52 protein-coding genes (2 of these 52 running past the window's edge) are annotated in these 55,992 nt (G+C 70.3%); 30 read left to right on the top strand and 22 right to left on the bottom strand.

Features of this window, described 5'->3' with window-relative positions:
* The 3 genes in view from ACIA8L_RS21115 to ACIA8L_RS21105 are tightly spaced (at most 59 nt apart) and all read left to right on the top strand, a layout consistent with a single transcriptional unit that may run on beyond the window.
* On the top strand, positions 1–1,239 hold the 3' portion of the coding sequence (locus ACIA8L_RS21115; protein WP_395906930.1) for a glycosyltransferase. The gene continues 837 nt to the left of window position 1, outside the view; the window shows 1,239 of its 2,076 coding nt (coding positions 838–2,076); the start codon falls outside the window, past its left edge; the stop codon is at positions 1,237–1,239.
* A gap of 59 nt (positions 1,240–1,298) precedes the next feature.
* Entirely contained in the window at positions 1,299–2,726 is a 1,428-nt protein-coding gene (locus ACIA8L_RS21110; RefSeq protein ID WP_395906928.1) for an ArnT family glycosyltransferase, read from the top strand.
* Complete coding sequence (locus ACIA8L_RS21105) at positions 2,723–3,241, top strand: GtrA family protein (RefSeq protein ID WP_395906926.1); 519 nt, start codon at positions 2,723–2,725, stop codon at positions 3,239–3,241. Before ACIA8L_RS21110 ends, ACIA8L_RS21105 begins: the two co-directional genes overlap by 4 nt.
* 825 nt (positions 3,242–4,066) lie before the next feature.
* Here the strand turns inward: ACIA8L_RS21105 and ACIA8L_RS21100 are convergent.
* The 3 genes from ACIA8L_RS21100 to ACIA8L_RS21090 form a co-directional block, all read right to left on the bottom strand.
* Complete coding sequence (locus ACIA8L_RS21100; RefSeq protein WP_395906925.1) at positions 4,067–4,411, bottom strand: hypothetical protein; 345 nt, start codon at positions 4,409–4,411, stop codon at positions 4,067–4,069.
* 320 nt (positions 4,412–4,731) lie between these two features.
* Positions 4,732–4,980, bottom strand: coding sequence for a hypothetical protein (locus tag ACIA8L_RS21095; protein WP_395906923.1), 249 nt, complete (start codon positions 4,978–4,980; stop codon positions 4,732–4,734).
* A gap of 339 nt (positions 4,981–5,319) precedes the next feature.
* A complete protein-coding gene (locus ACIA8L_RS21090; protein WP_395906921.1) occupies positions 5,320–6,228 on the bottom strand; it encodes a hypothetical protein in 909 nt (302 codons plus the stop codon).
* A 191-nt stretch (positions 6,229–6,419) separates the two neighbouring features.
* On the opposite strand from ACIA8L_RS21090, the gene ACIA8L_RS21085 reads away from it, so the two are divergent.
* From ACIA8L_RS21085 to ACIA8L_RS21075, 3 genes are read left to right on the top strand one after another with little or no spacing between them, the layout of a single operon-like run.
* Positions 6,420–7,451 carry a radical SAM protein gene (locus ACIA8L_RS21085; protein ID WP_395906919.1) on the top strand — a complete coding sequence of 344 codons (1,032 nt, stop codon included), beginning with the start codon at positions 6,420–6,422 and terminating at the stop codon, positions 7,449–7,451.
* Positions 7,438–10,209: an SIR2 family protein gene (locus ACIA8L_RS21080; RefSeq protein WP_395906917.1), complete on the top strand. Its 2,772-nt coding sequence runs from the start codon at positions 7,438–7,440 to the stop codon at positions 10,207–10,209. The genes ACIA8L_RS21085 and ACIA8L_RS21080 overlap by 14 nt, the downstream gene beginning before the upstream one ends.
* Entirely contained in the window at positions 10,202–11,056 is an 855-nt protein-coding gene (locus ACIA8L_RS21075) for an NUDIX hydrolase (protein WP_395906915.1), read from the top strand. The genes ACIA8L_RS21080 and ACIA8L_RS21075 overlap by 8 nt, the downstream gene beginning before the upstream one ends.
* 956 nt (positions 11,057–12,012) lie before the next feature.
* Here the strand turns inward: ACIA8L_RS21075 and ACIA8L_RS21070 are convergent.
* Complete coding sequence (locus tag ACIA8L_RS21070) at positions 12,013–12,219, bottom strand: S8 family serine peptidase (protein ID WP_395906914.1); 207 nt, start codon at positions 12,217–12,219, stop codon at positions 12,013–12,015.
* A 230-nt stretch (positions 12,220–12,449) separates the two neighbouring features.
* Here ACIA8L_RS21070 and ACIA8L_RS21065 point away from each other — a divergent pair, with 230 nt between their 5' ends.
* Positions 12,450–12,890, top strand: coding sequence for a universal stress protein (locus tag ACIA8L_RS21065; protein WP_395906912.1), 441 nt, complete (start codon positions 12,450–12,452; stop codon positions 12,888–12,890).
* Here the strand turns inward: ACIA8L_RS21065 and ACIA8L_RS21060 are convergent, their stop codons facing one another.
* Genes ACIA8L_RS21060 through ACIA8L_RS21050 form a run of 3 tightly spaced genes read right to left on the bottom strand, consistent with a single transcriptional unit; the run spans position 12,891 to position 17,197 of the window.
* Positions 12,891–14,354, bottom strand: coding sequence for an ArnT family glycosyltransferase (locus ACIA8L_RS21060; RefSeq protein WP_395906910.1), 1,464 nt, complete (start codon positions 14,352–14,354; stop codon positions 12,891–12,893).
* Between the two features lie 29 nt (positions 14,355–14,383).
* Positions 14,384–16,174, bottom strand: coding sequence for a PAS domain-containing protein (locus ACIA8L_RS21055; protein ID WP_395906908.1), 1,791 nt, complete (start codon positions 16,172–16,174; stop codon positions 14,384–14,386).
* Positions 16,175–16,222: 48 nt separating this feature from the next.
* Entirely contained in the window at positions 16,223–17,197 is a 975-nt protein-coding gene (locus ACIA8L_RS21050; protein ID WP_395906906.1) for a phosphotransferase family protein, read from the bottom strand.
* A 153-nt stretch (positions 17,198–17,350) separates the two neighbouring features.
* Here ACIA8L_RS21050 and ACIA8L_RS21045 point away from each other — a divergent pair, with 153 nt between their 5' ends.
* From ACIA8L_RS21045 to ACIA8L_RS21035, 3 genes are all read left to right on the top strand, one after another.
* Entirely contained in the window at positions 17,351–19,327 is a 1,977-nt protein-coding gene (locus ACIA8L_RS21045; protein ID WP_395906904.1) for a hypothetical protein, read from the top strand.
* 51 nt (positions 19,328–19,378) lie between these two features.
* Positions 19,379–20,416: an FAD-dependent oxidoreductase gene (locus tag ACIA8L_RS21040; RefSeq protein WP_395906902.1), complete on the top strand. Its 1,038-nt coding sequence runs from the start codon at positions 19,379–19,381 to the stop codon at positions 20,414–20,416.
* Between the two features lie 426 nt (positions 20,417–20,842).
* Positions 20,843–21,349, top strand: coding sequence for a hypothetical protein (locus ACIA8L_RS21035; protein WP_395906900.1), 507 nt, complete (start codon positions 20,843–20,845; stop codon positions 21,347–21,349).
* 156 nt (positions 21,350–21,505) lie between these two features.
* Here the strand turns inward: ACIA8L_RS21035 and ACIA8L_RS21030 are convergent, their stop codons facing one another.
* The 4 genes from ACIA8L_RS21030 to ACIA8L_RS21015 form a co-directional block, all read right to left on the bottom strand.
* The gene (locus ACIA8L_RS21030) at positions 21,506–23,077 is read right to left on the bottom strand and encodes an ABC-F family ATP-binding cassette domain-containing protein (RefSeq protein ID WP_395906898.1); all 1,572 of its coding nucleotides are present in this window, start codon (positions 23,075–23,077) and stop codon (positions 21,506–21,508) included.
* 98 nt (positions 23,078–23,175) lie between these two features.
* The gene (locus ACIA8L_RS21025; protein ID WP_395906896.1) at positions 23,176–24,084 is read right to left on the bottom strand and encodes a septum formation family protein; all 909 of its coding nucleotides are present in this window, start codon (positions 24,082–24,084) and stop codon (positions 23,176–23,178) included.
* Positions 24,081–24,971 (bottom strand): septum formation family protein, encoded by an 891-nt coding sequence (locus ACIA8L_RS21020; protein WP_395906894.1) that lies wholly within the window; start codon positions 24,969–24,971, stop codon positions 24,081–24,083. Before ACIA8L_RS21020 ends, ACIA8L_RS21025 begins: the two co-directional genes overlap by 4 nt.
* Before the next feature lie 86 nt (positions 24,972–25,057).
* Positions 25,058–25,780 (bottom strand): tyrosine-protein phosphatase, encoded by a 723-nt coding sequence (locus tag ACIA8L_RS21015; protein ID WP_395906892.1) that lies wholly within the window; start codon positions 25,778–25,780, stop codon positions 25,058–25,060.
* A 36-nt stretch (positions 25,781–25,816) separates the two neighbouring features.
* Between ACIA8L_RS21015 and ACIA8L_RS21010 the strand changes: the two genes are divergently transcribed.
* The 3 genes from ACIA8L_RS21010 (at position 25,817) to ACIA8L_RS21000 (ending at position 28,924) form a co-directional block, all read left to right on the top strand.
* Positions 25,817–26,944: an aromatic acid exporter family protein gene (locus ACIA8L_RS21010; protein ID WP_395906891.1), complete on the top strand. Its 1,128-nt coding sequence runs from the start codon at positions 25,817–25,819 to the stop codon at positions 26,942–26,944.
* 82 nt (positions 26,945–27,026) lie between these two features.
* Positions 27,027–28,229: a polysaccharide lyase family 7 protein gene (locus ACIA8L_RS21005; protein ID WP_395906889.1), complete on the top strand. Its 1,203-nt coding sequence runs from the start codon at positions 27,027–27,029 to the stop codon at positions 28,227–28,229.
* A 53-nt stretch (positions 28,230–28,282) separates the two neighbouring features.
* On the top strand, positions 28,283–28,924 hold the full coding sequence (locus ACIA8L_RS21000; protein WP_395908048.1) for a DUF3159 domain-containing protein: 642 nt from the start codon (positions 28,283–28,285) through the stop codon (positions 28,922–28,924).
* A 25-nt stretch (positions 28,925–28,949) separates the two neighbouring features.
* Here the strand turns inward: ACIA8L_RS21000 and ACIA8L_RS20995 are convergent, their stop codons facing one another.
* Positions 28,950–29,300: an STAS domain-containing protein gene (locus tag ACIA8L_RS20995; protein ID WP_395906887.1), complete on the bottom strand. Its 351-nt coding sequence runs from the start codon at positions 29,298–29,300 to the stop codon at positions 28,950–28,952.
* 275 nt (positions 29,301–29,575) lie between these two features.
* On the opposite strand from ACIA8L_RS20995, the gene ACIA8L_RS20990 reads away from it, so the two are divergent.
* Positions 29,576–30,232: a hypothetical protein gene (locus tag ACIA8L_RS20990; RefSeq protein WP_395906885.1), complete on the top strand. Its 657-nt coding sequence runs from the start codon at positions 29,576–29,578 to the stop codon at positions 30,230–30,232.
* 11 nt (positions 30,233–30,243) lie between these two features.
* Here ACIA8L_RS20990 and ACIA8L_RS20985 read toward each other — a convergent pair whose 3' ends face one another.
* On the bottom strand, positions 30,244–30,774 hold the full coding sequence (locus ACIA8L_RS20985; RefSeq protein WP_395906883.1) for a type II toxin-antitoxin system PemK/MazF family toxin: 531 nt from the start codon (positions 30,772–30,774) through the stop codon (positions 30,244–30,246).
* A gap of 61 nt (positions 30,775–30,835) precedes the next feature.
* Between ACIA8L_RS20985 and sthA the strand changes: the two genes are divergently transcribed.
* The 5 genes from sthA (at position 30,836) to yidD (ending at position 38,831) form a co-directional block, all read left to right on the top strand.
* Positions 30,836–32,239 carry a Si-specific NAD(P)(+) transhydrogenase gene (sthA, locus tag ACIA8L_RS20980; RefSeq protein ID WP_395906880.1) on the top strand — a complete coding sequence of 468 codons (1,404 nt, stop codon included), beginning with the start codon at positions 30,836–30,838 and terminating at the stop codon, positions 32,237–32,239.
* A gap of 19 nt (positions 32,240–32,258) precedes the next feature.
* Positions 32,259–33,764, top strand: coding sequence for an NTF2-like N-terminal transpeptidase domain-containing protein (locus tag ACIA8L_RS20975; RefSeq protein WP_395906878.1), 1,506 nt, complete (start codon positions 32,259–32,261; stop codon positions 33,762–33,764).
* Positions 33,765–34,083: 319 nt separating this feature from the next.
* On the top strand, positions 34,084–37,080 hold the full coding sequence (locus ACIA8L_RS20970; protein ID WP_395906876.1) for an EAL domain-containing protein: 2,997 nt from the start codon (positions 34,084–34,086) through the stop codon (positions 37,078–37,080).
* A gap of 18 nt (positions 37,081–37,098) precedes the next feature.
* Positions 37,099–38,352 (top strand): aminotransferase class I/II-fold pyridoxal phosphate-dependent enzyme, encoded by a 1,254-nt coding sequence (locus ACIA8L_RS20965; protein ID WP_395906874.1) that lies wholly within the window; start codon positions 37,099–37,101, stop codon positions 38,350–38,352.
* 53 nt (positions 38,353–38,405) lie between these two features.
* Positions 38,406–38,831, top strand: coding sequence for a membrane protein insertion efficiency factor YidD (gene yidD / locus ACIA8L_RS20960; RefSeq protein ID WP_395906872.1), 426 nt, complete (start codon positions 38,406–38,408; stop codon positions 38,829–38,831).
* Here yidD and ACIA8L_RS20955 read toward each other — a convergent pair.
* A complete protein-coding gene (locus ACIA8L_RS20955; RefSeq protein ID WP_395906870.1) occupies positions 38,828–39,601 on the bottom strand; it encodes a class I SAM-dependent methyltransferase in 774 nt (257 codons plus the stop codon). The two genes, yidD and ACIA8L_RS20955, sit on opposite strands and share 4 nt — an antisense overlap.
* Before the next feature lie 97 nt (positions 39,602–39,698).
* Here ACIA8L_RS20955 and ACIA8L_RS20950 point away from each other — a divergent pair, with 97 nt between their 5' ends.
* A complete protein-coding gene (locus ACIA8L_RS20950) occupies positions 39,699–40,877 on the top strand; it encodes an ROK family protein (protein ID WP_395906868.1) in 1,179 nt (392 codons plus the stop codon).
* Between the two features lie 383 nt (positions 40,878–41,260).
* On the opposite strand, the gene ACIA8L_RS20945 is transcribed toward ACIA8L_RS20950, so the two are convergent.
* Positions 41,261–41,671, bottom strand: coding sequence for a hypothetical protein (locus ACIA8L_RS20945; RefSeq protein ID WP_395906866.1), 411 nt, complete (start codon positions 41,669–41,671; stop codon positions 41,261–41,263).
* Between the two features lie 156 nt (positions 41,672–41,827).
* On the opposite strand from ACIA8L_RS20945, the gene ACIA8L_RS20940 reads away from it, so the two are divergent.
* From ACIA8L_RS20940 to ACIA8L_RS20930, 3 genes are all read left to right on the top strand, one after another.
* Positions 41,828–42,610 carry a universal stress protein gene (locus ACIA8L_RS20940; protein ID WP_395906864.1) on the top strand — a complete coding sequence of 261 codons (783 nt, stop codon included), beginning with the start codon at positions 41,828–41,830 and terminating at the stop codon, positions 42,608–42,610.
* 141 nt (positions 42,611–42,751) lie between these two features.
* Positions 42,752–45,385: a DEAD/DEAH box helicase gene (locus ACIA8L_RS20935; protein ID WP_395906862.1), complete on the top strand. Its 2,634-nt coding sequence runs from the start codon at positions 42,752–42,754 to the stop codon at positions 45,383–45,385.
* A 66-nt stretch (positions 45,386–45,451) separates the two neighbouring features.
* A complete protein-coding gene (locus tag ACIA8L_RS20930) occupies positions 45,452–45,742 on the top strand; it encodes a peptidoglycan-binding protein (RefSeq protein ID WP_395906860.1) in 291 nt (96 codons plus the stop codon).
* Here the strand turns inward: ACIA8L_RS20930 and ACIA8L_RS20925 are convergent.
* Positions 45,739–46,485: a hypothetical protein gene (locus ACIA8L_RS20925; protein ID WP_395906858.1), complete on the bottom strand. Its 747-nt coding sequence runs from the start codon at positions 46,483–46,485 to the stop codon at positions 45,739–45,741. The genes ACIA8L_RS20930 and ACIA8L_RS20925 overlap by 4 nt on opposite strands.
* Before the next feature lie 226 nt (positions 46,486–46,711).
* Between ACIA8L_RS20925 and ACIA8L_RS20920 the strand changes: the two genes are divergently transcribed.
* Both ACIA8L_RS20920 and ACIA8L_RS20915 read left to right on the top strand, forming a co-directional pair.
* Positions 46,712–47,188, top strand: a complete 477-nt coding sequence (locus ACIA8L_RS20920; protein ID WP_395906856.1) for a hypothetical protein — start codon at positions 46,712–46,714, stop codon at positions 47,186–47,188.
* Positions 47,185–47,337 (top strand): hypothetical protein, encoded by a 153-nt coding sequence (locus ACIA8L_RS20915; protein ID WP_395906854.1) that lies wholly within the window; start codon positions 47,185–47,187, stop codon positions 47,335–47,337. Before ACIA8L_RS20920 ends, ACIA8L_RS20915 begins: the two co-directional genes overlap by 4 nt.
* Before the next feature lie 69 nt (positions 47,338–47,406).
* Here the strand turns inward: ACIA8L_RS20915 and ACIA8L_RS20910 are convergent, their stop codons facing one another.
* Positions 47,407–48,084 carry a TetR/AcrR family transcriptional regulator gene (locus ACIA8L_RS20910; protein ID WP_395906852.1) on the bottom strand — a complete coding sequence of 226 codons (678 nt, stop codon included), beginning with the start codon at positions 48,082–48,084 and terminating at the stop codon, positions 47,407–47,409.
* Positions 48,085–48,156: 72 nt separating this feature from the next.
* Here ACIA8L_RS20910 and ACIA8L_RS20905 point away from each other — a divergent pair, with 72 nt between their 5' ends.
* Positions 48,157–49,008: an NAD(P)H-binding protein gene (locus tag ACIA8L_RS20905; protein ID WP_395906850.1), complete on the top strand. Its 852-nt coding sequence runs from the start codon at positions 48,157–48,159 to the stop codon at positions 49,006–49,008.
* Here the strand turns inward: ACIA8L_RS20905 and ACIA8L_RS20900 are convergent.
* Positions 48,989–50,140: a trans-sulfuration enzyme family protein gene (locus ACIA8L_RS20900; RefSeq protein WP_395906848.1), complete on the bottom strand. Its 1,152-nt coding sequence runs from the start codon at positions 50,138–50,140 to the stop codon at positions 48,989–48,991. The genes ACIA8L_RS20905 and ACIA8L_RS20900 overlap by 20 nt on opposite strands.
* Positions 50,141–50,211: 71 nt before the next feature.
* On the opposite strand from ACIA8L_RS20900, the gene ACIA8L_RS20895 reads away from it, so the two are divergent.
* Entirely contained in the window at positions 50,212–50,823 is a 612-nt protein-coding gene (locus ACIA8L_RS20895) for an NlpC/P60 family protein (RefSeq protein ID WP_395906846.1), read from the top strand.
* Positions 50,824–50,889: 66 nt separating this feature from the next.
* Entirely contained in the window at positions 50,890–51,516 is a 627-nt protein-coding gene (locus ACIA8L_RS20890; protein ID WP_395906844.1) for an HAD family hydrolase, read from the top strand.
* Here the strand turns inward: ACIA8L_RS20890 and ACIA8L_RS20885 are convergent.
* The 3 genes from ACIA8L_RS20885 to ACIA8L_RS20875 are packed head-to-tail and all read right to left on the bottom strand — an operon-like array spanning position 51,504 to position 53,978.
* Entirely contained in the window at positions 51,504–52,175 is a 672-nt protein-coding gene (locus tag ACIA8L_RS20885; protein ID WP_395906842.1) for a cytidylate kinase family protein, read from the bottom strand. The genes ACIA8L_RS20890 and ACIA8L_RS20885 overlap by 13 nt on opposite strands.
* Positions 52,162–53,013: an ornithine cyclodeaminase family protein gene (locus tag ACIA8L_RS20880; protein ID WP_395906840.1), complete on the bottom strand. Its 852-nt coding sequence runs from the start codon at positions 53,011–53,013 to the stop codon at positions 52,162–52,164. The genes ACIA8L_RS20885 and ACIA8L_RS20880 overlap by 14 nt, the downstream gene beginning before the upstream one ends.
* Complete coding sequence (locus ACIA8L_RS20875) at positions 53,010–53,978, bottom strand: proline racemase family protein (protein WP_395906838.1); 969 nt, start codon at positions 53,976–53,978, stop codon at positions 53,010–53,012. Before ACIA8L_RS20875 ends, ACIA8L_RS20880 begins: the two co-directional genes overlap by 4 nt.
* A gap of 47 nt (positions 53,979–54,025) precedes the next feature.
* On the opposite strand from ACIA8L_RS20875, the gene ACIA8L_RS20870 reads away from it, so the two are divergent.
* Positions 54,026–54,928: a UbiA prenyltransferase family protein gene (locus ACIA8L_RS20870; protein ID WP_395906836.1), complete on the top strand. Its 903-nt coding sequence runs from the start codon at positions 54,026–54,028 to the stop codon at positions 54,926–54,928.
* Positions 54,929–55,003: 75 nt separating this feature from the next.
* Positions 55,004–55,213 (top strand): hypothetical protein, encoded by a 210-nt coding sequence (locus ACIA8L_RS20865; protein WP_395906834.1) that lies wholly within the window; start codon positions 55,004–55,006, stop codon positions 55,211–55,213.
* A 182-nt stretch (positions 55,214–55,395) separates the two neighbouring features.
* Here the strand turns inward: ACIA8L_RS20865 and ACIA8L_RS20860 are convergent, their stop codons facing one another.
* Positions 55,396–55,992, bottom strand: partial view of a GNAT family N-acetyltransferase gene (locus ACIA8L_RS20860; RefSeq protein WP_395906832.1) — the 3' portion only. It continues 309 nt past the right edge of the window; only the last 597 of its 906 coding nucleotides appear in the window; its start codon lies beyond the right edge, outside the window; it ends in the stop codon at positions 55,396–55,398.

Below are 55,992 nucleotides of genomic sequence, written 5' to 3'. Positions count from 1 at the left end.
GTCATCGGGGGCCTGGAAGTGCGGTGGCGTTTGTACGGATGGCGCACGCCGGAAGCGGTCGAACAGATGAAGTGGCCGGTGGAAACCGATCCGTTCATCCGCCGGAAATTCTCGATCATCGTCCCGGCTCTGCACGAGGAGCAGGTCATCGCCGGGACGCTGCGACACCTGCTGCGGCAGGACCACCCGGACTTCGAGATCCTCATGTCGCTGTGCGAGGGCGACGACGCCACGATCGCCGAGGTCCGGCGGGTCCAGGCCGAGTCCGACCCGCACGGGCGGGTCCGCACGGTGATCCGCGCCTACGAGCGGTCCAACAAGCCGCGGCAGCTCAACGCGGCCCTGGCGGTTTCCAGGGGTACCGTCGTGGGCGTCGTCGACGCCGAGGACGACGTGGCCCCGCAGCTGCTGGCGCGGGTCGACACGCTTATCGAGCGCACCGGCGCCGACGTCGTGCAGGGCGGGGTACAGCTCATGACGCTCGGCTCCCGGGCCCGTGACTGGTTCAAGGTCCACAATGTCATGGAGTACTTCTTCTGGTTCACCAGCCGCATGTTCTACCAGGTGCGGACCGGCTTCGTCCCGCTCGGCGGCAACACCGTGTTCATCCGCCGGGACCTGCTGGACAAGGCCGGCGGATGGCCCGACAACCTCACCGAGGACTGCGCGCTCGGGGTGCTGCTGTGCACGAAGTACGGCGCGAAGGTCGTGGCCGCGTACGAGCCGGAGCTGGCCACGCGTGAGGAAGTACCGCAGACGATCGTGAATCGCCGGGCGGGATCACTGTTCTGGCAGCGGGTCCGGTGGAACCAGGGATTTCTGAGCATTCTGCTCGAGGGGCGGTGGGCGACGCTGCCGACGCTGCGGCAGCGGGCCCTGGCCGGGTACATCCTGGCGACGCCGTTCCTGCAGGCGTTCTCGGCGCTGCTGCTGCCGCTGTCGATCGCGACCATCGTGTGGCTGAAGGTGCCGGTCGGCATCGCGATGCTGATGTACGCGCCGTTCGTGCCGATCATCATCACCCTGGCGACGCAGGTGATCGGGCTGCGGGAGTTCGCCCGGTCCTATCGGCAGCGGGTGCTGTGGCGGCACTACGCGTTTCTGCTCGTGGGGGCACCTGTATATCAGTGGGTGTTGATGGCGGCGGCGTTCTGGGCCGTGTATCAGCATGTCGACGGGAACACTGTGTGGCACAAGACGGCGCACGGTGGGCATCACCGGCCGGTGCTGGCGTCATGACGGCGGTGACCGCGCCTTCGGCGCCGACTCCGGCAGTCGTCGCGCCCGACATTTCGGATATGTCATATTCGCGCCGTTCGTGGTTCGTGCTGGCCCCCCTGCTCGTGGTGGCCGGCCTGGTCAACGGCTGGAACCTGCACGGCTGGCCCGGCCGGATCAACGACGACGAGGGCACATACGTCGACCAGGCCTGGGCGATGCTCGACCACGGCGCCCTCGCGCATTACACGTACTGGTACGACCACCCGTTCCTCGGCTGGGCCATCATCGCCGGCTACGCGGGCCTCACCGACGGCTTCGACCGCGCCCCCAGCGGCGTCATGGTCGGCCGCGAGGTCATGCTCATCGCCGCCCTGGTCAGCTGCGCCCTGCTGTTCCTGCTGGCCCGGCGGCTCGGCTTCAACCGGGCCTGGTCGGCGGTCGCCGTGGCGCTGTTCGCGCTGAGCCCCCTCGCCGTGTACTTCCACCGCATGGTGTTCCTGGACAACCTGGCCACCATGTTCACGATCGGGGCCCTGGCCGCGGCCGCCTCCCCCCGGCGCAGCGTCGGCGCCGCCCTGGGCAGCGCCGTCTGGTTCGCCGGTGCCGCGCTGTGCAAGGAGACCGTCGTCATCCTGCTCCCGGCCCTGGTCTGGCTGCTCGTCCAGCACACCGACCGCCGGACCCGGGTCTGGAACCTGGGCCTGTTCGGCGTGACATTCGCCGTGCTGGTGTCGTCATATCCGGTCTTCGCCCTGCTCAAAAACGAACTCGTGCCGGGCGACGGGCACGTGAGCCTCAGCTGGGCGCTGTGGTGGCAGCTGTTCGGGCGGTCCGGCAGCGGCAGCCTCCTCGACCCGGCGTCCGGCACCTACAGCCTCGCGCACTCCTGGGTCGACCTCGATCCATTTTTACTGCTTCCGGGGGTACTGCTCGTGCCCGCGGCGTTCTTCCTGAAGCCCTTGCGCCCCATCGCCCTGGCCCTGCTGATCCAGGTCGCGATGATGTGCCGGGGCGGCTACCTGCCATTCGCCTACGTCATCGCGATGCTCCCGTTCGCGGCCCTGCTCATCGCGGGCGTCCTGGCCCGGCTGCGGCCGTCTTTCGCCCTCGTGCCGGCCGCGCTGGCTCTGATCCTGGTCCTCCCGGCGTGGTCGACGACGATGTACCGGCAGTCGAAGGTCGACGGCAGCGCCGACTCCCGCGCCGCCACCAAATGGGTCATCGAGCACGTCCCGAAGGACGAGGTCGTCGTCACCGACGACTACATCTGGCTCGACCTGCGACTCGCCGGCTTCACAAAACCGGTGTGGCTGTGGAAGGTCGACACCGACCCGGAGGTGATGGCCGCGATCCTGCCGCACGGCGCCGCGAGCATCGACTACGTCGTCATGGCCGGCCAGGCCGACAGCACCCTGGCCTCGCTGCCGACGCTGCGGCAGGGCCTGGCCGGGTCCGAACTCGTCGAACGGTTCGGCGACATCGAGGTCCGGCGGGTGGCCCGGTGAACCGCCTGTGGCGCCTGGCGGGCTTCGGCCTGGCCGGCGCGTCCGGTCTCCTGCCGAACCTCGCCGTGATGTGGCTCCTGACCTCGCTCGGCACCCACTACCTGGCCGCCGCCGTCGCCGCGACCGAAGTGGCGATCGTGTGGAACTTCGTGCTGATCGACCTGTGGGTGTACCGCCGCCGCCGCACTTCGGCCCGTTGGCCGATGCGACTGACCCGCTTCGCGGTGCTGAACAACCTGGACCTGGCCATCCGCCTCCCGCTGCTCACCCTGCTGGTCGGCACGTTCCGGCTCCACGAGCTGGCGGCCAACCTCGTGACGCTGGCGGCCGCGTTCGTGCTGCGGTTCGCGGTGACCGAGCGCTTCATCTACCGCGCCCCGCGGGCCACTGCGACATTGCGCCGTTGGCGCGGCGGGGGAGGCGTTGCCTCCACCCGCGCCCCCGCACGGTCTGCGCCACGGGCGTCAGGCCACAAGGGGCTGAGCTACGCCCCGTCCGCCCGGCCGGCGCCTTGACCGGCGCGGGCCGCTGCGACATTGCGTCGTTGGCGCGGCGGGGGAGGCGTTGCCTCCACCCGCGCCCCCGCACGGTCTGCGCCACGGGCGCGAGGCCACAAGGGGCTGAGCTACGCCCCGGCCGCCCGGCGCACGTGTTCGGTGTCTGCGGGCAGTTGAGGCAGTCCAGCAGCGTCAGGGTCTCGGCGGGGTTAGTCTGCCGTAGACGGCGTGATAGCTACGAATGCCTTGTCGGCCAGGACCCGGTCGCGTCGGGTGCGTGGCCTTCCACCGTGCAGCCGCGGGACCCGGATGCCGTCCAGGAAGACCGGGAACTGCGGGCTGTCGCCGCGTTGCCCGGCGGTCAGGACTAGCGGCAAGGTTTTCTGGCCCTGCTCGCAGCCGAGGTGGATCTTGGCCCTCGGCCCGCCGTGGGATCTGCTGAGGGCTTGATCGTCCCGCTCGACCGCGACGTCGCCCGGCGGTTCGGCCTGCAGATCCCCCGTTTCCGCCCGCCGGCAGAGTGGTGATGTGCCCGGGCAGTCGTGGAGTCCATCGACACGTCCCAGGTGATGCCCTGCCGCGTCAGCCAGCGCACTGCAACGCGGTCAGGATCTGCGCCCAGACCCCGGCTCGCTGCCAATGCCGGAACAATCCCGCCACCGCGACCAGGACCCGTAACAGCCCGACACGTCCCGCCATGGGCGCTGACCCGGACGCGCCTCCGGATCCCGTCAATCAGCTGCCGCTTCCCGAACTACGACGGCCGACCAGACCGAGCAAGCACGGCAACACCAGCTCCAAGATTGCCCACTGCACGTCGGCTAGACGGTCTATTCCAAGGGTTTAGTGGTCGTAGGCGGTCAGGGATCGCATGATCGGCTGGCCGGTGTGCCAGTTGTGCCAGATCGCGGCGGTCATGGGCAGGACCCGCTGCAGGACTCGGACGGCGACGCCTGCAGCGGTCCGGCCGCCGTGGCGTTCGAGGTCGAGTTGGCCTTTGAGGGTCTGGTTGACGGACTCGATGTTCTGCCGGACCGCTCGTAGCAGTGTCCGGCCGGGTCGTGGTGGTTCGGTGCGGTATGCGGGTCGGACGACGTCGATGTTGTTGTCGTTGAGCCAGGTTTCGGTGATCCGGTCGCGGTAGCCCTTGTCCACCACCAGGATCTGTCCGTCGGGGTGCTGGAACATGTTCGGCTGCAGCGAGACCAGTCGATGAGGACGTCACGTTCGTCGGTCTTGGGGTTGGTCAGAGCGAACGCGACGGGCAGGCCGTGCACGGTGGTGACGAGGTGCAGGCGCAGTCCCCAGAACAGTCGGGAGTGTGAGGCGCAGTAGCCGTAGCCGGCCCAGCCGGCGAGGTCGGAGCGTTTGACGGTCTCGCGGGAGGTGCCGCACTGCACGGGGGTGGAGTCGGCGATGCGGATCGGGTGCTGCCACAGGTCGGTGTCGGCGGCGAGGACGGCGATGCAGTGCGCGAACTGGGTGACCAGGGCGCGGAGGCGTTTGTTCTATCCGGGCTGTTTGGGCAGGTATGGGAAGAGATGCCCGATGGCTTTGCCGGCGGCGCGGATCCACCGGTTCTCCTTGTGGTGGCCGAGGAGGACCTGCAGGACCGCGACGGTGATCAGTTCTGCGTCGGTGATCTGCGGGGTGATGCCGACCTTGGGGCGGTACGGGTTGAGCTGGGGTGACGCCTTCAGTTCGTCGTCGATCTTCACGTAGAGTGCGGTGGCGAGGGTGTCCAGATCGACGTGCACGTGGCCTCCATGGTCTCGTTGCTCAGCAACGTCGATCTTGGAGACCCTCGCCCTCGTTCGCAGCCCCGTACCCCTTGGAATAGATCGTCTAGGTCATGCCGCCTCGTCACCGCTATGGTGCCCCCGAGGTCTTCGGCGCAGTTCTCTTTGGTCCATGAACCAACTATCGGAGACCTCGCCCATTGTCGATCTCAGGCACGCCCGACCACGTCAGGCGACGTCGGACCGCATGCCCTAGATGCGTTCGGCCAGTGCAAGGAGCCGACACGCATATAGCACTTTGCGTTGGATGATCCCTACACAGTGAGGTGCACCTACGTTCGGTGCGGCTGCGTCTGTTTAAAAATCTGGCAAGTCATGCGGGACCGACGAACGAGCGCCGCCACTTCGCCCGTGTTTGGTCGGTGGGTCTGGAGGTTTTGCATGAGAAAGACCGTCGTCAGGTGACCAGGCATCACGAGGCAGCTCTATTGGGAGATCACATCGTTGGACTACCTGGATAACGACTGGTGAAGGCGAACTCGCTGGAGGCTTTTCCAGGCTGTGAATATTCGCTGCAACATTCAGTGCCAAGTCAATAGCCACGAAGAATGCAAAGAAGCCTTTCGCAAGCTTGCTTTCGGCGATCTGATCAGGGACGCTAGACTGTCTAGCTAGAGCGCCGACCAATTCGTTAGTAGCCGCCTCTAGGGGAAGCAGGCCCAGGATTCGGTAGTTGTCGAGAGCAAACTTTACCTTCAGTAATAGATCAAGAATGAACCGCTGAAGTCTAGCATCGAGATCGGAGGAGGATCTGACGCTTTCCACAAGATCATCTACTTGGGTAGACAAAATGCGAAGCTGATCTCGGCTGAGCACTGGTTCGGAGAGGTAGCGTCCCAGCGTCGATGCACAGATGCGCAAAGACAGCATCCCGGCATCCGTGAGGCCCGCAAGGGACCAACTCATCGAGTAGTCAGCGAGGCGTGGCAGGCGGTCGATAACGCCATCGATCTCGCCGAGATGCGATGCTATTGCGCTTGGGTCGGCCTCAAAGGGAAGCTCGGCAATTTGCGTACGAACTTTGGCATTGAGGTCTGCGACAAGCGAGAATGCCCTAAGCGTATCTGACGTTCGGTGCACGTCGACGCCGAGAGCGGTGGTCCACCCCGCGAGGGCGGGCGCATCCGGGTCGACTGCCTGCGCCGCTACCAAGATCGCCCACAGCCGCCCGGCTGGGTTGTCTGTTGGGGGCATGCTGATACTCATAGTGCCATGTTACGGCTGGGTGGCAAGATGGTCACCCGGGTCATCGACATTGACCGAATCCAAGCGTAAAGTTGATGCAAAGTTATAAGGAAGACGGTCCGGAATACGACCGATCTCAACGTTGATCCGATCGAAGAAAGAGGAAACAACGTTGAATGATCACCCGACCATGAACACTGAGGTGGGCTGTGATGTCGCAAGGACCAGCTCCGAGGTTTCGCAACATTGAGCTACGTTCAAACGACTATCGCGGAGATAGCGTCGACCTGTATATAAACAGCGTATGCAATCTGCAGTGTAAAACATGCTTTTTGGGCGATGAATATTTCCGGGCCGGACGCGAGATGTCGCTGCAGAACGTTACCGAAATAGTGCGATGGGCCAAAAATTCAGGCATTACCGACGTCGCAATTCTTGGTGGTGAGCCATCGCTACATCGGAATGTAGGAGAAGTTCTTGCTAAGTGTCGTGAGATCGGTATCGATTCGATTAGGTTCGTCACGAACGGATCGCGGCCATTTCGGCGACTTCTGAAGACGTCAGCGCGCGAATACATGGACGTAGTTTATGTAAGTCTTGACGGCCCGGATTCCGAAACCAACGACGCAATCCGGGGCCACGGTGCGTTTGATCAAGCAATGCGAACGATCGAGGCGGTTTCCGAAGAAAAGATCCCTAGCGTGATTACTGCGAGCATCACGCCGGCATCTTTGGCGCGATTCGAGAGTCTCCTCGAGCTCGCAGAAGCGTCGAGCTGCAGTCGTCTCAACATACATTGGGTGTCGCCTACTGGGCGTGCCAGCGCAGGTCAATTGACCATCAGTCCGGAAGAATGGATAGGTCTCTGTACCTTTATTGAAGCCTATTCACCAAGGCGTCAAGATCTTCGTATAGATTGCCAACGTGCGTTCGTCGACGTGCGAAACCGCGGCGATTCAGCTGCGACTTCATGCGCCGTCAGAGACACCTCAAACTTGCAGTTCATGCCAGATGGATCAGTCTACGCGTGCGGACTGCTGGTTGATCAACCTCACCTGAATGGTTACCGCTGGCGCGACGGGCGTGTCCTACGCGCAGACGCCCCTAACGAACTCTCTATCTGCCATAATCACCTAGCAGATGGCTGTCCTGCACGGACCGGCGTCATTCCCTCGCTCGCCAACTCGAATACGAATTTTCTTCCCGTGTGTATCTACGAACGAGCTCACGATGCGTCAAGTTGAGATCCGGACGGTAATCGATCTCGTCCGTAACCCGTTGAACGCGGGGCGATTTGGCCTGTTCCTTGGTGCGGGCTGCTCAGTAGGAGCGGGTATTCCGGCTGCCGACGAGATCCGCCTGCTTCTGGATCGTGAGCTCAAAGGGCCAGATCAAGGGAAATCTTACGCGCAGACGGTCACCGGCCTAAGTCTTGTGGCACCACCGGAAACGGATTCGGTCACGCATGACGAAGAGCGCTATGCGCGCTGTCTCGATCGATCTTTCAAAACTAAAGACGAACGCCGTGATTTCCTCGAAGGCCTATTCGCACATAAGTCGCCGTCACCAGCTCACTGGACGCTCGCGAATCTTGTCAGCTCAGGCATGATATCTAGGATTTATACGACTAACTTTGATGATCTAATAGAGCGTTCGGTTGGAACCATGGTTGACCTGCGCGTCGTCCAAAGTTTCGAGCACACGACCTACTCCGCATCGAGATCAGCACCAGTGCTCTATAGACTCCACGGTGACTATCTTTTTGAAGGCCTTTCCACGGCTACCGATGGAATTACTACGCAGTCGTCACAGGCGGTAAAAATCGCCGACGCTTGTAGTCGGGGTGGTTTGATCGTGGTTGGGTACTCCGGCCGCGATGAGAGCGTTATGGAGGTACTAACTGCTGCCAAGCGCTCAGAAGGAGGCTTGGACCTATACTGGCTTGTCCGCAATGGCGAGCAAATTAATGAGCGAGTCAAGAATCTAATAGACTCCTCGCCGTCCTGTTTTCTATGTGTAATGGATGGCTTTGACTCGTTTGTCGCAAGTCTGAACGATGCCAGTACTAGATCTCAGGCGACCACTCGGGCGATCAGGCAGATGACCGATGCGCGAGGGATTTTTGTTGCCCACGATGATGGCGTGAGAAAGACAATCTCGCGCTTGACAACTGCGTTGGCGGACGAGAGTTCGAGCGTAGTTTGCCTCTCTGGCTTACCCGGCGCAGGGAAGACGGCGACGATACGCCATATACTTGAGGGTCTCTCTGAATCCTACATCGGATTAGCGGTAATCAGCGCTAAGGACCGGACGCTGACATCTGCCGATGTTGTCGACGAATGCTTTCTGCAATTGCAGATAGGGGTTAGTAATTCCGACGCGGGTGATGATAGCCGCGAACGGTTGATGGACTATTTCGGGAGAACTCGCTGCTTGTTGGTAATTGACAACGCGGACGAGGTCGACCCTTCAGTCTTCGAGTTACTTGGAAGGGTTCCTCGCCCAACCCAAGTTCTGGTGACGATCAGGGATGCCAGGAGGCTGCGTTTTGTCGTTCCTGGTCTATGGGAAGTAGAGCATGCCGGCCTCATTAAGTCCGAAATGGCGGAACTCGTAAATCTGTGGATGCGACGGAGTCCTCTATTGGAGAGAAAAATCGGCAACGCAAGCGCAGCCGATATTGAGCGGCTGCTGATAGCATCTAATGGATGGCCGGAAGCCATGATCATTATGCTGACCACTCTCTCTAATACGCTATTGCGCGTCGATGAGGTAGAAGGGCGCGTCAAGCAGGATGTCTACGACTTCATTCTTGGTGGTCTTTACTCCGGATTGAGCCGCTCAGAGAGGCAGTGTCTCATTTGTGCAGGCAACTTTCCCCTGACATTCACCCCGGAAGGACTCTCCGCGGTTTCGGGGTTGAGTGTTGGCAATATGAAGCGGTCTTTAGGCCTACTGATTAGTGCAAATCTGATTAAAGAACTGCAGGGTGGGCAATTTACCTGGGCGCACCCGATTGTGCGCGACTTCATGGCGGTGAAGAGCAAGCGTCTGGACAAGGACGGTTCACGTGAAGCGGAAGCCTTTCGGCATTTGGCGAATTGGGCGGCGCAGTATGGCGGGCAGCCGCGCGCAGATTGGTCAAATTTCGCTGAACTAGATAAGGAGTTCGAGAATTTAAAGGTTCTGATGGAGCGCACGTTTGCCGATCGTGAGTACGTAACGCTAACGAACGTTTATCGGAACCTATTCTCGTACATCGTTGAACGCGGGTATTGGACGTTCACAGAAGCTTGGTGTGAGCGAATGATAGATGAGCCGCTTCGGCGAGCGGAGAGGGCTGATTGGCTGATCTGGTGGAGCTGGATTAAGTATTACCTGCGTCAAAATTACGTCGAATCTGCCAACCTCGCGGAGCAGGCACTTGAACAGAATCCGAGGCAAAACCGTTTGCGATTCGAGGCTCATCGTCGCGCACTTGTCGCCTACGGGAGAACCGGTAATGCAGTCGGCGTCAGCGAGCACCAGGAAGCAGCGGCGAAGATTTGCCGAAGGACATGGAATAGGGATTCCGACGAAGCAATCGATCTGCTCAACTCGGAGGCCGCTGCGTATTTGGCCCTAGGGGGGCGGCTGAAGGATCAAGGCGCCGTAGATCATGCATCGAGCTTGTATCGCCGCGCGGAGATCGCAGCTAAGGGTCGTTCTGATCCCAACAGTCGTGAGGTTGGTATCGCGATGCTTGGACAGGCATCGTGCATGGCTGTCTTTGGTCGGGAGAATGAGAAGGCACTCGACCTTGCGCAGCGGACGCTTGCGTACGCATGGAAGGTCTCGTGGTTACGAGGGATCGTTGAATCTAATGAACTTGTCGCTAGCTTGGCAGATCGCATGGGAAATAGTGATCTTGCTACTTCAGCCCGCGATGTCGCCAAGCTAATCGGCTCGCGACTGCGGCCGAAGCAAATCCGGGAGAATTCGAAGGAGACTGATAATGGCTGACTCCGCGCGGCCATATATTGGTGTTCAGGCTATTGTGAGGCAGCATCGTCAGCCACGGACGATATTGCTCGGACTTCGAAAAAATGTTTTCGGAGATGGCCACTGGGGACTTCCTGGCGGACATCTCGAGTTTGGTGAATCGTTTGAGGCGGCAGCACGGCGCGAGTTAATAGAGGAGACCGGTATTGCCGCTCGACAATTATACGTTTGGAAGCTCGTAAATACTCCTTATAGGGACACTCATTATGTACAGATTGGCGTGCAGGTAGCGCGTTATCAAGGGCAGATTCGTAACTTGGAGCCCGAGAAGTGTGCGGGTCTACGTTGGTGGCGACTGGACGACCTGCCGACCCCGCTGTTCGAGCCATCGGTTCCGTTTCTGGACGCGCTTCGGGAACGGGATAGGCTACCAGGACCTCAAGACGCTGTTCCAAGTCTCGCGATATTCTTGTTCTGCGCAGCTTCCAATGGTCGGGCAAGCCGCTACATCTCGTATTTGGCCTTGGGGCAGTCGCCGCAAGTCTTTCTTCGAATGGGCCTGCAAGGCGAGCGTCGCGAAAGGCAGCTTCGGCAGTTCACAGTCGATTCTCCCGATGATGCGCTTGATCTGCTGCGTGCGGACATTGGCCTGCGACTTCAAAAGGGATATTGTCTGTACGACGTCCGCGGGAGCTACACAATTGAGCAGGTGCGATCGCTATTTCCGTCAGGGTCCGTGGCGTATCGTGCAATCCGTGGCGCATCCGACCCTCTTTCAAGGGAGGAGCTGGCGCTTCATCGAGAGCTTCAGAACGGCTACGCCCAGCTCAGCCTGTTCGAGACAGACGCCCCGTTCGTGGAATTGTAAAATGGCGTGAGACTGCGGCCATGGTTTCTATGTCGATCGCCGGACTCGTCGCTTGGCGCGGATGCCAGCTGCTTGGTCGACGCTCGTCTCGTATGGCTGCTGCAGAACTTGTTGGCCGATCACACCGGCTGAATCGACGGGTGGCGCGCCAAAGATCATCTGTATAAACTCGGAGCGGGAGTCCCAGTCCTAAGATAAAGATCACCGGGTCGCATGGCCATCTACCGCTCTTTTGTTGTCGTTCCACCATCGAAGCCCCCAACTTTGTGGTCGTCGCATTCTCATCGGCATGAACGCGTACCTGCGGCAGGGTCGGACGCAGCAGCCGGGGCCCGGTAGGCATCGCGCGTGATCTGCCCGGATCCGCCGAACGGCTCGGGCGATGGGCGTCGTCTCATCGGCGGACCGCGCGAATCGGCAGAGCAATGCCCTCGGCGAAGATCCGTCGGTTCGCATGGTGCATCGTCCGCTCCACTGCAACATTGCGCCGTTGGCGCGGCGGGGGAGGCCTTGCCTCCACCCACGCCCCGCACGATCCACGCCACGGGCGCCAGACCGCAAGGGGCTGAGCTCAGCCCCGACGCCGGGCGCTCGGCGCCGGCTCTCGACAGGACTTGAGCGTGTACCGACTCGCGTGATCGGTGTGGCGGATGAGCCTTTGCCGTTGCACATGGCGCTGACTCGGCATCCATCGACCGCCACGGCGGGGCGGCGGCGCTCATCGGCGTACCGCCTGGATCGATAGTGCTGAGACCACGACAAAGATCCAGCGGTTCGCAGGTAGACGAGGCGGTCGGCCACGGGGCTTCCCCCGCCGTTATTGATCTCCGAGTTCAAGGATCAGCGTCGGTCGGGCGGGGCCGGGATTCTCGATGTCGGTGCGGCGAAGGCGGTCCTGGTGTGTACCGTCCGGGCATGGTCGAGATTTCGGCTGCAGCTGATGTTCTTGGGCCGGGTCACCCCAGCTTGTCCGTGTGTTGGTGCCGAGGAACAAGGATGGCCCCGGCGACCGTGTCGGTCGGGCGTTCGACCTCCTCCCAGGCCAGCAGTTCGCCGGTGCGGGAGTCGACCGCGCCGATCGACAGCACCGCGTCGGCCGTACTCGGCGTGCTCACCGGGAGCCGTCGCTCGCCGTTGTTGCCGGCCGCCACCACGAACAGCATGTGCACTGGTCGCTGAGCCGGTTGGCGCCGTCGTCGATCGGGTCGACATCCGGGCTGTCAGCCTGGCCCAGGCTCAGGTTCGCCACCCGGGCGCCCCGGTCGGCGGGGGGGCGGGTCGAGGGGGTCCACGCGGAGCGCGGCGGGGTGGGGTTTGTGACAGATTGTTCACGACCTGGGGGGAGGGTCGGCCCCGGCGAGAAAGCGGGCGGGTTGTGGGGCATCCTGTTCGCGTGCAGTTCGAGTACGGTACCGACGGGCCCAAGGTCATTGTGGTTGGGGTTGACGGTACGGACACGTCCATGCGCGCCGGGGCCTACGCGGCTGGGTTGGCTCGGCGGCAGCGGGCCCGGCTGGTGGTTGTCTACGTTACCGGGGCGCCGGCGGCGAGCCGGTTGGTCGCGGAGGCGGCGGGGGCCGTTGAGCAGGCCATCGCCGAGTCGATCGAGGACATGCGGCGGCAGGTGCGGGAAGGGGCCCTGCACACCGGGGTCACCACCGACTTCGTCGCCGTGCGGGGGGACCCCTATCAGGAGCTGGTGCGGGTCGCTTCCGAGCTGCGGGCCGACGCCGTCGTCGTGGGGGCCAGCCGGCGGTTCGGGCACCGGTTCGTCGGGTCCCTCGCGGTGCGGCTGGTGAAGGCCGGGCGCTGGCCGGTCACCGTCGTGCCGTAGTCAGTCGGTGTGGGTCAGGTCGGGCCACAGGGCCGGCCAGGCGGCCGTCGGGGCCGTGCACAGGCTCACGTCGAGGGGGCTGAAGTCGTTGTCGACGCCGTACGGGGTGGTGAACGTGCCCACGGAGCGGCACAGCGCGAAGTACGGGCGGAGGCGGTCGGCGGCGTCGACCGCCAGGACCGTGAGGTCGGATGCGGTGCCGGGGCCCCACGTGCCGTACGCGTTGTGGCCCGACAGCACCGGTGGCAGGTCCGGCGGGCCCAGGACGTCCAGGGCCGACGCCTCGGCGTAGTTGCCGGTGAAGATGGACGTCGGGCGCGGGCCGGACGCGACGACCCGGCTGACGTACGCGGCCAGCTCCGGCCAGCCCACCGTGTCGGCCACGTCGTTGCCGGTGGAGTGCGCGTGCAGGTCGCGCACCGGCCAGACCGGCAGGACGGACGGCAGTGTGGCCAGGCCGGCGACGAGGATGGCGGTGATGACCGGGATGCGCCGTCGGCGGGGGCGGCGGCCCCGGGCGAACCAGCGTTCGGTTGCCACCGATCCTGCGGCCAGTACCCCCGGAAGCAGTCCTGATGTGTAATAGGGCTTGCCGGGCACCCAGGCCAGCACGTAGACCGCCACCAGGGTCGCCGCGACCGCCAGGTAGCGCACCCGCGGGGTCCGCCACAGCCGGACGAGGCCGGCGACCAGGATCGGGCCGGTGAGCAGGCCCCCGTAGATGAGCTGGGCCGGCAGGCCGCCCATGTAGGCGGCCGCGGACGTGTTCTGCTCGTGCAGGGATGCGGCCATCGCGAACTGCGGCCAGCCGTGCGTCGCCTGCCAGAGCACGTTCGGCAGCCAGAGGGCGGCGGCGAGCGCGGCGGCCAGCCACGGCCAGGGCGAGGCGAGGACGTCGAAGCGGCGGGTCGCCAGCAGCCCGGCCACCAGGGCCAGGAGCAGCAGCGCCATCAGGTTGTTCACCTGCAGGCCGAGGCCGGCGGCCAGGCCCGCGCCGAGCCACCAGCGGGGGCGGTCCCGCGCGATCGCGGTGGTCACGCACAGGACGACCACGGTCCAGGCCAGCAGCGCCGGTGGGGTGGTGTTGGCGATGTGGACGGCGCCGAGCAGGACCGGGGCGGTGGCCAGGCACAGCGCGGCCAGGATGCGGCCCGTCCGGCCGGCGCCGAGGATCACGGCCTGCCGGGCGGCGAGGACGACGATCGCGCCGCCTTCGAGGGCCGGCAGGACGCGGACCGCCGTCGGGTGGACGCCGCCGAGCATCGTGGCCACGCGGGCCAGGAGGGGTGCGAGGGGCGGCTGGTCGACGTACCCGAACGCGAGGTGGCGGCCGGCTTCGATGAAGTACAGCTCGTCCTGCTGGAAGCCGTAGCCGGCGCTGAACGCCAGCTCGACGACGACGAATGCGGCCGCGATGATCCAGACCGGGACCGGGATGCGGTCGTCGGCGATCGGTTCCCCCATAGACCCCGACCGGGCGGCCTCGACGGGGGTCACTGGAACTTGCGGGCCGAGCTGTCGCGGTTCTGGGCCGCCGGTTTGTCGTTGAAGGCGCGCCGCAGCAGCTCGTGCTCGGTGCGCCGGTCCTCGGTCACGTCGTGCAGGGTGACGACCATGCCGCGGACCAGGCGGTCGTCGCGCAGGTCGCGGAAGATGACCTCGAGCAGGATGCGGGTGCCGTCGGGGCGGCGGAGGCTCCACGTGTCGCGGGTGCCGTCGCGGTCCTCGGCGCGGGCCCGGGCCACGGTGTGCTCGACCTGGTCGCGGTCCTCGGGGGCGACGATCTCGCGGAGGGTCGCGAACGGGGTGGGCCAGATCCCGAGGACCTCGGCGACGGACGGGCTCGTGTAGCGGATGCGCTGGTCGTCGTCGAGGACCAGGACGACGTCGCCGCCGTGTTCGGTGACGGCGCGGAGGTATTCGTCGCTGTCGCGGCGGCTGGCCGCGTCGGTGAGGCCGATGCGGGCCAGGGCCAGGGCGGCCTGTCCGGCGACGACGGAAACGGCGTCGATGGCGGTGAGCAGGTCGCGGCGGCGGCCGGCCACGTAGAGCACGCCGGCGTCGAGGGGGCAGACCAGCACGTGGTCCCACTCGGACAGTTTGGCGCTCCACAGGGGCGGGATGTCGCCGACAGGCTGGATGCGCGGCGCGGACAGCTCGCCCAGCGGCAGCAGGTCGGTGAGGCTGAAGTCGACGAGGATCGCGTGCGGGGCCTCGTCCGGCAGGAGGGTGGCGACGGCGGCCTTGACGGCCGCGGCGACCTGGCCGGCGTCGCGGGCGCCGACGAGGACGGTGCCGGTTTCGCGCAGCGCCCGCTCCCGGCGCAGGGCGCTGGCGTGCTTGCCGACCGCGTCGCTGAGCCGCACGACCAGCAGGACCAGGGTGACGCCGGAGGTCACGGCGATCATCGGGCCGTCGTGGACGCCGCCGGTCAGGGCCTGCACGAGCAGGATCAGCGGCGCGAACGCCACGCAGGCCAGGAGCAGGGCCAGGCCGAGGCCGTGCACGGACTCCCGCGCGGGGCGGACGGGGCCGCTCGCCGGCGCGGTCAGCTCCGTCATCGACGGGTGCAGGGCGGCGGCCCCCCAGGCGGCGTACAGCAGCACGTATGCGAAGTCCGCCGGCCCGCCCGGGTGCAGGCCGCCGTCGGCCTGGGCGACACCGTAGGCCATGTCGCCGAGGAGCATGCCGGCCGCGCCCACGCTCAGCAGCCGCGCGGCGGCGTTGCGGGGGGCGGCGGAGACCAGCCGGACGGTCACGACGATGACGATGACGTCACCGAGCGTGAACGCGGCCTGGGTCGACCACTCGGCCGCGCTCATGCCGTCGGCCATGCGCGGTGAGGCGATGAACACCCAGGCGGCCAGCAGCGCGGCCGAGCCCAGGGCCAGGAGGTCGAGCAGGCGGGTGCGGTCGTCGAGGAACGTGCCGGCCCGGGTCAGGCCGACCAGCGCGACGGCGACGATCGGGAACATCAGCAGGTAGGCGAGCTCGGCCAGGGCCGGCGGCGCAGCCGGTCCGCCGGCGCTCTGGGCGTCGCTGATCAGCCCGTAGATGAAGTCGCCGACCATCATCGCGATGAGCGCGGCGGCCAGGGCCCACCACGGCCCGGAGCGCGGCGGGCGATACCGCATGATGCCGTGCACGATCGCGCCGGCCGAGGCGAGGCCGATCGCGGCCCACACGACGGAGTCCAGCGCCGGCCACACGGCGAGCACGGTCGCCAGTGCGGCCATGAGCGCGGCGTAGCCGATCAGCAGGCGCCTGCCCGTCACCGCACTCATTGATCGTCCTCACCCTCGGTAACGTACTTTGTATCACATCGTGATTGATCAGCCCAGATCCCGCAGCTCCGAAAGCAGCCAGGGAGTGACCCATTCCCGGCGTTCGCGCTCCGTTTCGCCGACCATGGCCCGGCTCGGCATCTCGATGAGGAGCAACAGGCAGAACTGGATCCGGTACAGCATGAGCCGCGCACGTTCCGCCGATGTGAACGTATGGGGAACTCGCCCGTAGTATCCGTGCAGGACGGGGTGCGCCGGCATGTCCTCGATCCGCCGCCCGAGCACCGACGACACGAAGTCGTACAGCGGGTCGCCCCAGAAATACCGCTCCCCGTCGACAAGTCCGGTGAGCCGGCCGTCCTCGCACAGGACGTTGCCGTCCCAAAGATCGAAATGCACAAGAGCCGGCGTGGGTACTTCCTGGAGCATGCGGGCATGCCGGTCGACGGTGGCCATGATCTCGTCGTCGGCGACGGGCAGGGCGACGCCCCAGTCCCGGCCGTCAGCGAGCAGGTCGGCGGTCATCGCCGCGAACGCCTCGGGCCACGTGCCGGCGCTGGTCCGGCCGTCGCCGTCGTAGCCGAACCGGTCGCCCTTCACCGCGTGCAGGTGACGCAACGCAGCGCCAAGATCATGCCGTACCGAAGAATCCGCAGTCGCTTTGTGCTCTTCCGGCATCTGCGTCAGGGGGCGCCCCGGCAGCCGCTCGACCAGGACGAGGTCGTCGTCGACATCGAGGACCTTCGGCACCGGGATCTCTGCGGACGTGCCGGCCAGGCGGTAGTAGCGGGCCTCGGCGGCGATCAGCCCGCGCTCGTAGCGCAGCAGCGGCACCCCCGGCGGCGGGCCGATCTTGACCACCGCCTCGGTGCCGTCATCGAGCGTGACCGCCCAGACCGCCGCGTAGGTGCCGCCCGAGAGCGGTCCACAGTGGACGACGGTCCGGCTGAAGTGCTGCCGCAGCAGGGCGGCGACGGCGTCGGGGGTCAGCTGGCGCTGTGTCGGGCTGATGACGGCGGGCACCGCCCCACGGTACCGGAGCGTAAGACATTGACGACCATAGGCTACAAGATCCCATTTTACATTGATCTACATCTTTAACATAAGAAAGGGTGGTGCAAGTGACCTTGCTGGTCATAGCGTGCTCGAAACAGCCTTACTCAATGGGGAGGCCAAGTGAGGAAAAGGCTCGCGAGCATCGCCGTGGCCGGCTTGATCGCCGGGACCGTGGTGGTGGTCGCCCAGGCACCGGCGGGCGCCGCACCCTCGTCGCCGTACGGTGACCTGCAAGCGGGAATCAAACGGCAGCTGGCCGCCGGCATCCAGGTGGTGCCGAAACAGACCGCGACCGGCAAACTCGCCGCTTCCGGCACGGCGAACCCGTACACCGCGCTGCTGCGCGACCCGTCGAAGGTCGACAAGTACTACTGGTCGGAGCAGGCCAAGGCCGCCGGCGCCGCCCGCGCCCAGCAGCAGCAGCAGCTGCAGCGGAAGAAGCTGGCCGCGGCCGGCCCGATCATCCACGACGAGGCCGAGCCGAAGGGCGTCAACGGCGCGAACGACACGCACGCGACGGCCGAGCTGATCAAGGGCTTCGGCACCGGCAAGAAGCTCAACAACAAGGTCCGCATCCTCGGGCAGTTCTCGCCCGATGCGGTCAGCCCGTCCACGCTGAGCCCGGCGGCCGAGGACGACGGCTCGATCCCCCTGGCGTTCGAGTTCGGCCTCGGCGCCAACCGCAACGCGTTCACCACGACCGGGACGATCGGCGACGGGCCGCACGGCAGCACCGGCGACGGCAGCGGCGACTTCGACTTCGTCAAGGTCCACGGCAAGGCCGGCCAGCAGCTCGTCGCGGCGACCACCGGCACCCTCGACACGGTGGCCACCCTCTACGACGCCACCGGCGCGATCGTCGCCGCCGACGATGACGGCGGACCGGGCCTGAGCAGCCTGCTCGTGTTCACGATCCCCGCGACCGGCGACTACTTCCTGCTCATCTCCGGCTTCGGCCTCGGCACGGTCCTGCCCGAGGACCCGTTCGACTCCGGCAGCGGCCTCGGCACCGGCCGCGAGGGCGCCTACGGCCTCAACGCCTCCCTGGCGTTCCCCGACCACGACTTCTACGCCGTCGACCTGCTCGCCGGCGACGTCATCGGCGCCTCGGTGACCGGCGACAGCAGCCTGCTGACGGTGCGCGAGCCGAGCGGCCGGGTCGTCTTCGGCTCCGACCAGGACGCCAGCTTCATCTACGCACCGGCCTCACCGCTGCCGGGCGGCGGCAACGCGGTCGTCTCCTACGTGGCGCCGCGCGACGGCCGCTACACCCTGGAGATCGGCGGCGGCGTCAACGGGCAGTACGACGTCACGCTCGAGGCGTACCGGCCCGGGCCCGAGGCCCTCGAGCAGGGCACCACGCAGACCCTGTTCCTGGACTTCGACGGCGCCCGCATCAACACCGCCATCTTCGGCGGCCCGGGCGTGCGCCAGCTCAGCCCGCTGCAGGGCTTCCTCGGCCGGTGGGGCCTGTCCTCCGCCGACGAGGACAAGGTGATCAACCAGGTCATCGCCACCGTCCGGGAGAACATCCTGGCCGACGCGAAGGCCCGCGGCACCGACCCCCGCATCGGCCTGAAGATCCTCAACAGCCGCGACGACGCCGACCCGTTCGGCCAGCCCAACGTGCACCGGCTCGTCGTCGGCGGCACGGTCGCGGAGTCGGGCGTCGACACGATCGGCATCGCGCAGTACATCGACCCGGGCAACTACGCCACCGAGGACAGCGCGATCATCCTGCTCGACTACCTCAGCGACCCGGCCGGCGACAGCGCGTCGCTGAACACGTACATCACCCCGGCCAGCAACAAGATCAAGTTCATCGGCACCGCGCTCGGCAACGTGATCTCGCACGAGGCCGGCCACCTCTACGGCAGCTTCCACACCGACCCGCTCAACACCACCCCCAACCTGATGGACGCCGGCGGCGCGTTCCCGGGCCTGTTCGGCGTCGGCCCCGACAACGTGGGCGGCACGGCGGACGACTTCGACTACGACTTCGGCGAGGACGTCTACACGCCGGACGAGGGTCTGCTGGGTACCGAGGACACGCTGAACACCACCGCCTGGGCTCTGGTGAAGGGCAAGGCGAAGTAAGACTGCTCACCCTCGGCCATGCTTCGCGCCGGCGCCGGTGTTGGCGCTGATGTGGATGTGGACGTGGCGGTGATCGGCGCGGGGCAGGCCGGGCTTTCCGCGGCGTATTGGCTGCGCAGGCGCGGTCTGCCCTTCGTCGTGCTCGACTCCGCGGCCGGGCCCGGGGGCGCGTGGCAGTACCGGTCGCCGTCGCTCTCGGTCTCGGCGCTGCACCGGATCTTCGATCTCCCCGGGCTGCCGTTCACCCCGCCGGCCGCCGGCTCCGCCGCCGACGTCGTCTCCGCGTACTTCCGGTCCTACGAGAAGGCGTTCGCCCTGCCCGTGCGGCGCCCCTCGCCGGTCCGTTCGGTTACGCGGCGCCCGGACGGCCTGTTCTCGGTCGACGGCCTGACCGCGCGGTGGGTACTCAACGCGACCGGCACCTGGACGTCGCCTTATGTGCCCTTTTTTCCGGGAATTTCGGACTTTATGGGTACTGTTCGCCACTATGCCGACTACCGCGGGCCGGCCGAGTTCACGGATCGGCGGGTGCTGGTCGTCGGCGGCGGGGCTTCGGCGATCCACGTCCTGGCCGAGCTGCCCGACTCGTACTGGGTGACCCGCCGCGAGCCGGTGTTCCACGAGGGCGAGTTCAGCGAGGACCACGGCCGCTCCGTCGTGGCCCAGGTGGCCGCCCGCGTCGAGGCCGGCCTGCCACCGCGCAGCGTCGTCAGCGTCACCGGCCTGGGCTGGACCGCCCTGAGCCGCCGGGCGGAGGCCCGCGGCGCCCTGCACCGCCACCCGATGTTCGACCGCCTGGTCCCGGGCGGCGCCATGTGGGGCGCCCACTTCGAACCGTTCGACGCAATCATCCTGGCCACCGGCTTCCGCGCCGCCCTGAACCACCTGGCCCCGCTGCACCTGCGCGAGCCCGGCGGCGGCATCCGCATGACCGGCACCCAGGTCCTCCGCGAGCCGAACCTGCACCTGATCGGCTACGGCCCGTCGGCGAGCACGGTAGGCGCCAACCGGGCCGGCCGCGCCGCCGTCCACCAGATAGCCGCACAGACCCGCGCCGACCGCCCGCCGCCGACCCACGCTCACCTCTAGCCCCGGACCCACGTTCACCGCCCGCCCCGACCCATGTTCAAGGCTCGCCGACGACTCTCGTTCGCAGCTCGCCGCCGACGCGCGGAGCCGCGCAGCCCACAGCCCGGCCGGCGTAGCTCGCGCGAGCCACGGTCGCCGAGCCACGGTCGCGCGAGCCGCGGTCGTGGGTGGGTCGCCCAGCGTCCGGCCGGCCGCGCTCCTGCCGTCAGCGGGCCGAACCCACCCCGAGGCGGCCCGGCATTCCCCGGCCAGCACTCCCGCGCCGTGCGGCCAATCGGCCTATGGGCCATGAGGCTCATCGCCCGCTGGCGTTGTGTTAAATCTGGACGGCAGGGTGCAAGGGTCTGGACATCGAAGGGCGCGACTGTCAAAGTCTCCGCCGTGGCTGACAATGGGTTACCGAGCCTGCGCACACGGGTGAGGTCGGTGGCGGGCTCCGTCAAGGCGAACCCCGGCTTGTACTTCGGCGCCTACCCGGCCGAGGACTGGCCCCTGGTCATCGCCGCCTGGACCGCCGCCGACCTGCTCCGCCTGGCCCCGAAGACGCCGGCGGTGGACCTCACCCTGCACCACAACGGCGCCCTGTCCGCCACCGTCCGCGGCGCCGAGGTCCGAGCCGACCCCCGTCCGGTGGCCGACGTCATCCGCTCCGGCATGTGGTACACCGACCTGTCGAAGGCCACGACCATCCACGCCACCTCCCCCCACCCGGTGCCGACGGCCAGCAACACCTGGTCCGACCTGACCGTGACCGTCCACTCCACCCTGGACGCCAACCTGTTCGGCCTCCCGGACGGCACCTGGTGGCGCAACGGCGTGACCCGCTTCGCCAACCTCCTCACCAACCCCAGACACCGCCCCCCGGACGGCCGCCACGTCGACGTCTGGGACGAGGCCACCGGCGAACGAGCCGAGCTCCCCCTCCCAGCCTGACCCGGCCCGACCGTAGACCCGCACCGCATCCCCCGGCGCGCGGCCGCCCGAGCAGCAACGCCCGAGCCAAGCGGCGTCGGCGCCGGTCCCGAGCAGCGCATGGCCTGTGCCGCCCGACTGCCGGCATCGCCCGCTGGACCGGATGAGCCCGGCGAACTAGTGGCTGAGGTGGAGGGTTTGCGCGGGCCAGCGGGTGCGCAGCCAGCGGTCGTGGCTGGCCACGACGTAGGTGCCGGGGCTCTTCGCGAGGGCTTCCTCCAGCTCGTCGCACAGCGTGGGGGAGAGGTGGTTGGTGGGCTCGTCGAGGAGGAGGACGTCCGGCGGGTCGGCGAGTTGGAGGGCCAGGTCCAGGCGGCGGCGCTGGCCTACGGAGAGTTCGGCGACCGGGCGGGCGGCGTCGCGGGCGGACAGCAGGCCCAGCGAGCGCAGCGGTACCGCCGCGGCGCGTTCGGGGCCCAGCACGCGTTCGTAGGTTGCCATCGCGGTGAGGTCGGGATCGGGGAACGTGGTGTCCTGGGCCAGCAGGGCTACCCGCAGGGCTCGGCGGCGGTGGATGGCTTCGGTGGGTAGGTGGCCGGCCAGGGCGGCCAGGAGGGTTGACTTGCCGGTGCCGTTGGCGCCGGTGATGAGGAGGTGGTCGCCGGCGGTCACGTCCAGGAAGTCCAGGGTCAGGCGGCCCGGGATGTGGAGGTGGCGCAGGGTGAGCAGGAGGCCGTCGGTCGTCGGTAGCGACGGGGGGCGGAAGCGCAGGAGGGGTGGGGGTTTGCGGACCTGGGTGCGGGTCAGCGTGTCGAGGCGGCGGGTGGCGTTGCGGACCCGGCGGGAGATCTGGCCCTCGACCCGGCCCGTCGTGCGGCCGTAGTTCATTTTCTCGTTGTCGCGCTTCGGGCGGTTGTGCGCGACCTGGTGCGCGGTGACGGCTACGGACTCGCGCAGGGCGGACAGTTCCTCTTGTTCTTCCGCGAAGCGGCGTTCCCAGCGGTCGCGTTCGGCCCGGCGGGCGTCCTGGTAGGCCGAGTAGCCGCCGCCGTAGCGCAGCGGGCCGTCCACGGCCGGGTCGAGGTCCAGTACGTCGGTGCAGACGGCGTCCAGGAAGGCCCGGTCGTGGCTGGCCAGGACGACCGCGCCGGGCAGGGTGCGGAGCTGGTCCTCCAGGAACGCGGCGGCCGCGTCGTCGAGGTGGTTGGTGGGCTCGTCCAGCAGCAGTGCGGACGGGCGACGGATCAGCAGGGCCGCCAACGCCAGACGTCCTCGCTGACCGCCGGACAACGTTGCCAGAGCCCGATCCGACGGTACCCCCACAAGCCCTAACCCATCGAGGACCAGATCAGCCCTCCGGTCGGCGTCCCACGCGTCGATCTGCTGCGCGCGCTCGAGCAGCACCGCGTAGTCGTCGAGGCGGCCCGCGGCCAGCGCCGTGTCCAGTTCGGCCAGGCAGGTGCGGGATTCGCGCAGCGCGTCGGTGATGACGTCGGCCAGGGTCTGGGCCGGGTCGAACGGCATCTCCTGGTGGAGGTAGCCGAGGTCGGGCGGGCGGGTGACGGTGCCGCCGTCGGGGGTGTCGGTGCCGGCCAGCAGGCGCAGCAGGGTCGACTTGCCCGTGCCGTTCTCGCCGATCAGGCCGATGCGGCGGCCGGGGGCGGCGGTGAGGGACACGCCGTCGAGGACGCGGCGGGTGCCGAAGGTGCGGATGAGGTCGTGCGCGATGAGAGCAGACAAGAGGACCACCGGAAGGGAGACGCTTCCGCCCGCCGGGCTGCACAAGCCTCAGGCGCGGGCGCGGGAAGGTCTGGTGATCACATCGCCTACCAAAGTAGCACACGGATCTACAGCGTGGCGTCGCCGACGCCCTTCACGGAGCGGCTCAGCTTGCGGTTGTGCAGCAGGAAGTAGCAGCGTGACGAGTGCTCGCCGGCGTTCCAGCCGGCCTGACCGGAGGGGCGCCACCACACGTAGTAGATGTCCTTCTGCCGGTCGTACGAGGCCCGGCTCATCCCCGTGTAGGCCAGCATCTTGTTCTCGCAGGCGGTGCCGAACAGCTTGTCGTTGTCGTCGTCGGTCTTCGGGTAGACGGCGTTGGCGGGGGCGGTGACGGAGCCGGCGAACTCCATGTCGTGGGGCTGGTCGCAGGCGATCGGGGTCGCGGTCGCGAACAGGGTGTCGGCGTCGGCGCCGGCGGTGACGAAGCAGCCCTGGGCCAGCGGGCCGGTCGGCTGGACGGCGTCCTTGACGCTCTTGGGGTAGAGGTCGATCGTGTCGCCGTCGGGGCCGATGACGGCCACGTCGCAGTGGAAGAACCGGGCCCCGCCGCGCCACTGGGTCGCGGTCGGGGGCTGCAGGTACAGGTAGAGGCGGCCGGTCAGCCACTCGCCGCCGAGGTACTTCGCGGCCAGGTCCTCGCACTGCGGGAACAGCGCCGCGAACTTGTCCCGGCCGGGGCGTTCCGCGGCCGCGGCCAGGTCCGCGGGGAGCCGGCCGGAGCCGACGATCTCGAACTGGTGCGGCTGGTCGCACGGGGCGGGCTTGAACGGGCCGTCGAAGGCCTGCGGGTCGTACGCGCTGAGGCCGGTCGAGTCGTGGCACTGCCCGATGACCGGGTCGGGTACCTTGGCCGCCGCGAGCATGCCCCAGTCGTCGAGCAGGTCGCCGTCGGTCCCTCCGGGGCGGGCGCACCCGGCGAGGGCCGCCGTCGCCAGCAGTACCCCCGCCAAGAACATGGCTCGCCGAGTCCTCACACGGTCACGTCCCCGGCGCCCTTGAGCGAGCGGTTGATCTTCTTGTCGTGGATCAGGGCGTAGCAGCGGGCGGAGTGGTTGCCGTAGACCCACTGGACCTTGTCGGTGGACAGCCAGTACCCGAAGCCGAGGTTCTTCTGGTTGGCCCAGCCGCCGCGGCTCATGCCGGTGTAGGCCAGCACCTTCGCCTCGCACGTCTTGCTGTAGGTGGACGTCAGCAGGGCGGAGGTGGCCGGGTATTCGCCGCCGGGGCTGGAGACGGTGCCGACGTACTCGATGTCGTGCGCGTCCTCGCACTTGGCCGGGGTGACGTCCTGCCACTTGCCGGCGCTGTCGCGGACCTGGGTGCCGCACGTGAGACGCAGCTCCCCGGCGCCGGCGAGGCTGCCCTTCAGGGTGGTCTTGCGCTCCTGGAAGTCGCCGTCCTCGGTCTGCAGCGCGGCGACGTCGCAGCGGTAGAAGCGGGCGCCGCCGGTCCACTGCCGGTCGGTCGGTGGGACGACGTTGGCCCAGAGGCGCCCGGACTGCCACTCGCCGCCGAGGAAGTCGGCGATCGCCTTGTCGCACTCGGTCCAGGCCGCGGTCAACTTCTCCCCGGTGGGCGCGGACGAGCCACTGGCCGCGTCGCCGGTGAAGTGCCCGACGCTGACCGTCTCGAAGACGTGGTCGGTCTCGCACGGCTGCGTGAACGCCCGCGAACTGGTCATGTCGTGCCGGTTGGAGCGGGTCGTCGTCCAGCACGCGCCGGCCGCCGGCTCCGGGACCTTGGCCGCCGCCAGCATGCCCCAGTCATCGGTCAGGTCCCCGTCGCCGGCCTTGGCCGAACCACAGCCGGCGGCCGCGGCGACCAGCGCCACGGCACACGCCAGCAACGCGATGCGCTTCATCCCTGTGCCTCCCCCGCGAATGATGCGAGGGCACTATGTCAATATCCCGGCCGAACCGGAATCAACCGAACAGATGAGAGGAAAGCTCACGCCGGGCTTTCGAGGAGGTGCTCCTCGAGCCGCGCGTAGGTGGTCTCCGGCAGCCCGAGGTAGCCGCGGATCGAGCCGTGCCGGTCCCGCAGGTCGGTCAGGAACAGCGTCATCGCCGCGGCCGGGGAGTCCAGCCAGCGGGCCGGCATCTTCGCCACCTCCGGGTTGAGCGCCCGCAGGAACGCGAGGCTGCGCTCGGTCGCGCCCTGGGTCAGCGCGTAGTCGGCGGCGATCACGTCGTCGGGCACGCCGAGCGCGCCGAGGATCACGGCCGACACCACGCCGGTGCGGTCCTTCCCGGCGACGCAGTGCACGACGACGGGCGCGTTGCCGGCGTCGGCGACGACCTCGACCGCGGCCGTGATCGCGGCCCGGCCGTCGGCGGCCATGTCGAGGTAGCGGTTGGCGAGCCAGCGGGCGTCGTCGGGCTCGTCGGCGTCGGCGGCGGCCTCCCACTCCGCGTGGACCGGGTGCAGGTGGTGATAGGTCAGGCCGTCGAACGCGTGGACGCGCCCGTCCCGCTCCACCTCGCGGGGCCGCCGCAGGTCGATGACGGTCTTCACGCCGAGCGCGGTGAACGAGGCGGCGTCGGCGGGGTCGATGCGGCTCAGGGAGTCGGAGCGGAACAGCCGCCGCCAGCGGGTGACCCGCCCGTCGGCCGTGCCGTATCCGCCGAGGTCGCGGAAGTTGAACAGATTGGGGTGTTCATAGCTGCGCACGACATCGAAGACTAGCCGGTTTGAGAGGATCATCGGGTGGCCCGCAGACCGCACGAAGTCGTCACCGAGCCGCTCGGGGCCCTGCTGGCCAGCGTGCCGCAGAGCAAGCCGAGCTGGCTCACCATCGCCAAGACCACCGCCGCGGCCACGATCGCCTGGGTCCTCGCCAAGCAGCTCGGCGAGAACGTCGCCGTGCTCTTCGCGCCGGTCATCGCCGTCTTGACACTGCAGGCCAGTGTGTACGGCTCGATCGCCGCCGGTGCCCAGCTGCTCTTCGCGAACCTGGTGGGTACCGCCCTCGCGATCGCCTGGACGCAGCTGCTGGGCCTGGCCTGGTGGTCCCTGGCGCTGGCCGCGTTCGCCGCGCTCGCCGTGGCCCGGCAGATCACCAACACGCCCCTGGCCCGCAACCAGCTCACCGTGGCCACCCTCGCCGTGCTGGTGCTCGCCCCGGTCGCGCACGGCTACGGCCAGTGGCGCTTCATCGACGTGGCCATCGGCTCGGTCGTGGGGCTGACGATCGCCGTGGTGGTGCCGGAGCGGCCGCGGATCGCGAAGATCAGCAAGACCCTGGACGACTGGGGCCACGAGTCGGTCGCGGTGCTGCGCTCGATCGCCGGCGAGCTCGCCACCCGGGCCGGCGGCGAGATCCTCGACCCGGACCAGCGGCACGCCTGGATCGCCGCGTCGCGCAAGCTCAACGAGGTCGGGGCCCAGGCTGCGGCCGCGTTCGCCGGCGTCGAGGAGGTCACGCTGCTCAACGTCTTCGCTCGGAGGGTACGGCGCGACGTCGAGCAGGTCCGCGGCGAGCAGTTCTGGCTCGTGCGGGTCACGCTGCAGGTCCGGGCCATCTCCCTGGCCGCCGACCGGCTGTACGACCGGGCGGGGGCGCCGCCGGCCCTCGACCGCGAGACCCTCCAGGCCCTGCTCAACGCCCTCGCCGGGCTGCTGGAGCGGCGGGTCGCGGACGAGGACGTCGACGACACGTCGCTGCGGGCGGGGCTGATCGCGGCCGTCGAGCGGGTGTACACCGTGTTCCCGGCCGCCCTGGCCGCCCTCGACTCGATCTCCCTGCTGGGCCGGCTCGACCAGCTGCGCCAGGACATCGCCGGCGACGGCGCGGAGGCCCTGGTCGACCCGGACGACCTGCCGCGGCGGGGTTGACAAGACATCGATGGCGGTGTTGATTGGCAGGCACTCTATCAGTTAAGCGTCCTGTCAATTACTCCCCTGTCAAGGACTGCCCATGCAACGTCGTTCCAAGATTCTCATCGGGTTCACCGCCGTCGCGGTCGCCGGGGCGCTCACCGTGCTCGGGGTGACCGCGGCCACCGCCGCCGCGGCCGGGGCCATCACCGGCGTCGGCGGCAAGTGCGTCGACGTGGCCGCCGCGAGCTCCGCGAACGGGGCCGCGATCCAGCTGTACGACTGCAACGGCACTTCGGCCCAGCAGTGGACGCTCAGCGGGGCCGCCCTCGTCAACGCCGGCTCGGGCAAGTGCCTCGACGTCGCCGCCGCCGGGACCGCGAACGGCGCCCAGATCCAGCTGTACGACTGCAACGGCTCCGGCGCCCAGCAGTGGACGCTCAGCGGCTCCGCGCTGGTGAACACGGGCTCCGGCAAGTGCCTCGACGCGACCGGGCAGAGCTCGGCCAACGGTACCCGCCTGCAGATCTGGTCGTGCACCGGAAGCGCGAACCAGCAGTGGACCCTGGCCGGAGGGGGCACGACGCCCACGACACCGCCCGCGTCCGGCCTCGACCCCACCGTCGCGCCGGGCGGGAACTTCGACCTGTCGATCTGGCAGCTCCAGCTCCCGACCGGCAGCCCCGGCGCACCGACGACGATTCCGGCTTCGCAGCTCAAGGGCGCGAACGGGTACACCAATCCGGCGTATTTCTTCACGGACAAGAACGACGGATCCATGACGTTCTGGGCCCCGGAGAAGGGCGTGACCACGCCGAACTCCAACTACGCGCGTTCGGAGCTGCGGGAGATGAACGCGAACGGCTCCGCGGCCGACTGGAAGCTGGCCGGCTCGCACTCGCTCTCGGCGACCCTGCGCATCCCGTCGGTGACGAAGAACGTGTGCGTCGGGCAGATCCACCTCGGCACCGGCGGCTCGTCGACGAAGCCGCTCCTGGAGCTCTACTACCGTCCGAACGGCGACATCATCCTGGGTACCGAGAACTCGCCGGACGGCGGCCAGACGCTGCACACGGTCGGCAACGTGCCGCTGGGGACGAAGTGGAGCTACGTGATCGCGGTCGCCGGCGGCAACACGATCAGGCTCACGGTCAACGGCAGCACCACGAGCTACGCGATCCCGTCGTCGTTCAACCAGTACGGCATGTACTTCAAGGCCGGCTCCTACAACCAGTCCTCGTCGGAGAGCACGACCAACGGGGCGAAGGTCAAGTTCTACTCGCTGGTGGTGCGACACGGGTAGAGGTTTGCTTTAGGGCAGGCTAACCTTCCTCCGTGCGGGAGGCGGGGGGTTCCATGATCGGCGAGGGCGGCACGCCCGCCGCGGAGTCCCTGGCCGACCTGCTCGGAGGCTGGCGATCGGCCGTCGAGACCGCCGTGCCGCTGGTCGGGTTCGCCGCCGGCTGGCTGGCCGGCGGGCACTCGGTCCCGATCGGCGCCGGGGTCGCGGTCCTCGCCGGGGCCGTCGTCGCGGCCTGGCGGATCGTGGCCGGCAAGCGCCCGCTGGGCACCGTGTTCAGCCTGCTCCTGGTGTGCGCCGGGGCCCTGGTGGCGCTGCGGACCGGCCGGGCCGCGGACTTCTTCGGCGTGCGGGTCTTCACCAACGCCGTCAGCGTCCTGGCCTGGGCCGCCAGCATCCTGGTCCGGTGGCCGTTCCTGGGCCTGATCGTGGGCACGGTGCTGGGGCAGAAGACCCGCTGGCGCCGCGACCCCGATCTGCTGCGGGGTTATCAGCGGGCCAGTTGGATCTGGGTTCTGCAGTACTGCCTGCGCCTGGCCGTATTCATCCCGCTCTGGTGGGCCGGGGCGGTGCTGTGGCTGACGGCCGCCCAGACGATCCTGACCTGGCCCCTCGTCGCCGCCTGCCTGGCCGTCAGCTGGTGGGTGCTGCGCCGGTCACTCCCGCCCGATCACCCGGGCCTCCGCCACCCGCGCTAGGTCGTCGCTGCTCGGCGGACCCGGGCTAATCGCCGGGCTTGCTCAGGGCGGCCAGGGCCTCGTCGACGGTGTCGGTGAGGGTGAGGACCCGGTCCAGGGCGGTCAGGTCGAAAATGCGCCGAATCCGGGCATGCGGGCACACGATGGCGAACCCGCCGCCCTCCCGCAGCCGCTTGTGGATCGACACCAGCACCCGCAGGGCCGTCGAGTCGATGAAGTCGACCTGGGAGAGGTCGAGCACGAGCCGGGTCTCACCGTCGTCGAGCGTCTGGTGGAGCAGCGCGTGCAGCTCGGGTGAGGTGGCCACGTCGAGGGCTCCGGTCGGCGTGACCACCACGCGCCCACCGATCGTGCCGGTCGCGATGCCGTCGGTCATTTCGGCTCCCACGACGGCCTGCTGCTCTGCGTCAATCGAGGTCCCTCTCCCGTCAAGCTTCGCGGCATGCTACCGCTCCCACGCCCACCGCCGACGCACCCACGCCCGTTTGAAACCAGCGCGTGTCCGTTAGCTTCACCCGGCTTCATTGTGGTCGCTCTCTGTGATCGTCGACCCGCCTCCGACCATGAGTGAATTCGGTGCGTGACCCTGAGCCGGGTGCGGCCGTTGAGCTTCCTGACCCCTTGCCGAGCACTACGACGGGACACAACGCCATGGACGGGAACGCCACCGAACAGCTCAGCATGACCGCCGCCGAACTGTCGTTCCTGCTGGCCAGCGGTGACCGCCCGGGCCAGGTCCCGCGCCTGCTCGGCCTCACCGACGCCGACCGCACCGACGCCGTCCTCAGCGCCGGCGTGGGCTCCCTGCTCCTGCGCCACCTGGCCGCCCCGGTGGACGGCGCCAGCACCCGCCTCGACCTGGCCCCCGCCGTCGCCGCCCTCGCCGCCGGCCTGCACCGCCCGCGCGGCTTCGTGCAGGTCGGCCTGACCGCCGAGGACCACGCCGACGGCGCCCTCCTCCTGGACGCCGAGCGCATCCGCGTCCTGGTCGCCGCCCGGGCCTACCGCTGCTACGACATCACCCCGATCGCACCGGGCGCCGACGTCCGCGACCCCCTCCTGGCCGTGGCCGACAAGTTCCTCCACCGCCACCGCCCGGCCGTGGCCACGTTCGCCGCCTCCTCGGCCGCCGACTTCGAACGAGGCATCCAACCCCCGCGCGCGACCATCTCCTCCTCGGCCGACGGCAAGTGGCTCGTGGTGACCGGCGACGGCACCGAGACCAAGACCGACAACTTCGACGACGCCGCCGCCGTCCTGCGCGAAGAGCTCGCCAAGATGATGCCCGTCGAGGTGCTGAACTCCTGAAAGGCGGCCGCTCAGCTCCAGCCGTAGCTGGCGCGGAGCTCCTTGGCGATGCTGTCGAAGCGGTCGCGGGGGAGGACTGAGCCCTCGCGGCGGATGCCGCCGGCGTCGATGTGCAGGACTCGGTCCAGTCTGACCCAGCTCGGGCGCTGCTCGCGGTCCCAGGCGCCCGGGCCGAGGGCGAACCAGTTGCGCTGGCCGTCGCGCTCGGACTGGCTGGAGAGCATCAGGCCCAGAGCGTCGCCGGACTTGCGGCCGATGACCAGGACGGGGCGGTCCTTGCCCTGGGTGGCGTCCTCCTCGTAGGGGACCCAGGTCCACACGATCTCGCCCGGATCGGCGTCGCCGTCGAGGTTGGGGGAGTACTCGAGGAGCTTCTCGGCCTCGTGGGGCTTCGGCGGGGGGCCGGGGACGTGGCGGGCGCCGCCGCGGGGCGGCGGGGGTGTCGGGACCGGGCCGCGGGGGCTGGGCGCGGGGGTGGGAGCCGCGGTGGTGGTGGGGCGCAGGCCCAGTCGTGTGGCCACGGCCTGAAGAAGTCGTTTCACGCGGACGACGATAACGGCAAGCGGCTTTACCGGCTCGGGTGCGCCGGGGAGACTGTGGACCATGTACGACTTCGATGTGCTCGTGCTCGGCTCCGGGCCGGGTGGGCAGAAGGCCGCCATCGCCGCGGCCAAGCTCGACCGGCGGGTGGCCGTCGTGGAACGCCGGAACATGATCGGCGGGGTCTGCATCAACACCGGCACCATCCCGAGCAAGACGCTGCGGGAAGCGGTCATGTACCTCACCGGGCTGAACCAGCGGGAGATGTACGGGCAGAACTACCGGGTCAAGGAGGACATCACCGTCGGCGACCTCGGGGCCCGCACGCAGCACGTCATCGGGCGGGAGATCGAGGTCATCCGCAGCCAGCTGGCCCGCAACCGGGTCCGGCTGCTGCAGGGCAGCGGGCGGTTCGTCGATCCGCACACGATCGCGATCGAGGACGACCAGGCGCGCGAGTCCCGGGTGACCGCCGAAAAGATCATCATTGCGGCGGGTACTCGTCCAGCCCGCCCCGAGAGCGTGGACTTCGACGACATCACGATCATCGACTCGGACGGCATCCTGAACCTCGACAAGGTGCCCGGGTCGATGGTGGTCGTGGGCGCCGGTGTCATCGGGATCGAGTACGCGTCGATGTTCGCGGCGCTGGGGACCAAGGTGACAGTGGTGGAGCGGCGGGATCGCATGCTCGACTTCTGCGATCTGGAGATCATCGAGGCGCTGAAGTACCACCTCCGGGATCTTTCGGTCTCCTTCCGGTTCCGGGAGACGGTCGCCGCCGTCGAGCGGCACGGCCGGACGGCGGTCGCGGTCCTGGCCAGCGGGAAGCGGATCGCGGCCGACACGGTCATGTACTCGGCCGGCCGGCAGGGGGCGGCCGACCTGCTCGGGCTGGACAAGGCCGGGCTCACCTACGACAACCGCGGGCGGATCACGGTCGACCAGCACTTCCAGACCGAGGTCCCGCACATCTACGCGGTCGGCGACATCATCGGGTTTCCGGCCCTGGCCTCGACCTCGATGGAGCAGGGGCGGCTGGCCGCGCACCACGCCTGCGAGGAGCCGGTGCGCAGCATGGACCAGGTCCAGCCGATCGGGATCTACACCATCCCGGAGATCAGCTTCGTGGGGCGCACCGAGGACGACCTGACCGACGCCAGCATCCCGTTCGAGGTCGGCATCTCCCGCTACCGTGAGCTGGCCCGCGGGCAGATCATCGGCGACTCCTACGGCATGCTGAAGCTCATCGTGTCGCCCGAGGACCGCAAGATCCTGGGCGTGCACGTGTTCGGCACCGGCGCGACCGAGCTCGTCCACATCGGACAGACGGTGATGGGGTGCGGCGGGACGGTGGATTACCTGGTCGACGCGGTGTTCAACTACCCGACGCTCGCGGAGTCCTACAAGGTTGCCGCGCTTGACGCAATGAACAAGATGCGGTCCGTGTCGCGCCTGACCGCATAGCAGGGACTATGGTCGGCGCGTGACGAGGCTTCGGGGGATCCTGCTGCTGCTCGGCGCGCTGACCCTGGTCGCGCCCCTGACGGCCGGCTGCGACGGCGACGACAAACCGTCGCCCGACGACCGGTTCACCGCGCTGCTCGACGCCTGGCGCAAGGCGGACTTCGCCGGCTTCGGCACCCTGCTCACACCCCAGGGCCGCAGCCTCGACGCGGCCGCGGCCAAGGAGCTCCTGGCCGGCACCGAGGGTGACCTGTCGGCCCGCCGCCCGACCCTGACCCCGCACGGCAAGGCGAAGATCCAGGCGGCCGACGCGACCCTCCCGGTCGGCGTCGAGTGGACCCTGCCCGACGGGCGCACGTGGGCCTACGACACGACCCTCAACGCGCGCCTGCTCGGACAGAAGTGGCAGGTGTACTTCGACCCGTCGACCGTCCACCCGAAGCTGGAGGACGGCCAGCACCTGGCGGTGCGCACGACCCCGGCGAAGCGCGGCCGGATCACCGCGGCCGACGGCACTGTGATCGTCAGCGACATGCCCGTCGTGTACGTCGGCGTCGAGCCGCAGCGCGTCCCCGATGTCCCCGCCCTCGTCCAGCGCCTCGACGTGCTGTTCCGCTCGATCCCGGTCGACGTCGGCGTGCAGGACCTGCCGGCGAAGCTGCAGGCGGCCAAGCCCGACGCGTTCGTCGACGTCGTCACCCTGCGCCGGGCCGACTTCGACGAGATCGAGAAGGACCTCGAGGGCACGCCCGGGGTGCGCACCCGCACCGGCACCCTGTCGCTGCCGATGACCCGCACGTTCGGCCGGGCGCTGCTCGGCACGTCCGGGGAGGCGACCAAGGAGCTCATCGACGCCAGTCAGGGCGCGCTGAAGGTCGGCGACGTCGCCGGGCTCACCGGGCTGCAGCGGCGATACGACACCCAGCTGCGCGGCAAGCCCGGGCTCACGATCGTGCCGATGGCCGCGGAGGCCGGGCCGGCGCTGCTGACCCTGCCGGCCGAGGACGGGGCCACGATCGCGACGACCGTCGACGTGAAGATCCAGCAGGCGGCCGACGCCGCGGTCGCCGCCACCGCGAAGCCCTCGGCCCTGGTGGCCGTGCGGATCAGCGACGGTGCCGTGCTGGCCGCCGCCAACGGCCCGGGCCTCGCGGGCTACAACCTCGCGTTCCTGGGGGAGATCCCCGGCCCCGCGCTCCCCGGCCGCCCGGCGGCGCTGGGGGTCGGGGGGAAGTGGTCGCTCGGCGCGGACGTGTTCACCGGCCGCACCGCCGCGACGGGCGTCACCGCCTCGCCGCTCGGGTACGCCGCGGCCGCGGCGGCGCTGCACCGCGGCACGTGGCAGGAGCCGATCCTCATCCAGGGCACGAAGCCGTCGCCCGGCGATGCGGTGTCGGGTCAGGTGGAGGCCACGAACTTCACCGTCGGCGTGCAGGGGGACATCGCCTACTGCGCCTACGTGACCGATGCCGGCCGGGACGTCACCGACCCCGTCGCAAGCGCTTTCCTCGCCGGCGTCCGGTAGCGGCGAGATGAGGACGAATGACGGCGGAAGACTGCGTGAATGAATTCCGGATGGCCGTAGCCCAGCGTCAATCGATCCATTGCAGGGTGTAGATATAACGGGCATCGGCCGGTACCCTCAAAGCCGCTAAAGGCACATATGCCGTCAAGGCGACGGGCGGGCCGCTCGGAACGATCCTGCCAGGTACTCCTCATTCGGCAATGAACTGGGTAGCGTCTGCCTCGCCGCGAGCAAGCGCGGGCGGGTCACCGATCGCAGACAGAGGCAGCTGAGAGTGAGCGGGTCGGCACGCGGGGTGCTGGCGGGTTACGCCGGTGCGATGGCGGTCCTCGTGATCGCCAACTTCGCGCTGCCCTCGCTGCACCTCGTGCTCTGGTCGGCGATCGGCTATGCGAGCGTCGGGGCCATCCTGCTCGGCATCCACCTGCACAAACCGCGCCGCCGGGCGCCCTGGCTGCTGCTGGCGGGCGCCGTCGCCTGCTTCATCACCGGCGACCTCATCGCCGATGTCCTCACCCGGCTGCTGCACCGCTCCGGCTTCCCGTCCCTGGCCGACGCGTTCTACCTGACGGTCTACGTCCTCATCGCCGCGGCCATGGTCTGGCTCTACCGCCTCGGTGTCGTCCGCCGCGACCTCGGCGGCCTGTTCGACGCGATCACGCTGACCGCCGGGCTCGGCCTGTTGTCGTACATCTTTCTCATCCGGCCCTATGTGGACAATCCCGGGCTGTCCACATTGGACCGGTCGATTTCGATCGCGTATCCGCTCGCCGACATCGTCGTGCTGCTCGTCGGGGCCCGCCTGATCGCCTCGGTGCGGCTCAACACCGCCGTCGGGCTGCTGGCCGCGGGCGGGATCGGGCTGCTCAGCTCCGACGTCGGCTACGGGCTGCACCAGCTGGCCGGTGGCTGGGCCACCGGCGGGCCGGTCGACATCGGCTGGGCCGCGTTCTACGTTCTGTGGGGCGTCGCCGCGCTGCACCCCTCGATGCGCCAGCTGACCGAGCCACAGGTCCAGCGCGGCTTCGAGGAGCGGCTCGGGCGCCTGTTGCTGCTCGGGATGTCGCTGTTCATCGCTCCGATCGTGCTGTTCGTCGAGATGCGGGGAGGCCGGGTGCGCGACGCCGCCGCCATCGCCGCCGTGTCCGCGCTGCTGTCCGGCCTGGTGCTGCTGCGGCTGGGCCGGGCCGTGCGGGCGCAGCGGCTCACCGTGCAGCGCGAGCGCCGCCTGCGCAGCGCCGGAGCCGCGCTGCTGATGGCCACCGACACCGACGCCGTCGCCCGGACCGTCCACGCCGCCGTCGCCGAGCTGCTGCCGCCCGGCCGCTCCTACGCCGTCGCCCTCGGCCCCGCGCTGGAAACCAAGGTCTCGATGCCCTATACGTCCACATTGGACCCGGCGGTCGCGGCCAAGCTCGGCGCGTTCGAGGTGGCCCTGTGCTGCCCGCTCGCCCTGGCCGACGGGCGGGCCGCGGAGCGCGCGCTCTACGTGGCCAGCGACGAGGTGGTCCTGGTCGGCCTGCAGGAGGCGGCGCAGATCCTGGCCACCCAGGCCGCGATGGCCCTGGAGCGGATCGCGCTCGGCGAGGAGGTCGGCCGGCGCAACAGCGAGGCCTACTTCCGCACCCTGGTGCTCAACACGGCCGATGTCATCCTCATCGTCGGCGACGACGACCTCGTGCGCTACGCCAGCCCGTCGGCGCAGGCGCTGTTCGGCTCCGACCTCGTCGACCGGCCGCTGCCGGCGGCGTTCGCCGACGAGAGCGCGGCCGAGGTCGCCCGGCGCCTCACGGAGGTCCGCACCGGCGACAACGACCGGCCCGGCAAGGACCTCCAGGTCACCGGGCCCGACGAGCGGCCGGCGCTGGTCGAGGCGACGTTCCGCGACCTGCGCGGCGAGCCGACCGTGCGGGGCGTGGTGGTGACCCTGCGGGACGTAACCGAGCGCAGCCGGCTGCAGGCCGAGCTGTATCAGCGGGCCACGTTCGACGCGCTGACCGGGCTGCCCAACCGCGAGGTGTTCCTCACCCGGGTCCAGGAGGCGGTCGCGTCCGGGGCCGAGACCGGGGCCACGGTCGGCGTGCTGATCGTCGAGCTGGACGACTTCAAGGTGGTCAACGACACGTTCGGGCACGGCGCCGGCGACGCCCTGCTCGTCGCGGTCGGGCAGCGGCTCACCGAGGCCCTGCGGGCGGTCGACGGCTCCTACGGCGCGGCCGGCACCGTGGCCCGCCTCGGCGGCGACGAGTTCGCGGCCCTGGTCCGGCGGGCCGGCACCTCCGCGGACGTGGAGCGGGTGGCCGAGCGGGTGCTGCAGAGCTTCACGGCGCCGTTCGAGCTTGCCCACGGTACCGTCGGCGCCACTGCTTCCATCGGGGTTTCGACCACCGCGGAGGCCGCCACCGCGCAGGAGCTCCTGCGCCACGCCGACCTCGCCGTCTACGTCGCCAAGGACGCGGGCCGGGACCGCTGGCGGCGCTTCGAGTCGTCCCTGCACAGCGCCGTCGTCGAGCGCCACAAGCTGCGGGCCGACCTCGACCGGGCCATCGCCGACCGGGCGTTCCTCCTGCACTTCCAGCCGATCGTCACCCTCGCCGACGACCGCACCCGCGGCTTCGAGGCCCTGGTCCGCTGGGACCACCCGACCCGCGGCATGGTGTCGCCCGACGAGTTCATCTCGGTGGCCGAGGAGAGCGGGCTCATCGTGCCGCTCGGGGCCTGGGTGCTCACCAACGCCATCACGGCCGCGGCGCAGTGGCGCATCGCCTACCCCGATGAAGAGATCTACGTCTCCGTGAACGTGTCCGCGCGGCAGTTCCGGACGCCCGATTTCGCACAATGGGTGCTGGCCGAGATCGACCGGATGGGCCTGCCGCCGGGCGGGCTGCTGCTGGAGATGACCGAGAGCCTGCTGCTGCACGACGACGGCGAGGTCACGGGCGAGCTCGCGGCCCTGCGCCAGGCCGGGGTCCGCATCGCCATCGACGACTTCGGCACCGGCTTCTCATCGCTGTCCTACCTGCGCCGCCTCCCCGTCGACGTGCTCAAACTCGACAAGAGCTTCATCGACACGGTGGTCTCCTCGACCGAGCAGCACGCGGTCGTCGACATGATCGTCCAGCTGGCCCGGATCCTGAAACTGCAGGTCGTGGCCGAGGGAGTCGAGACCGCTGCGGAGCGCGATCTGCTGGTCACGATGGGTTGCGACCACGGTCAAGGTTACTTGTTCTCCAAACCGTTGAGCTACGGTGACGCGAGTCAATGGTTGTCGCAAGATGCGTCGGGGCCTCAACGGGGAGGTCGCACCGCGGCCTGAACCACCCCGGAGGATTTCGTGCACGCCTCACAACTCGCGACCGAAGTCGACCAGGACCCCCGATACAGTGGCATCGCCCGCCTCCGGGCCGAGACCCGCTTCTACGACGCCGTCATCGACGAGGTCGACGGCCGCCGGATCCGCGTCGGCGAGCACTGGCTGACCGACTGGGCCTCCTGCAACTACCTCGGCTTCGACCTGGAGCCGCAGATCATCGGGGCCGTCGAGGAGCAGTTACGGCGCTGGGGCACCCACCCGTCGTGGTCGCGGATGCTCGGCAACCCGGCGCTGTATCCGCAGATCGAGGAGCGCCTGGCCGCCCTCCTCGGCGCCGAGGACACCCTGGTCCTGCCGACTATCACGCAGATACACCTGTCCGTCATCCCGGTCCTGGCCCAGCGGGGCACGATCCTCATCGACGCCCGGGCCCACAAGACGATCTGGGACGGCTGCGTCTTCGCCCGCGCCCAGGGGGCCACCCTCTCCCGGTTCCGCTCCCTGGACGAGCTGGCGGCGCTGCTGAAGACCGCCACCACCGGCCCGGTCCTGGTGTGCATGGACGGCGTCAACAGCATGACCGGCAACATCCCGGACGTGCGGGCCTACCTCGACCTGTGCCGGGCCCACGGCGCCATCCTCTACATCGACGACGCGCACGGCTTCGGCGTCATCGGCGCCCGGGCCGAGGACGAGACCAGCCCTTACGGCCTCTCCGGGAACAGCATCATCCGATACTGCGGTGCCGCCTACGACAACGTCGTGCTGGTCGGCGGCTTCTCGAAGGCCTACTCGTCGCTGCTGGCGTTCCTGGCGGTGCCCACGGTCCTGAAGAACCGCCTCAAGTCCGCCGCCGCCCCATACCTCTACTCGGGCCCGTCCCCGACCGCCTCCCTGGCCACCGTGCTCGCCGGGTTCGACGTCAACGCGGATCGCGGCGACAAGCTGCGGGCCGAGCTCTACCGCATGTCGATGCGGGTCCTGCAGCACGTCCGCGGCCTCGGCGTGTTCACACCCAACACCGACGACACCCCGATCATCGAGCTGCCGATCGCCCTGGACCGCGACCTGGTCGAGGTGTCGGAGCGGCTGTGGCAGCGGGGCCTGTTCGTGACCCTCGCGCCCTACCCGGGCGTGCCCCGCGACCAGGTCGGCTTCCGGGTCCAGGTGACCGCGGCCAACACCGACGCCGAGGTCGACGAGCTCAACGCCGTGATCACCGAACTCGCCGCCGACGGGGTGTTGCAGGAGGCCCGCGAGTCCAGCGCCAGCTGACACCGCTCGGGGGAAATCCTTAGTGGTGGCACCGGAGGGGTACCACGGTATCCATGCGCGATCCATGGTCCCGCCGGCGATACCGGCGCCAGCCTGACTACCGCTACAACCGTGGCGGCAACTCCTGTCTGCGCGATGCGTGCCTCCTGGAGACGGGGTGCTGCATCGGCGAGGCGATCGACGGCCCGTGCCTGATGGTGGGGCTGCTGTCGCTGCCGAGCATGCTGTTCACGATGGCCCGGGCACCGAAGCGCGCGGCGTCGCCCGAGGGCCCGCTGGTCGGGGCGATCCGCACGTATCAGACCGAGGTCTCCGCGAAGCGGGAGCGGCCCTGCTGCCGGTTCACGCCGAGCTGCTCCCACTACGCCGCCGAGGCCATCACCCGCCACGGCGCCGTGCGCGGCCTCTGGCTGGCCTCGCGCCGGCTGGCCCGCTGCCGCCCCGGTGGCGCGCGGGGCCTGGACCCGGTGCCGGGCTAGCAGGAGTACAGGCTGACGCGAAGGTTGATCATCCGCGGGGGTGCCAGGGCGTTGACGGCGTGCAGGGCGAGCCGGCGGCGGCGGGGGAGGGTCCGGGGCACCGGCCGGGTCAGTTGGCGGGACTCGCGCAGGGTCAGGCCGGCGTCCCAGCGTTCCACCTCCCGCGGATCGTCGCACGGCCACACCATCGCGGCCTCCATGCGCCGCAGCGGGCCGCGGGGGCGGGCGACGATCCACGCACCGTAGGTGTCCAGGGCGATCCGGCTGCCCGGGAAGCTGGTGGCGATCGTCGACAACACGGTGCGGACCTCGGGCGGCTGGAAGTACACCAGCAGCCCTTCGGCCAGAAACAGGTAGGGGCCGGGGACCGTGATGGCCCCGGGCCAGGCGGGATCGAGCACCGAGGCCGTCACCGTGTGGCGGCGGTCGGCGTCGGGCAGCAGGGTGCGGCGAAACTCGGCGGCGTCCGGGAGGTCGAGGAAGACCCAGGTCGCGGTGCCGTTGTCGAGGCGGTCGGCCCGGGTGGTCAGGCCGGCGCCGAGCTCCACGACCGTGCCGTGCGGGCACTCGGCCAGGAACTGGCGGGTCCACTCGTCGTACGACTCCGAGCGCAGGACGTGGAACAGGGCGGTCAGGCCCTGCTCGCGTTCGAAGACGCTGAAGTCGTAGTCGATCGACCCGACCAGCCGGCGGGCGGTCTCGTCGCCGTTGGTGGCCCGGGCGTGCAAGGTGAGTAACATCGTCTCCTGGACCGCCCCCAGCTTCACCATGGCGTGCAGCATAGACGGTGGCCTACGTCGCATTTTGTCGGTTTATGTCGCGTCTGCGATTGACAGGGGCCAGGGCCGACCATACGGTTCGCTCACCATGACGCACCTCGGCGGATCATCGAAGCTGCTCAGGGCCATGAACGACGCGGCCGCCCTGAGTCACGTGCTGGAACGCGGGCCCCTCACCCGCGGGGAGCTGCGCGACCTCACCGGCCTGTCCAAGCCCACGATCTCCGAGGCGCTGCGGCGGCTCACGGAGGCGCGGCTGGTGAGCGTCGTCGGCTACGTCAGCGCCGGTCCGGGCCCCAACGCCGAGGTCTACGCGGTCAACCCGGACGCCGCCTACGCGGTCGCGCTGTCCATCCGCGACCAGCGCGACCGGGGCACCCCGACCGTCACCGCCGCCGTGACCGACCTGGCCGGGGCCGTCCGCGGCCGGCTCTCCTCGACGATCGACTTCGCCAGCACCGACTCCGTCGCCGCCGTCGCCGACACCGTCGACGAGGTGTGCAAGGAGGCCGGGATCGCCCGCGACCCGGTCGCCCACGTGCAGATCGCCGTCGCCGGCTCCTACGACCAGCGCAGCGACGTGCTGCACCACATGGAAGTGCCGGGCTGGGAACGGCCGGGCCTCGTCGCGGACCTGCGCCGCCAGCTCGGCGTGACCGTCGGCGTCGACAACGACGTCAACCTGGCCGCGGTCGCCGAGCGGGCCCAGGGCGCCGGGCGCGACGCGGAAAGTTTCGCGCTGCTGTGGCTCGGTGAGGGCGGCCTCGGGCTCGCCATCGACCTCGGCGGGACACTGCTGCGCGGGGCCCGGGGCGGCGCCGGCGAGATCGGCTACATGCCGATCGGCGGCGGGGACACCTTCACCGAGCTCGTCAACGGGGCCGCGGTCCTCCAGCTGGCGGCCGCACACGGGATCGCCGCCCCGACGGCCGCCGGGACCATGGCCGCGGCCGCGGCCCGGGCGGCGGAGGACGACCCGGCGGCGCGGGAGTTCATGGCGACCCTCGCGGGCCGGATCGCGCTCGGCCTGTCAGCGGTCGTCGCCGTGCTCGACCCGCCACTCGTCGTGATCGGCGGCGAGGTCGGACAGGCCGGCGGCGAGACCCTCGGCGACGCGGTCGCCTCCGCCCTGGCCGCGGCTACCCCACTGCTGGACACCGCGATCGCCACCAGCCGGGTCCACGACGACGCCGCCCTGCTCGGCGCTCAGGAGGCCGGCCGGGCCTCGGTCCGCGACGCCCTCCTCGCCGAGCTCAGCCGCCCCTGACCAGCCGCCGGGCGAGCGGACCGCGCCGCCCGAGTCCGCGCGCCGGGTGGAGTCGTGCTGAGCGAAACGCGTCCGCGCGTGGGTCGTGCTGAGCGAAACGCGTCCGCGCGTGGGTCGTGCTGAGCCGCGTGCGGCCGTGTGCGGGGCGGGTCGTGCTGGCTGATCGGGCGTTGGTGCCCGACATATCGGATTTTTCGCCCGACGGGGTATCTGCGGGATTTGCACGGCCCGCGTCGGACGGTCGGGCGGTCTGCGGGCGCAACGACAAAGCGGTGACCGCCCGGGCCGCGTGTGCGGCGGACCGAGATGGCCGGACTCATGCCCTCGGCGAGCCGTCGGCGTTCGGGGGATGCGAGCCTTGACGGGACGCGCGGGGTCAGGGGTCAGTCGTCGTCGGTCTTCTTCTTCGTGGTGCGCTTGCGGGCGGCGCGCTTGCGGGGCTTGGCGTTGCCCGAGGCGAGCTTCGTGTAGGTGAGCATGTTGGCCAGGCCGATGCCGATGGCGGCGAACACGACCTGGATCGCCAGCTCCCACCAGCTCCACTGGATCTTCCAGACCTTCACGACGGCCTTGTCGTCGAGGTTGAACAGCTCGGCGACCAACGTGCCCAGCAGGGCCGCGCCGACGCCGATGAGGAACGTGATGAACACGCCGATCGACTGGCGGCCGGGCAGGACGAGGCGCCCGAGGACCCCGATGAGCAGGCCGACGGGAATGGCCACCCAGAAGTCGTTGATGTCCATGTTGGTCTCGCGCTCCCCGGGCTTCGACGACGGTCGAACGGCAACGTACACGATCGGGGTCCGCCGCCGGTGTCCAGGTGCGGCCGGTCCTGCCACGGCCGGGCGGCCGTCGGCCCCGTGTCGCGGCCGGTGCGGTACCCCCGTCGCCGTAAGCCCTTGTCCCGGGGCCGCCCGAGAGGGACGGTGGACTGGGAAAGGAGGTGCGACATGCTCCTGGAACACAGGCCGATCGCGGTCGGCGTCGACGGGTCGGCCGCATCGCTCGGTGCGGTCCGGTGGGCCGCGGACGAGGCGGCCCGGCAGGGGCGGGTCCTGCGGATCGTGCACGCCCTGTCGTGGGAGGGGCCGGCCGACGGGCAGGGGCTCGTCCTGGACGCGGCCGCGGAGGCGCGGGCCTGGCAGCCCGGGATCGCGGTGGAGACGATGACGACGGGCGGAGCGCCGGCCCACGTCCTGCGCGAGCAGTCGCGCACCGCCGCGCTGGTCGTCATCGGCGGCCGGGTCCACGACGGCGGGCTGCTCGACGTGTCCGTCGGGGCGCACCTGTCCGGATTCGCGCACTGCCCGGTGCTCGTCGTCAACAACGGGTGGCGCTGGGCCGACCCGCTCGCCGCGCTGCCGGCCGCCGGGCCCGTCGTCGTCGGGGTCGACGGTTCGCCGTCGAGTGAGCGGGCCCTCGCGTTCGGCTACGGCGAGGCGGCGTCCCGGCACGTGCCGCTCCTGGCGGTGCACGCCGGCCGTTCGCGGCCGCACGCGGCGGTGGCGGCCGGCCTGGAGCCGTGGCTGCGGCGGCACCCGGAGGTCGAGACCCGCTTCGACGGCCGCGACACCGGCGTGCTGGAGACGCTGACCGAGGCCGCCCGCTCCGCGCTGATGCTGGTCGTGGGCGCGCACCGGGTCGGCTGGTACGAGCAGCCCCGGCCCAACCCCGTCACCCAGCTCGTCGTCCACCACGCCGCCGCCCCCGTCATGGTGACCCGCAGCGTCTAAGCCCGGCGTCCGCTGCGGGCACACTCGGCGACGGCCCGGTCACACCACCGGCCGCCGGGCCGTCGCGGGCACCTCGGCGACGGCCGACTCCGGCTCGGCTCGAACGGCGCGTGCGGGCAGGGCCTAAACTCGCAGGCACCTATGGAGCCCAGCCGCGTCCTCGCCGCGCTCGCCGACCTCGCGCCGGCCGGGCGGGATCGCGTGCTCGACGTGGCCAAGGGGGCGCCCGCGCCGCTGCGGCTCACCGACCCGGACCGGGTGCCCGCGGGGGCGGCCGCGCAGCGTCTGGCCGCCCTGGACTCGCTGCACCGCGAGGAGCGCCTCCTGCGCCGCGGGTGGGCCTGGCTGACCGGGACGGCCGAGGTCGACGGGGTCAGCCGGGCCGTTCGCCTGCCGCTGCTCTACGAGCCGGTCCGGCTCGAGGGTTCCGGGACGAGGCTGCGGGGGTACCGTGTGACGCCCGCCGGCGACCTGGAGATCACGCCGCTCATCGCCGACCGCGAGCTCGCCGCGGCGCTGGAGGCGGCGCCCGGGATCGGCACGGCACCGTGGCTGACCGCGATCGGCACCACGGCCTGGATCGAGACCGCGGCCCGGGCGGCCGGGTTCGAGCCGGGAAAGGACCTGATCGGTGAGGCCGTCGCCGCGCTGTACGTGGGCCGGGACGTCGCCACCCCCGGCCTCCGCGACACCCTGCGCGCCTGGTCGGCCCGCACCGGGCTGGAAGCCACCGCCCTCGCCCAGGTGTACGGGGACAGCGCCGCCGGACGCGGCGAGGAGGACGAACGCGTCCACTCCCCGCTGCCGCTGAACCCGGCCCAGCGCGACGTCGTCCGGCGGGTGCGGCGGGAGCCGGTCGTCGTCGTGTCCGGGCCGCCCGGCAACGGCAAGAGCCACGCCGTCGTCGCGGCCGCGCTCGACACCGTGCACCGCGGCGGGTCCGTCCTCGTCGCGACCCAGGCCGCGCACGCCGCCGAGGTCCTGGCCGGGCTGCTGAGCCGGTTCCCGGGGGCGGAGCCGGTGCTGTTCGGCGACGCCGAGCGGCGGGACCGGTTCGCGCTCACGCTCACGGCCGGGCGGCCCGAGGGGGTCACCGCGAAGCGCCTGGACGAGCGGCGGGCGGCGGTGCGGGCCGCGGCGGGCGCGGTCGAGCGGCTCGAGGCCGGTATCGGGGCGGCGCTGGACCTGGAGCGCACCGCGGCGACCATGGCGGTGTGGGAGCCGCTGCTGGCGGGCCTGCGGGCCGAGGCGCCCCTGGTGTTTCGCGACGATTTCGCAGTACCAACGGCGGAAAAGCTTCTGGCTTCTCGGTTTTTGCGGGAATGGCGCGTCCGGCGGCGCAGCGGCGTCGGGCCCGAGCGGTTGCCGGCGCTGCTCGAAGCGCTCGCCGCCGACCGGGCCGCGGCGACTCTGGCCGTCAACGGCGGCACCGATCTCGGGGCGGTGTGGCCGGCCCTGCTGGAGGCCGACGCGCGGCTGCGGGCGGCGGTCGGGGCCCTGATGCGCGACGCCGCGGCCGCCGCCGACCGGTGGGGCAAGGCGGCCCTGAGCAGCGCCGCCGAGCTCGGGACGGCGCTGCGGGCCGGGCGCAACCGCCGCCGGGAGGCCCTCGCCGCGCTCGACGGGCCGGCCCTGGTCCGCGCGCTGCCGCTGTGGGTCGGCACCGTCGCCGACGTCGAGGACCTGCTGCCGCCCACGCCGGGCCTGTTCGACCTGGTGATCCTCGACGAGGCCGCGCACATCGACCAGATCCGGGCCGCGCCGGTCCTGGCCCGGGCCAAGCGGGCGCTGGTCGCCGGCGACCCGAGCCAGCTGCGGTTCGTGTCGTTCGTCGCCGACGTCGACGTGGCCGCCACCCTCGCCCGGCACGGGCTGCCGGACCGGATCGACGTGCGCCGCTCCAGCGCGTACGACGTGGCCGTCGGCGCCGCCCCGGTCACCTGGCTCGGCGAGCACTACCGCTGCACCCCGCACCTGATCGCGTTCGCGGCCCGCCGCTTCTACGACGGCCGGCTCACGCTGATGACCCGCACCCCGGCCGCGGAGCGCGCCGACGCGATCGACGTCGTGCGCGTCGCCGGGGGAGCGGTGCGCGACGGCGTCAACCAGGCCGAGGTCGACGCCGTCCTCGACACCGTGCGCCGGCTGGCGGCCGCGGGCCGGACCGGGATCGGGGTCGTCACGCCGTTCCGCCCGCAGGCCGACGCGATCGAGGCGGCCCTCGTCAAGGCGTTCGCGGTGGAGGAGATCGACCGGCTCGGGCTGCGCTCCGGGACCGTCCACGCGTTCCAGGGCGGCGAGGCGGCCACGGTCATCGTCTCGCTCGGCCTCGTCGACGGCGACACCCCGGCCCGGCAGCGGTTCGTGGCCGAGCCCAACCTGTTCAACGTGATGACCACCCGGGCCCGCGAACACCTGGTGGTGGTCACCTCCCTCACCGGCGGCGGCAGCGGCCTGGTCGCGGACTTCCTGGCGCACGCCTCGGCGCCGTCCGGTGCTCGTGCCAAAGACGATTCGGCATCGGTACCGTTCGCAGCCCGTCTCGCCGCGGAGTTGCGCGCCGCCGGCCGGGAGGTGTTCACCGACTACCAGGTCGGCGACTGGTCCGTCGACCTGGTCGTGGACGGTGCCGGGTACCTCTGCGCCCCGCACCCCGACGGCAACGCCGCCCACCTGGAACGGCAGCGGGCGCTGCTGCGGGCCGGCTGGACGCTGCGCGAGGCGTTTGCGAGCCGCTGGCGCGGCGACGCCGTCCGGGCCGCCCTCGAGCTGTGATTTTCAGGGTCGCTTCGCAGGGTTTTCCCTGACGACGGGCCTGGTCCGGGGTCGCACACTCGACGTATGACCGTTCGCCGCATCTTCACCGTCGTCGGCGCCGCGCTGGCCGGCACCGTCAACGCCACCGACGACGCCGTCCCGCCGGCCGACCCGCGTGAGGTCCGGGCCCTGCTCACCGACGTCGGGCTGATCCGGGCCGGCGCGTTCGAGGCCGAGGTGCCGCAGGCCCTGCGCCGCTTCCAGGCCCGCGCCGGCCTGGTCGTCGACGGCTTCGCCGGCCCGCGCACCGTGCAGGCCCTGACCCGCTCCGCCCGCGAGGCCCGCCACCTGCGCTCGCTGGGCATGGCCGCCTAGGCGGCCACCGTTTCCTGGAGGTGCTGGAGACCGTCGGCGGTGCCGATCGTCTCGCGGTCCTCGGGGTGGTTGAGGTAGTGGTTGATCGCCTCGTGCAGGAACTCGCGGTCGACCGCGCTGGTCTGCACCTGGAGCGGGATGCGCTGCAGGTTCTTTTTGCGGCCGAAGCCGCGGCTGGTGACCAGCTCCGGCCACAGGATGCCGACCTTGCCGACCCCGAACACGGTCGGCAGCGGCCCGGACAATACCGCCTCCCACGGGATGTCGTGGGTGGTGGTGCCGTCGACGACGGTGAGCCCGTCGGCGCGCAGCGTCAGGCGCCCGGTGCCCCGGATGAGCGTCATGAGGCCGTATCCCGCCAGGAACACGAACGCGAGCATCGCCGCGAACATCATCCAGTTGTAGACACCCCAGTCGTCATCGTCGGCCAGCCACCCGAGCGCGACCCCGACCAGCGGGATCACCCCGGCGGCGGCGAACGCCAGCCGGAAGTACGACGGCGGCGCCTCGAACGCGCCCGGCCGCACCCGCAGGGTCCGCGGCTTGCGGGTCCGCCGGGTCACCATGAACCACGCGGCCAGGTTGCCCAGGAACAGCAGTTCCGTGAGCACCTGCGGCCAGAACTCGTCGTGCAGCAGCACGTTGATCGGCCACAGCACGACGCCGGCCCCACCGACAACCAGGTAATAGAGCCAGGCGTTGCGCCGCCGTAAGTTGTCATCCCCGTTCGCACTCTGTGACACCGTGCCACCTCCTATGCGCGGGAATCTAGCGGGTCGCCGGACCGGCCGCCGCCGCGAACTCGACACAGCCTAAGGGCAACCGGAGACGCTGCTCACCCGCCCCTCCTGGTGCGGAAACGCCCGTCTTTCCACGGGATTGCGCCGTTCGGCCCGCGATGTTCGCGAGCGTCCACCGGCCGGATTTGTCACAGCCGGGACGGGCCGGCCCCGGTCTAGGGTGGCGCTCATGGAGCCGCTGCCGACCACCGACGACCTGCTGCGGGCGATGACCGTCCTGGGCATCCCGGGCGACCCCGTGTACATCATGCGCGACCTCGACCCCGACAGCCGGCGCGCCCACCTCCTGGCCCACATCACGGCCGCGCTCACCGACCGCCAGGAATCCCTGGAGTCCCGGGCCGCCCTGTCCGTCGACGACCGCGCCGACCTGCACCACGCGGCCGACCGCGCCGCCGCCGGCCCCGCCGGCCTGGACCGGCTGCAGGCGGCCCGCCTGGCCTGGGTGCAGCACACCATGACCCGCAGCCGGGGCCGCCGCCCCGACCCGGTCGCGGACGCCGTCGTCACCACGCTCGGCGTGCTGGTGGAGCTGCTGTCCGCCGGCTACACCCCCGGCCCCGTGGCCGACGACGCGGTCCAGGCCCTGTGCGGCGCCGCCGGCCACCTGGCCGCGGTCCTACGCGCCCAGCCGGAGCCCGTGTGAACCCAGCCGCGGTGGCGGTGGACGTGGTCCGCCGGGGCACGGCCGAGCCGGAGACGTTCCGGCTGCGCCTGACCCAGACCTGGCTGCATGAACCGGACCACGGCTGGCGCTGCGCCGCCGGCCATGCGGGTCCTCGTCTTGCGGGTTGACCGGCGTGCCGGAGCAGGCCGGCCTCGCCTGACAGCACCGCGAGCCGGTGGATCGGGGCCGAGGGCCGTCTAGCGGCTCAGCCATTCGCTGAGCAGCGAGCGCTCCGCCGGGGTCAGGGTCGGCAGGGTCGGCGCCACGGCTTGGAAGGCTACGGCTACGGCGGTCGGGGTGTCTGACGGTACCGCCGCCACGTCGTTCAACATCACGGCCAGCACCGCGGTCAGCAGGTCGTCGGCCAGCGTGGGGTCGCGCAGCTCCGGGGGCGTCGAGAGGATCGTCAGCACCGCGCCCGTGCCGGCGGCCTGGATGAGCGCTACGGCGCGGTCCTCCGGCACGCGGAGGCGGCCGGCGGCGGCTATCCGGTGGACGCGGGCCCGCAGGACCTCGCGGCCGGCTTCGGCGGCCGGGGACGGGCGGGTGCGGGTGAGGTCGCTCATCAGGGTGTAGAGGGCGCCGTTGGCCAGGCCGAAGTCGATCTGGGTCCGCCAGCCGGCGCGGAGGTCCTCGACGGGGTCGGCCAGGGCCGGGGTCTTGGCCTTGTCCGCGACGTACACCGCCATGACGTGTTCGGCGACCGCGTCGAGCAGGGCGTCCTTGTCCTCGAAGAAGCGGTAGATCGTCGGGGCCTGCAGGCCGGCCTCCTGCGCGACCGCGCGGACGGTCACGGCGGCGGCGCCCTGCTCGCGCAAAAGGCGGGCGGCCACCTCGACGATCCGTGTCCTGGTCTGCTCCCGGCTCGCAGTCACCGGCCCATTCTGCATGTAACGACGGTAACAGCGACTTGCGAACAACGTTGCTAACGCTGTTAAGCTCAGACCATGAACAGTGATCTGATCATCGTGACGGGCGGGACCGGGCAGCTCGGGAGCCAGATCGTCGAGCGGCTCAAGGCGCGGGTGGCGGCCGGGCGGGTCGGGGTCAGCGTGCGCGATCCGCAGGCGGCCGGCATCCCCGGCGCGCGGCTGGGGGACTTCACCCGGCCCGAGACGCTCAAGGAGGCGTTCGCGGGGGCCGGGCAGGTGCTCATCGTGTCCACCAGCACTACCGGCGAGGCCGCGCTGACGCAGCACCGGGCCGCGATCGACGCCGCCCGGGACGCCGGGGTGGGGCGCATTCTGTACACCAGCCATCAGGGTGCGGGCCCGGACTCGCGGTTCGCGCCGATGCCCGACCACGCGGCCACCGAGGCCTACCTGGCGGCGAGCGGCACCCCGTGGACCGCGCTGCGCAACGGCTTCTACGCCAGCACCCTCGCGCACCTGCTGGGCCGGGCCGCGCAGACCGGCGAGCTGGTCGCACCGGCCGACGGGCCGGTGTCGTGGACCGCGCACGCCGACCTGGCCGAGGCGGCGGCCGCCATCCTGGCCGGCGGCGGCTTCGACGGGCCGACGGCCCCGCTGACCGCGCCCGAGGCCGTCGACCTCGCGGGGGTCGCGGCGATCGTCGGCGAGCTCACCGGCCGGGAGGTGCGGCGGGTGGTCGCCGACGACCAGGAGTGGGTCGACGGGCTGATCGCCCACGGTGTGCCGCAGGAGCAGGCGACGATGCTGCTCGGCATGTTCGAGGCGTCCCGCCGGGGCGAGTTCGCCACGACGGGACCGCTGCTCGAGGAGCTGATCGGGCGCCCCGCGACGCCGGTGCGCGAATACCTCAAGACCCTGCTCGGCTGAGCGCGGCCACCAGGTCGGCGATGATGTCCTCCGGCTCCTCCAGGCCCACGGAGAGCCGCAGCAGGGCCGGGTTGATGCCGGCGGCCGTGTCGCCGTGCGTGAACAGCAGGCTCACCGGGTGCGTGATCAAGGTTTCGGTGCCGCCCAGACTCACCGCGTTGCGGGCCAGCCGCGTGCCGCGCAGGACCGTGTTCGCGGCTTCGGCGGACGCGACCGTGAACGACAGCATGCCGCCGTAGCCGGCCATCTGGCGCCGGGCCAGCTCGTGCTGCGGGTGGCCGGGCAGGCCCGGGTAGTGCACGGCGGTCACGGCCGGGTGGGCGGCCAGGGCCTCGGCGACGGCCTGGCCGTTGGCGTTGTGCCGGGCCATCCGCAGCGGGAACGTGCGCAGGCCGCGCGCGAGCAGCCACGCCTCGAACGGGTGGCACGTGGGGCCGAGGACGCGGGCCGTGTCCCAGGCCCGGTCGATGAGCTCGCCGCGGCCGGTGAGGACCCCGGCGGTCACGTCGCTGTGCCCGTTGAGGTACTTCGTCGCCGACTGCACGACCAGGTCCACGCCCAGGTCGAGGGGCCGGGTGTTGTACGGGGAGGCGAACGTGTTGTCGACCACGAACAGCGCCCGGGGCGCGGCCGCGCGGACGGCGGCGAGGTCGGTCAGGACCATCGCCGGGTTGCTGGGCGTCTCGGCGTAGACCAGGTCGGTGGTGTCGTCGACGGCGTCCTGGAGGGTCTCCTGCGCTACCAGTGAGACATCGACGCCGAACGAGGGCAGGACGTCCCGCAGCAGCGTGAGGGCGGCCGTGTAGTGGTTGGTCTGGGCGACGACCCTGGTCCCGGCCCGGACGTTGGACAGCAGCGCCGCGCTGACCGCGGCCATCCCGCTGCCCAGCAGCAGTGCCCGTTCGGCGCCGTCGAGGTCGGCCAGGATGGCCTCGGCCTCGGCGGCGTTCGGGGAGCCGTAGCGGGTGTAGTAGCCGACGGGCGCCACGGCCTCCGCGATCTGGGCGGCCTCGGCGGTCCGCGGCAGCTCATAGGTGCTCGTCTGATAGACCGGCGTCGTCACCGGAACCCCGCCGGGCCGCGCGGGGACGTCGGGGTGCAGCAGCCGGGTCATGCTCGGGCGGATCTCCATATCCCTGAGTATCGCCTCCGGGGAATGCCCGATTTGCCACGTAGGCGAGCTTTCTTCGCTATGTTCCCTCCATGCGACATAGACGGATGACCGCGGTTCTCGGTGCCCTGCTGGCAGTGCCGATTTCGCTGGTACCGCAGCAGCCCGCCCACGCCACCGAGCGTCCGCAGACGGTGACCGTGCAGCCCGGCGACACCCTCTGGAACCTGTCGAGGCGCAACGGCACGACGGTCGAGGACCTGCAGCGCCTCAACAGCCTGGGGACCTCGACCCTGATCCGGATCGGTCAGACCCTCGTCCTGCACGACGACGCGGCGGCGATCCGGGCCCGCAAGACCGCGACCGCCATCGCGTTCGCGAAGGCCCAGGTGGGCAAGCCCTACAAGTTCGCCACCGCCGGCCCCGACACGTTCGACTGCTCCGGCCTGGTGATGAAGGCGTGGGAGGCGGCCGGCTATCAGCTCCCCCGCGTCACCTACGACCAGATCAAGGTCGGCGAGCGGGTGACCCGGGCCCAGCTGATCCCCGGCGACCTGGTGTTCACGAACAACGGCGGCCACGTGGAGCTGTACATCGGTGACGACACGGTCGTGAACGCCGGGCACACCGGCGTCTCCGTCCACCTGCAGGACCTGCCCCGCGAGGAGCAGATCGTCGCCTACGTCCACCTGACCGGCGTCTGACCCGCCCCGGGGTTCCCGCTGCTCCCGGAATATACTCGAACCACGAGTTTATTGGCTGGAGGCGGCATGCGACGGTTCGCGGCGGTACTGCTCGACATGGACGGCACCCTCGTCGACTCCGACGCGGCCGTCGAGCGGGCGTGGGAGCGGTGGGCGGCCGAGGCCGGGGTGCCGATCGCACAGCTGCGGCCGCTCATGCACGGCAACCCGGCCCCAACGACGATCCGGGCGGTCCGGCCCGGGTACCCGCCCGCGGCCGTCCTCGCGGCGGCCGCCCGGCAACTGGAGCTGCAGTACACCGACCTCGACGACGTCGTGGCCACCCCCGGCACCGAGCGGCTGCTGATCGCGCTCGAGGAGCTCGACCTGCCCTGGGCCGTGGTCACCAGCGCCGACCAGCGCCTGGCCCGGGCCCGCCTCGGCGCCGCCGGCATCACGCCGCCGCTGCTGGTGACGGTGGAGGAGACCGAGCGGGGCAAGCCCCACCCGGACCCGTACCTCGCCGCCGCCGCCCGCCTCGGCGTCGACCCGGCCGGCTGCCTGGTCGTCGAGGACTCCGAGCCGGGCATCGCCGCCGGCCGGGCCGCGGGCGGCACGGTCGCCGCCCTGCGCGGCCTCGAGGCCGACCTGCGCCTGACCGACCTCGGCGACCTGGCCGACCTCCTGCTGCGACCTGACCGTCAGCCGGGGTAGCGGACCAGCCAGACCGGCCGCTGCGGGTCGTCGTTGGCCACGACGACGTCGGCGTGGCCGGCCGGGTCGGCCCGGGCGAAGTACAGGCGCTGGGCCGGGATGTACCGCTCCCGCCAGCGCCGTTCGACGTCGGCCCGCGACGCCACCGCGCGCTCGCGCACGACGGCCCGGGCCACGGTCCGCTCGAGGTCGGTGGACACGAAGATCCGCAGGTCCCACCGGTCGAGCAGCTCCGGGCGCAGCAGGAAGACGCCGTCGAAGACCAGCACGGCGCCGGCCGGGGCGGTGGTGACCGGCGGGGCCAGCACCGTGTCCGTGGCGTGGTCGTAGACGGCGGGCCGGAAGCGCCGGTCGCCGCCCGGGCCGAGCGGGTCGAGCAGGACCCGGGTCAGCGCGGTGCGGTCGTGGGCGTCGAAGTAACAGCCCTCGGCGGAGTACTCGCCGCGCGGGTAGCGGCGGGCCCGCGGGACCAGGAAGTCGTCGATCGTCGCCCGGATCACGTCGCGGCCCTGACCGCGCAGGACGGCGGCGAGCTCGTCGGCGAGGGTGGTCTTGCCGGCGGCGGGCGCCCCGTCGACGGCGACCCGGACCGGGTGCGCGACGGCGACCGCCTGGACCGCCGCGGCCAGGGCGGCGAGGAGTTCGTCACGCGCGCCCATACACGGCCTCCGCGACGACGAGGTCCTGCCAGGCCAGGCCGGAGCCCTTGAACAGGACCGGCCCGGCCGCGACCGGGCGGGGCCGGTGCATCGGGGTGAGGCGGTCCGCGGGCAGGCCGGCCTGGATGAGGTCGCCGCACTCGCGCAGGGCGGTGGCGACGTCCTCGACGATGACGGTGGCGCGGTGGCACAGGGCGGCGTCGACCTCCCGGGCGTCCGGCTCGTGGGAGCCGACGGCGATGACGACCACGTCGTCGCGCAGGACCCGGGAGTCGAACAGCGGGGTGCGGGCCGTGGTGGCGCACACGACGACGTCGGCCGTGGCGAGGGCGGCCGGGACGCCGGTCGTGACGCCGGGCCGGGCGGTGCGGCCGACGATGTCCACAGTGGAGAGCTCGGCCACGGCGGCCAGGGTGTCACGGTGGCCGCGGCCCTGCGGCCCGGCGCCGAAGACGACGACGCGCAAGGGGCGCGGTCGGAGGTACGGGCGGACGGCGGCGATCGAGACGGCCGGGGTGCGCCGGGTCGTGAGGGCGGCGCCGTCGAACAGGGCGACCGGCCGCAGCGTGTCCCCGTCGAACAGGACGTAGACCGCGTTGACCGTCGGCAGGCCCTTGGCGGCGTTGGCGGGGGCGACCGTGGCCAGCTTCACGCCGACGCTCGCCGGGGACGTGGCCGGCATCAGCAGCAACTGTCCTTTGGGGACGGTGACGGGCACGCGCGGTACCCCCGCCGCCGGATCCAAGCCGTTGAGTAATGCCCGTTCGATGGCCTCGACCGCGTCGGCGGGCGGCAGGAGCCGGTTGATGGTGGCCGCGTCGAACCAGGGGATCGTCATCGCAGCACGAACCCCGGGGTCATCGGGTCGCCGGGGTCGACGGTGAAGCGGTGCTCGCCGGTCGGGTAGGCCATGCCGGTGACGATCGGGATGACCGTGCCGCCGGGGCCGGGGGTGGCGGTCGCGGTGAAGCGGGAGCCGACGATCGAGTCGTGGACGAGGGTGTCGCCCGGCCGCATCACGCCGGCCGCGGTGAGGGTGGCGACGCGGGCGGCGGTGCCGGAGCCGCACGGGGAGCGGTCCAGTTCGCCGTCGGCGAAGATGGTGACGTTGCGCTGGTGCAGTGGGCTCAGGGTCTCGTAGAGGATCGTGCCGTACACCCCGGAAAGCCGCTCGTCGATCGGGTGCTTCGAGACCGGGTCGTCGGCGAGTGCCCGCTTGACCTTCCGGCCGAACGCGATCAGCGTCTGGTGCCGTCCGGGCGTGACGGTGAGCCCGACCGTCGCCACGTCCAGCTGCGCGTAGATGGCCCCGCCGAAGCTGATGTCGACGAACATCCCGCCGATCGTTCTCGTCGCGATGTGGTATGACGGCACGCTCACGAAATCGACGGCCGTGACGTTGCCGCCGGCCGTGTGCACCCGCGCGACGACCCGGCCCGACGGCACGTCGATGGGCACGTCCGTGACGCCGTCGTCGGGCGCGTCGACCAGCCCTGACCGCACGGCCCACACCCCGAGCGCGATCGTGCCGTGCCCGCACGCCGTCGAGAACCCGTCCTTGTGCCAGAACAGGACACCGAAGCGCGCGCCGTCGTCGTTCGGGGGCACGATGAAGCCGCCGTACATGTCGGCGTGCCCGCGCGGCTCGAAGCACAGCAGCCGCCGCAGCCCGTCGACGTCCGGGTCGTCGATGGCGAACATCCGGCGCTCGGCGACCGTGCGCCCGCGGATGGCGACGGGCGGCTCCGGCACGATCCGGAACGGCTCCCCGCCGGTGTGGTAGTCGACGGTACGAATCTCCATGCGTCCATTCTCAGCCCGGCCACAGCGCCCGGTACGAGGATGGGGGCATGACGGGGGTCCTGGACAGACCGGCGTTCCTGCTCGTGGCCGTGTCGAGGCCGTGGTTCTGGCCGGTGTCGTGGGTGCCGGCCTACCTGGGGACCGTCCTCGCTTCGCACACGTGGCTCCCGGCCCGCCCCGACGTGCCGCGTTCCCTGCTCGCACTGCTGGTCCTGGGCCCGCTCATCTGGGGCGCCGTCCTCGCCCAGAACGACCTGCACGACCTGCCCAGCGACCGGGCCAACCCGAGGAAGGCCGGCGCGCCCCTCGTCACGGGCCGACTGACCGCCAAGAGCCTCCGGATGTGGTACCGCCTGATCGCCGCCGCCTCCGTGGGTACCGCCGGCTTCGTCGGCCCGCTGTTCGTCCTCGGCGTCGCCGGGGTCCTCGCGCTCGGCTGGGCCTACAGTGTCCCGCCGCTGCGCCTGAAGACCCGCCCCGGCTGGGACGTCGCGGTGAACGCGGTCGTCGTCGGGGTCGTGTCCCCGGCCGCCGGGTGGGCCGTCACCCGCCCGCCGTGGGAGTTCCCGTGGCCGTTCGCCGCGATCGGCCTGCTGTTCGCGGCCGCCCTGTACATCCCGACGACGGTGACGGATCTGGCCGCGGACGTGAGCGCGGGGTACACGACGTTCGCCGTACGGTACGGCCCCCGCTTCGCCTTCTGGACCGGTGTCGTGCTGTGGGCCGCGGCCCTCGCGATCTCGCTGGGGTGCGCCGCCCTGGACGTCCTGGTCCCGCGCGAGACTTTGGTGCCGCAGCTGTGCCTGGCCCCGGTCCTGGTCGCCGCCTACGCCGCGCTGACCCGGCGCCCGTCGATCTTCCGCCTGGCGCTGCTGTCGGTCCTGTTCGGCGTCCCGACAGCAGGCTTCGCCCTGGCCTACATCGGCGGCGGGCCACCGGCCCCCGTCTGACCGATGGAGCCTCCTGCCGACTGCCACGCACCCACAGCGACCGTGGTTCAACGAAGCGTGTGGGAGGATCGCGCGGTGACGACGTGGGAGTATCGGTACATCGACCTGTACCGGGGTGACGGGCGGGACATCCAGGACGCGTTCGACGAGTTCACCGCCGAGATGCGCCGGGCCGGGGCCGAGGGCTGGGAGGCGGTCGGCGAGGTCAACGTGCAGGCCGGTCGGCCGGGGCGCTCGGACCTGGCGTCGCTGCGGACCGTGCTCATGAAACGCGCCAAGGGCTGACCGGTCACGGGATCGCCGGCCGGACGACCCACACGACCACGGCGGCCATGGCCATCGCCACGACCGTCAGCGGGAACGCCAGGGGTAGCGCGGGGACACGACACTCACCGCCACGAGCGGGCCGCGGTGGCGCCGGTGCTCGGGGCGGATCGACAGGGTCATGCGGCGACGGTAGCCGGGGGCTACCAGGTCATATTGAGTTCCTTCTGATAGTTGACATAGCCGGCGCGGGCGAACGCGGCCGCCATCGGGCCGTTGCCGACGTCGGTGCTGGCCCGGATCCGCGGGGCGTCCTGCTCGGCCAGGACGCGGGTTCCCTCGGCCAGGATCGCGTCGATGTATCCGTGCCCGCGGTGCTCGGGCAGGACCGCGAGGTACGCGATGATCGGCCCGTAGTCGTTGCGCGCGGGAAACACAAAACCGATCGGTTCCCCGCCGGGCAGCATGGCCACCCGCCACCACGACTGCGGGCTGGGCCAGCGTTCGAGCTCGCCGTGGAAGTGCTCCGCGGCGACTTCCCGGGGCGTCATCCGGTCGAGGTCGGCCCGGTTGTGCGCGTCGAGCGTCCCGGCGACGGCCCGGGTCATGAGCGCGACCGCTTCCTCAGTGCTCGCGAATGGCCGGAACTCGATCCCGCCGGACGGCTGTATCGCGGTCCCGGGCCGCCATTCGAGCCGCAGCCGTTCGACCAGCAGGTGCGCGCCGAGATTTTCCAGGACGCGCACGATCGACGGTACCCCCGCCGGATCCTGACCCCAGTCGGGCGCGACATATCGCAC

This window comes from Dactylosporangium sp. NPDC051541 (assembly GCF_044454505.1).
Taxonomy (GTDB): Bacteria; Actinomycetota; Actinomycetes; order Mycobacteriales; family Micromonosporaceae; genus Dactylosporangium.
Note: the sequence above shows the minus strand (reverse complement) of the source record. Positions and strands in the feature narration are given on the sequence as shown.

Excerpts from the sequence above, each read along its gene's own strand:
- ACIA8L_RS21110 (WP_395906928.1), top strand. The coding sequence starts at position 1,299 with ATGTCATATTCGCGCCGTTCGTGGTTCGTGCTGGCCCCCCTGCTCGTG.
- ACIA8L_RS21100 (WP_395906925.1), bottom strand. The coding sequence starts at position 4,411 with ATGTTCCAGCACCCCGACGGACAGATCCTGGTGGTGGACAAGGGCTAC.
- ACIA8L_RS21090 (WP_395906921.1), bottom strand. The coding sequence starts at position 6,228 with ATGAGTATCAGCATGCCCCCAACAGACAACCCAGCCGGGCGGCTGTGG.
- ACIA8L_RS21085 (WP_395906919.1), top strand. The coding sequence starts at position 6,420 with ATGTCGCAAGGACCAGCTCCGAGGTTTCGCAACATTGAGCTACGTTCA.
- ACIA8L_RS21080 (WP_395906917.1), top strand. The coding sequence starts at position 7,438 with ATGCGTCAAGTTGAGATCCGGACGGTAATCGATCTCGTCCGTAACCCG.
- ACIA8L_RS21075 (WP_395906915.1), top strand. The coding sequence starts at position 10,202 with ATGGCTGACTCCGCGCGGCCATATATTGGTGTTCAGGCTATTGTGAGG.
- ACIA8L_RS21070 (WP_395906914.1), bottom strand. The coding sequence starts at position 12,219 with ATGCTGTTCGTGGTGGCGGCCGGCAACAACGGCGAGCGACGGCTCCCG.
- ACIA8L_RS21060 (WP_395906910.1), bottom strand. The coding sequence starts at position 14,354 with ATGGGGGAACCGATCGCCGACGACCGCATCCCGGTCCCGGTCTGGATC.
- ACIA8L_RS21055 (WP_395906908.1), bottom strand. The coding sequence starts at position 16,174 with ATGAGTGCGGTGACGGGCAGGCGCCTGCTGATCGGCTACGCCGCGCTC.
- ACIA8L_RS21020 (WP_395906894.1), bottom strand. The coding sequence starts at position 24,971 with ATGAAGCGCATCGCGTTGCTGGCGTGTGCCGTGGCGCTGGTCGCCGCG.
- ACIA8L_RS21005 (WP_395906889.1), top strand. The coding sequence starts at position 27,027 with ATGCAACGTCGTTCCAAGATTCTCATCGGGTTCACCGCCGTCGCGGTC.
- ACIA8L_RS21000 (WP_395908048.1), top strand. The coding sequence starts at position 28,283 with ATGATCGGCGAGGGCGGCACGCCCGCCGCGGAGTCCCTGGCCGACCTG.
- ACIA8L_RS20995 (WP_395906887.1), bottom strand. The coding sequence starts at position 29,300 with ATGACCGACGGCATCGCGACCGGCACGATCGGTGGGCGCGTGGTGGTC.
- ACIA8L_RS20990 (WP_395906885.1), top strand. The coding sequence starts at position 29,576 with ATGGACGGGAACGCCACCGAACAGCTCAGCATGACCGCCGCCGAACTG.
- sthA (WP_395906880.1), top strand. The coding sequence starts at position 30,836 with ATGTACGACTTCGATGTGCTCGTGCTCGGCTCCGGGCCGGGTGGGCAG.
- ACIA8L_RS20970 (WP_395906876.1), top strand. The coding sequence starts at position 34,084 with ATGGCGGTCCTCGTGATCGCCAACTTCGCGCTGCCCTCGCTGCACCTC.
- yidD (WP_395906872.1), top strand. The coding sequence starts at position 38,406 with ATGCGCGATCCATGGTCCCGCCGGCGATACCGGCGCCAGCCTGACTAC.
- ACIA8L_RS20955 (WP_395906870.1), bottom strand. The coding sequence starts at position 39,601 with ATGGTGAAGCTGGGGGCGGTCCAGGAGACGATGTTACTCACCTTGCAC.
- ACIA8L_RS20950 (WP_395906868.1), top strand. The coding sequence starts at position 39,699 with ATGACGCACCTCGGCGGATCATCGAAGCTGCTCAGGGCCATGAACGAC.
- ACIA8L_RS20940 (WP_395906864.1), top strand. The coding sequence starts at position 41,828 with ATGCTCCTGGAACACAGGCCGATCGCGGTCGGCGTCGACGGGTCGGCC.
- ACIA8L_RS20935 (WP_395906862.1), top strand. The coding sequence starts at position 42,752 with ATGGAGCCCAGCCGCGTCCTCGCCGCGCTCGCCGACCTCGCGCCGGCC.
- ACIA8L_RS20930 (WP_395906860.1), top strand. The coding sequence starts at position 45,452 with ATGACCGTTCGCCGCATCTTCACCGTCGTCGGCGCCGCGCTGGCCGGC.
- ACIA8L_RS20920 (WP_395906856.1), top strand. The coding sequence starts at position 46,712 with ATGGAGCCGCTGCCGACCACCGACGACCTGCTGCGGGCGATGACCGTC.
- ACIA8L_RS20905 (WP_395906850.1), top strand. The coding sequence starts at position 48,157 with ATGAACAGTGATCTGATCATCGTGACGGGCGGGACCGGGCAGCTCGGG.
- ACIA8L_RS20900 (WP_395906848.1), bottom strand. The coding sequence starts at position 50,140 with ATGGAGATCCGCCCGAGCATGACCCGGCTGCTGCACCCCGACGTCCCC.
- ACIA8L_RS20895 (WP_395906846.1), top strand. The coding sequence starts at position 50,212 with ATGCGACATAGACGGATGACCGCGGTTCTCGGTGCCCTGCTGGCAGTG.
- ACIA8L_RS20890 (WP_395906844.1), top strand. The coding sequence starts at position 50,890 with ATGCGACGGTTCGCGGCGGTACTGCTCGACATGGACGGCACCCTCGTC.
- ACIA8L_RS20885 (WP_395906842.1), bottom strand. The coding sequence starts at position 52,175 with ATGGGCGCGCGTGACGAACTCCTCGCCGCCCTGGCCGCGGCGGTCCAG.
- ACIA8L_RS20880 (WP_395906840.1), bottom strand. The coding sequence starts at position 53,013 with ATGACGATCCCCTGGTTCGACGCGGCCACCATCAACCGGCTCCTGCCG.
- ACIA8L_RS20875 (WP_395906838.1), bottom strand. The coding sequence starts at position 53,978 with ATGGAGATTCGTACCGTCGACTACCACACCGGCGGGGAGCCGTTCCGG.
- ACIA8L_RS20870 (WP_395906836.1), top strand. The coding sequence starts at position 54,026 with ATGACGGGGGTCCTGGACAGACCGGCGTTCCTGCTCGTGGCCGTGTCG.